This is a genomic window from Bacillus sp. BR3(2024) (genome assembly GCF_039134555.1).
Lineage (GTDB): Bacteria > Bacillota > Bacilli > Bacillales > Bacillaceae_G > Bacillus_A > Bacillus_A cereus.
Genome location: NZ_CP152438.1, coordinates 115,343 through 173,013 on the forward strand (window position 1 = coordinate 115,343; position 57,671 = coordinate 173,013).

The window sequence follows — 57,671 nt, forward strand, 5'->3', positions numbered from 1 at the left end:
AGCGGAGCGCATCCCCATCGGTGTCTGGTGTATAAATATCCTCACCAAGCTGCCAGTCATCACGGTCTACCATCGCTCCAAAAATATCAGATATAGATTCGTTCAATGCACCTGGTTCGTTTTCATATACTAAATTCGCAGAATGCTCTGTTACTGCGTGCGTTAACTCATGAGCAATAACATCTAAACTTGCGGAGTACGGTAAGAATATTTCGCCATCCCCATCCCCATATAGCATTTGTCTTCCATTCCAAGCTGCATTGTTCCATTGATCGCCGACATGAACAGTTGAAATTAATTTTGCCCCTTTATTATCAAACGAGTTACGGTCAAATGTTTTTTTGAAATAATCGTATACTTTTGCTGTATTTACGTGGGCATCAACTGCAGCTTTATCCTGGAACATTTTTGATTCACTTACTACTTCCCAACCTGTGAAGCGAGATCTTTCCCATTCCTCATACAGCCATGGTACAGAGGAATTTCTTGCGTCAAGAGTATGAATTCCATTCCCTCGTGTACCATCCAACAAATGATATGAACCTGCTTTATTTTGCTCAATTTTAAATGAAGTTCTTTGTCCGAGTACGCCATAACCGAAGCCTTCCATATGATCGATTGCATTATATTTATTGATAACATTTCCATTTGTCGCATTAATGAAATAATGCCAATATCCTGGTTGTGGCTTAGAAATAGAAGCTTTTACTAAATATGATAAGTAGTAATTGCCGTCTTTCTCATATACAAATAAATCTTTTTTGATACTATCGTAATTCTCTACTTTTCCAATTTCTTTCTCGATATCTGCTTTTGCAATTTTCTCAGCTTCTTCTTGTGAGATGTTGGGTTCAGCTGGGATGTTTTTACCAGCCACATCAGGAACAACCTGTCCAAAAAATGCTTTTACATTGTTATTTTCATCAAGTGCAATCGTTTGATCCGATCCATAAACGGGCACATTGTTATGCGTCTCAACTAATTTCACATGCGTTGTATTTGTCTTTTCATCTTTCTCTTCAGATACAATTTCAAAGTGCTTTTCCATATTTCCTGCTAATTTAAACATTTCTTTCTTACTTTTTAAATACTCGAACACCGTTTCTTTTTTATCTAGTCCTTTCGGTGCTTTCCACTCTTCCCCAATATAAGATGGTGTCTGGAATTCTTGGTTGTATTGAATTTTTTGCTCTGCTGCATATGTACGTGGCGTACCTAATGTCGCAAATGTCCCTAAAGCCATAGATAAAGCTAGTGTTGAAGATAAAACTTTCTTTTTCAAAAATAACACTCCCCATCCCTAATTTCACATATTCCATTTTTTTGCATATATCTATCTTTTTGACACTTTTATATAATTCTGAATATGATAATAATAACCTCTGAATAAAACTTTAGAAAGTTAATGCAGAAAATTCTAATAATTGTTATATAAAAAAGTCCACTTATTTTTATAAGTGGACTTAAAGATAATATGTTTTTATATTAACCTTCAATCGTTTCAACAGTACTTTCAAAATAATAAAAGAATAAGTTGGGATGCTGTATGTAATGGAAGTCGCATGTGTAGTATTAAGCGGTGGAAATATCGTGAAATATGATATAGAAGAACGTCCGGAATGTAGCAAGTTAATTAAAACTCTGTATAGACGATCAATAGAACATGAAGGACCTAATCTTTACTATTGGTGTTATCTGAAACGTGTGAAGAAGAAAAGGAAATGCACGTGCAAAAATAAAAATCCAAGCACTTTAAGCAGAGATTTAGAGCAGAAAATTTGTTGCAATTGTCGATTTCATAATAATAACTGTTAAGAATTTAATAGTATAATTTATCATTTTAGCCAAGAAGACTCCTTCCTCAAGGAGCGTGAAGGGTCAAAGCCTAGTGAGTAGGTGGGAGATGAATTGGCTTTGAAAAAGGGATGGCAAGAGCTATCTTAATTGTTCGACATACATAAAGTGTTACGTCACTATCCATTGAATATATGTTTGGTATATAATAGTCATACATATAAAGCCTTTTAATATTAAAATGTTCAACAATTCCGTTACAACTATTCCATAAATGTTAATATTATCTATTAATGGAAGTGTTTTTGTGTTATAATTCACTAGGTGAACTATTGTTGTTCCTTTCATCTTTTGATGGATGTATGCCCTTCCTTAATTGTAAATATGTTCGATTTTATTGGTGAAGAGGGAAGAAATTCCTCTTCTTTTTTTGTCTCTTGTAAAGTTCAAAGGTGTCTTTTATTCATAAAAAGGGGAGTAATATGAAATTGACATCAATCTAAGTTGTAACTATAATAGTTACAGTTAGTTTCGTAAACTAACTCAAATTTCTATGTTATTGATAGTATATTTTCATTTCTTTTTAAGTGTGACAGTTAGCAACTAAATATAATCCAATAGAGGATTATATTTTATCTCGTATTTAAAGAGTAGATAAGTTGAACCATCCAAATTCAAGATATCCAAATACTAAAAAAACTCCATTTCTCAACTTATCCTTTTTGGAATCCTCAGTATTAAAAATTGTAAACATCTAAAAAAGTTAACAAGACAGTTGTATGTAGAAAGAAATCTTTTAAAAAGGTCATAATATGGATAATAGGTAGCACACATTTTAATTAGTAGGAGTTGTGCCACTATCAAGACATTTTTAATAAAAGTATAGAAAAAACTCAAGAAGGTGAGTCCATTGCGTAAACATGCATATGTGCAATTTTATGTATTGATATTGGCTTTAATAGCTTATATAAGCTTTTGCTTTATATTTTTATTTGTTTTTCCGAATCATTATTTCATATCAGATTTTAATATCCGACTATCATCTTTAGTCGTTGAAACTACTGTATTTATCTCATTACTGTATTCTATATTATCCCAAAAAATTAAGTTAGGAGTATTCTGGGTTTGCATTACTATTGCAATAGGGTGTTTTTTGATAGGGAATTTCATATCCGCTTTTCAAGTACTTAATGTAGAATTACCAATACAAAATTTTAATATTTCTGATGTGTTTCTACTGTTTTTCTTATTTTTCTTTCTTTTTGCGTTCTTTTATAAAATCATGATGGAATGTAACAAATGGGAGAAAGCATATTTACTTTGTGATTTATGTATTGTTGTTACTGCTATTTTTACATTAGAGTGGTATTTATTTAATAAACCTTCTGCAAATATCTTATTCTTATCAATTGGAGATGTTTTTCTTTCATTTATTTTTCCAATTATAGATTTATTGCTTCTATTGCTAGGAGTTACCCTAATCTTTCGACCCGCTATTTTCAATGCAAAAAGTAAATTATTTATTTTTATCCTAGTATTAACTGGATTGGCTATTACGGACTATTTGTATTTTTATTTACAAGATGATTTATCAGATCGTTCCGTTATATTTTTAAGGTGTTTGTATAGGGTTTTCCTATTATTTATCGCTATTGCTGCTACAATCCCAAAGAATACGTCTTCTAAAAGAAATTATTTTATTATTAATCCGACATTTGGAGAGAAACTTCTTAGTATATTCCCTTATCTTGCAGTTGCAGTCTTAATTGGCTTTACTTTGAAAGAGCAAACTTCTTCAGCTACATTAATTACGGGAAATTGTATTGCTTTTGTATTTGTACTGATTCGTCATACAATCGTACGAATGCAAAACAAAGAGTTAACTAAAACATTAAAAGTGTTTAATAATCAATTAGAACAAACAGTATCTCAAAGAACAAGGGATTTAATAAACAAATCTAATGATTTGGTAAAAAATCAAGAGAGATTTAAGTCATTATATGAGTATCATCCGGATCCTATTTTAACGATTGATTCAACTGGTACCGTATTAAATATAAACCAGGCTGGAAGTATGTTATTAGGAAAAGACAGTGCTGCATTAATAGGGAAAGAATGCTTCTCTATTTTTTTAGATGAAGATAAATCTGAGTTGGAAGCAGCTATAAAGAAAGGAAGACGATGTAGTTCATCTTCACTACAGTTACGTGTGAAAAATAACAATGAGAAGGACATGCTCTTTTGGTATGTCACTATAGTTCCTATTATGATAGAAGGTCAAATTTTGGGGAGTTATGTAATGGTAAAAGACATAACGAGGATGAAACAACAACAGGAAGAGATAAATTACCTTGCATTCCATGATACGGTGACGGAGATTGGAAATCGAACATTCTTCCAACAAGAATTAGATAGATCCATTAAACGTGCACAAAAATCACAGGATAAGTTTGGACTCCTATATATTGATTTAAACCGCTTTAAGACTATTAATGATACACTGGGGCATTCGATTGGTGACAGGGTTTTAAAAGAAGTTGCCAAACGTTTTAGGACATGTTTGTCACCGACTATTCCTCTAGCAAGAATAGGTGGAGATGAGTTTGCGATCATTGTCCATAACCGCACAGAGCAACAGCTATTGGAGTTATGTGAAACTCTATTTCGTATAACTGAAGAACCATTTGTAGTTAATCAACATAGTTTTTACTTAACTCTTAGTATAGGAATATCAGTGTATCCGTTTGGAGGAATAAATACTACTACACTTTTACAACATGCTGATATTGCTATGTATAGTGCAAAAGAAAAAGGTAACAATGCTGTTTGCATGTATGACGAGACATTATCAAAAAAAATAACAAGACGATTGCGATTAGAACAGGATTTACCGAATGCATTAGAAAATAATGAGTTATTTTTATTATATCAACCACAAATTGATAGTAAGACGGGTATCGTTATTGGTGCAGAGGCTTTAATACGTTGGCAACATCCAGAGCTAGGGCTAATTTCACCTTTTGAGTTTATACCTATCGCGGAAGAAACTTCGCAGATTATTTCAATTGGGAAATGGACGTTACAGGAAGCATGTCGACAACTGAAAGAATGGCATTCAGCGGGCTATGTAAATCTAAAGATGGGGATAAACTTATCAGCTATAGAGTTTGAACAGAAAGGTTTTGTTCAAACAATCATATCTACCATAGAAGAGGTAGGAGTACCCGCCAATTCGATTGATTTGGAATTAACAGAGCGAATAGCAATGGTAGATGAAAAAGAAACCTTATCGAAGTTAAAAGCATTGAAATCATATGGTGTACATTTATCAATTGACGATTTTGGTACAGGATATTCCTCATTAGCGTATCTTCCTTTGTATCCAATTGATACCTTGAAAATTCCAAGAGAATTTGTTAACAGGATCGGAACTTCTACGGATGGAAATGAAATTATACAAACCATTATTTCACTGGCACATACTTTAAACATGAAAGTGATCGCAGAAGGGGTAGAAACGAAGGAACAATTAACAGTGTTACAGCGTAATGCATGTTATCTAATTCAGGGGTATTACTACAGTAAACCTGTAAATGAAGATGAATTTATCGATTTTTTAAGTACAATGCGATTTAAGTAAGTAAAAAATCTTTATATGTTATGAGATAAAGTGAAAAGACGTTCTACCTATATGGAGTAGAACGTCTTTCTTATGTTTGTTTTCAATAGTTATGCAGCTATGTTTCAGCCTTTAAGGGGGACCGCCCATGCCCATCAACCTAAGGTTTTTAATTATTCCCATAACGAAAATTTCAACTTCTTACAATTATTCATGAAAATTCGGCTCAATTCTTTCGTTTTGAACAACAATCAATTTCTTAAGTTGATGGCAATGGGGATTTTCCTATTTTTAAATAAAACGGACTGATATTAAAAAAAGAAAAAACTTACGTGAAATTAAAGTTAGATAATCTTGGATTGATGGGGATCTAAAAGCAAAAATGCTCAAGATCAAACAGGTCAATAATGTGCTATAATCTCATGTGTTGAGGTATCGATTGGAAAAAGATATCAGGCACATTAAATTAGAAAAGGAGAAGGAAGGATATGCCACTTATTGTTGACAGAGAACAGGTACGGCAAGAAATACTGCATGCACTTCAGCAATGTTTAGAGGAAAAGCCTCTTCTAAAGGTTTCTATGCGAGATATCGCAGCAAAGGCCAAAATTGCTCATTCAAAAATCAACTATTATTTTAATACAAAAGAGAAACTTCTACTGGCTTATATCGAATTTTTTGCTATTTCATATAAAACGGAGATTGAGCATTGGTACATAAAGTATAAACAAAATAACGCCAATCTCAACGAAAGTTCACAAACGATAGTAAAACATTTCATCAAAGATATGGTTTTGATAAGTCATCAAAAACAATCGTGGGCTTTTACGCAAATAAGCACTATGGGTCAATACAATACGGAAATAAGGTCTGCAATCAAAAATGTTTATAACGATTGGAGAGAGTCCATCATACGTGTTTTAGAAGAGATTTATCGAGGCGAGGATGACCACATGGTATATAAGGCAGAAGCAGTTTTAATCATTATCGATGGGCTTCTTATTTATTCACTTCACGAAAAGATAGATGAGTCAAGAATAGATGCTGTGCTAGCAAATATTATGTTTTGATTTTTTATTATTCAAAAAACTTTGACAAAATTTGATGTGAGTAATATGATTTATTTAGTCCAAGTGGACTAAATAAATCATATTGGAGGTCGATTATGTCAAAAATTACTGTAGTTGGTTGTGGTGTTATGGGAAGCGCTCTGATTCGCGCGTTTATGAAAGCAGGTCATACTATTACCATTGTTGATAAAAATCCCACGGTAGCCAAGCCATTTGTAGCTGAAGGAGCTACGTTTAAATTATCATTGGATGAAGCTCTAGATTGCGATTTCGTTCTGTTAAACTTACCAGATCATAAGATAGCAATGCAGGTTATTGAACAATGCAAATCGAAAGCTATCAAAGGAAAAATCATTGTAAACACTACTACAACAACCCCAACTCAAGCCCAAATTTTTGAGCAAATGATTAAAGACAGAGGCGCTATCGCCCTTGAAAGTGTGATTATTTGTTATCCTCACGATATTGGCACACATCGCGCATATCTTGTATATTCTGGCCCCAAGGAGGCTTTTGACCAAATTGAAGATCAACTTTCGGCACTTTCTTCGCCACATTTTGTTGGGACAGACATTCGCTTTGCAGAAATAATTGAGATGAGCACGTCAGCTCTGCAATTTGGTCTTTATTGGTTTGCCCTACTAGGTTCAGCGCTTTGTATACGAAACAAATTACCTATCTCCGAGTATTGCAAACATATTAAGGCAGCACTTCCAGTGGTGGGTCACCAACTGGTTACCCACCTGCCTGATAATCTAGAAAACTACACTGGCAAATTCCAAGATGCTATTGTCGCATCCTTGGATGTTCATACGCATGGACTCCAAACGGTAATGAAAACATTAGAGGATAATAACATTGATACCAGTGTATGTGAAGTTATGGAAAATCAGATGAAAGCAGCTATTGATGCAGGATATGGAAAATGTGATTTTGAAGCAGCAATTACTCAATTATTGAAATAAAGAATCTTCTTTAATCATCCTTGATCTTACATATATGCTTCAACCTGAGACTAAAAATAATATACTAACTACTGTATAATAATTGATTAATTGCAGTGATACCTACTATCAAAAAGTTAACTGAATTGGTGATGATTTATAATTTAGAGATGATTGTGTTATAATCTCGCTAAATTGCTATTAATCTAACGAAATTAAATTATCCTCAAATGAAAAATACGCTATTCTTTCCTATAATTCTACAGAAAGGATAACGTATTTTTGCTTTATGGGTAGTGTAAAACCTTAGATTGATAGCGATGTGATAATGCCCCTTTTTTAGATTCATACTATCAGTATGTACAAGATTAGGAGATTACTTGTAAGAGTCCTTGGATGACTGCAACCGTGCTGTGTTATACTTCTAAAGTACTGATATTTCATGTAGGACTTATAGATGTCGGTTTGGCATATGAAATGTAAAATCAATCCGTTATTTTGAAGGTTCAGACTACCATTATTTAAACTAACATTCACACTAAAAGAAGTACAAGGAGGAAGGTATATCTATTAAAACAGTGAGGTATACCAAATTAGAAATGAACATTAAATTTAATAAAAAAGTAGTAGCATTCACGGCAGGATTAACGGTATTATCTTCACCATTGGTATCGTTTGCAGAGGAACAACAATCAGTAAACAATAAGCAACCTACAAACGTTCAGGAACAAAGTAAAACAACATCAGATGAACAAGCTTTAAAAAGTATTGAAGCTAGTTTTGAAGGGGTAGATGGACGTGGTGGAGGTACTGTCGATAAGAAAAAAACAGACAGTCTTCAACGTTCAGAAGGTATTCATGAAGAAACAGGTACATTAACTGTGCCTAGCAATTCAAACAGAATAAAACGTAGTCTGTCTCCCATATCACCTAGCACCTCTAGTACAATAAACGGTGTTCCATTCACTGAATGGATTGTTCCAGCAGGTAACGATAATATTCGCCCTCAAAACTACATGAGTCCAAAGTATATTACAATTCATGAGACTGATAATACAAGTGTAGGAGCAGGTGCTAGAAACCACGCTCAATACCTATATAACCAAGCAGTAGGGAACACAGACCGAGCTGCATCGTGGCATTTTACAGTAGACGATAAAGAGATTTATCAACATCTACCATTAAACGAGAACGGATGGCACGCCGGAGACGGTGATGGTCCAGGTAATAGAGAATCCATTGCAATTGAAATCGCAGTTAACAGTGACGGTAACTATAGTAAAGCAGTAGATAATGCTAAGAAACTTGTAGCTTATTTAATGAAAGAAACTGGTGTACCGTTAAATAACATTGTAAAACACCAAAAATGGAGTGGTAAAATCTGTCCTGCTAATATGATTAATAATGGACAATGGGATACATTCGTAAATGGCGTTGGTGGGTATTATAATAATCTTTATCAACCAAAAGATGACATTACTGGAGGTTGGTATGAAGAAGCTATTCGAGAGTTAAATAGAAGAGGTATTATGATAGGGGAAGGAAACGGAGTTTTCGCACCTAATAGAGCGATAACAAGAGCCGAATTTGCTCAATTAATCTCTAACTCTCTAAACCTGCCAGCTGGAGATGCTTCATTTAAAGACCTAAACGATGCAAATTCAACTTTACGAGATGGTATTAAACGTACTGCAAGTGCAGGTATCATTCAAGGTAGAGGAGATGGTTATTTTGACCCAAACACACCTATTACAAGAGAAGAATCAGCAATTATTGTAAACAAGGCTTTACAATATAAAGGTATATGGGGACCAGTTGTAAACCTACCATTCTCAGACAAAGACCAAATTATTTATAAAGAAGACGTACAAAGACTGTATGGCCTAGGTATTGTAAGAGGTAAGGGTGACAATCAATACGACCCTAAAGGAACAACAACTCGTGGTGAAACAGCGACATTCATTCTAAATATGCTACAAGTAATTGAAAATGGTAGTGTTGAAAAGGTAATTGGAACGGCTCAAATTAATGGTATTGGGGTAAATGTTCGAAGCGGATCGGGTACAAACTATTCTATTGTTAGAAAGACAAGTAAAGGCGAAAAAGTTACAGTATATGAAGAAGAGAACGGCTGGCTAAGAATTGGAACAGGGCAGTGGATTTATTATGACTCTAGTTATATCGACTATAACAGATTATAAAAGACTTAATAGTTAAAAGAACAGGTCATATTTGGATATATAACTTACTCTCAGGTTGTGAAGAAGACTTTCTCCACAACCTGTTTTTGTGTCTGGCCCCTCTATTACCTATCAATATTGATAAAAAGAGGAGAAGGGGAGATTCATTATGGTGCTGGTATTGGGAAATCATCGTAATTAGCGTGTACGCAATTAAAGACTAAGGTTTTTCTGATAATTAAGTGGAGGTCACTATACGTACCCATCCAGCTCATATTTTAAAACGAAAAAATGAGCTGGATGGGTAAAAGTTAGCACAAAATTTCGTTCTGAGGGTACTATAAAACCTTCGCTTGATAGAAAAGAGATAACATTAACTTTGTTGCCTAGAATTGCTCGTGCTAGATGTGGGTAGATTCAAAATTTATAGGCTTTATTAATCATCATTTGATTCACCTTCATTTTGGTATGTGTCTTCTTGGTTAAAATGATAAAAAATACAAAAAGAACTTGTAGGCATCACTACAAGTTCTTTTTTAGATAATATAAAAAGGTAAAACAAACTATCTCATTACTCGTAACAGGGAAACTATCTTACTTAAGGCTTGGTTTCATTATATAACAAATATCAACATGCAGCGTTTTAATGTGTGAAAATTACGTGAATTAGCAAACGAAATTTCATCTCTATTCCTTAAGAATTCCACTTATTCGTTTTTTAACTCCTTTAAATCAACGTTGAATAGATTAACAATATTTGCTAAAATAATATTTTTAAAATATAATATACAGTAATTTGTATGATGAAAATAAAAAATTTACATATCATTAATTGAACGCTTAGCCGCTGGTTTCTGGAGTAAGGTAAATAACGAAGTACATTTAATATACAATTCTTTCTGTAGCAGAAGATACGTAATTAAGACATTTGATAGGAATAGAGTGCGAATAATGAGAAAGATGCTAACTTGTGAGTTACACTAATCAACTTGAAATGTTATGGGGGTGTACAAGTACTGCAGCCAAAAAGTGATCTGTAATGAATATCGAAGAGGCTTACGCAAAGTTATATGTGAGTCTATGTGCGAAGGGAAAGGATAACGTTTATAGGAGGAAGCATGAGGGGGCAATTTAACGAATTTCCGGAAAGAATTCTCCTTCCTCAAGCGTGTGAAGGGCGTAGCCCAACGGTAGGTGGGAGATGAATTTCGGTTTGGCGTAGCCAAAAGGTTTTCCTTTTTATTTTGCCTCTGATATAATCAGTCTTATAAATTATAAGGGCTGGTATATAAATGAAATTAGATAGTAATAACCATTCAGTATTCTTGTTATATTATCACCTTGTGTTGGTCGTGAAATACAGAAGAAATGTGTTTGATGATGATATGTCAAACTATGCAAAAGATATGTTTGTTCGACTATCTGAAAACTATAACATCACGTTAGTTGAATGGAATCATGATGTAGACCACGTTCATATTTTGTTCAAGGCACACCCTAATACAGAAATGACAAAATTCATCAATGCTTATAAAAGTGCAAGTTCTCGACTTATTAAAAGAGACTTTCCACAAGTGAAAAAGAAACTTTGGAAAGAGATGTTTTGGTCAAGAAGTTTTTGCTTGCTAACTACTGGTGGTTCGCCAATAGACGTAGTAAAAACATATATTGAAAATCAAAGTGAAAAGTGAGGTGAAATGATATGACAAAGCAGAATAAAGCATATAAATTCCGTTTGTACCCAACAGAAGACCAAGCACATCTTATGCGTAAAACCTTCGGTTGTGTACGTTTCGTGTATAACAGAATGTTAGCTGAACGGAAAGAAGCGTATGAAAAACATAAAGATGATAAGAATCAACTAAAGAAACAAAAGCTTCCCACTCCCGCAAAATACAAAGCAGAATTTGAATGGCTAAAAGAAGTTGATTCATTAGCTTTGGCAAATGCTCAACTAAACTTGCAAACTGCCTATAAAAATTTCTTTCGTGGTCAAAATGACTTCCCAACATTCAAAAGCAAAAAAGACAGAAAGTCTTATACAACGAATGTAGTGAACGGAAATATTATGTTGCTTAACGGTCATATCAAATTGCCAAAACTGAAAATGGTACGTATCAAACAGCATAGAGAAATACCACAAGGCCATATAATCAAGTCATGTACGATTTCTATGACACCTACTGGTAAATACTATGTGTCCATTTTGACTGAATACGAAAAAGAGATCGTACAAAAAGAAGTAGAAACAGTTGTTGGATTAGACTTTGCGATGGATCAATTATACGTCAGTTCTGAGGATGAGAGAGCCAATTATCCTAAGTTCTATCGTGAAATGTTAGACCGATTAGCAAAGGCTCAACGAGTATTATCAAGACGTACAAAAGGTTCAGGGCGTTGGAATAAACAACGTATCCGTGTAGCTAAGCTGCATGAAAAAGTAGCAAACCAACGTAAGAACTTCCTTCATCATAAGTCTAAAGAGTTAGCTACTCATTTTGATGTTGTAGCTATTGAAGATCTAAATATGAAGGGAATATCGCAAGCACTTCATTTTGGAAAAAGCGTCGCTGATAATGCTTGGGGTATGTTCACTTCTTTCTTAGCTTATAAACTACATGAACAAGGCAAACAGCTAGTGAAAATAGACAAATGGTTTCCTTCCACAAAAACATGTAGCAGTTGTGGAAATGTGAAAAATATGTCATTGTCTGAGCGAGTCTATTCTTGTATATGCGGTGTAAATCTCGATAGAGATTATAACGCAGCTATCAATATCAAAAATGAAGCAATACGCCTATTGGCGTTAGTATAGATAGCAATAAAATAACCCTTGGAACAAGGGAGTTAGCTCGGCTGTCTTAGGACGAATTCGTTAGCTACCAAAAGTAACGACTAACCGAGAAGCCCCCACTTCAAACAGTCCGTTAGGGCGTTAAGTGGCGGGTAGTTCACTATATGTAACGGGGGAATAATATTATGAAATTTAATACGAAATTATTAAAGAAATTACTTGTATTAAGTACAACGTCTGTATCAATTTTCAGTGCCTGCTCTGCAAAGGAAGATGGGGATTACAAGCCATATAAGGAACAAGACTCTATAGAAGTCGCAAAGGTCGAAGAGGAGAAGCCTAATCCCCCTAAGATTGAAGAGAAGAAGTCCACTCTGCCTAAGGTTAAAGAGGATACAGAAGAACCTAAGAAGAAAAAAAAGGTACAACAAGTGGAGGAATCTCAGAATAAAGATGAGGAAACTAATGACAAATATCCGCATTATAAAGATGTCCATGAAGACGGATCAACAGTATCACTAGAACAGTATAATCAAATCAAGACTGGAATGTCTGCGGACAAAGTCATAGAGATAGCAGGAAAGCCTGGATCCAGCGAAACAACTAAATTGTTCTCTATCTACACATATTTAGGTCACGGTGGACACGGTTCGATGACTATAAAGTTTGATTCTAATAGAAATGTAACGAACAAAGAGCAAGATGGTCTTAGTAATATTGCAGTTAAAGATGAGAAGGCTAGCAAAGAACATGAAGACCCTAATCCTGAATCTGTTAAGAAATCTAGTGCTATAATTCCAAACGATTTTTGCGGACATGGACATGACGAAACGAAGGAGCTAGCGCACGACTGTGAAAAAATTACTGATAAGAAGGCATATAGAAGATATCAACTACAACAAAAGAGAGAAGAGCGAAAAAGACAAATTAGGGGCGAAGAACAGGAATTAATTGATTACGATCAGGGGGATGCAGCTTACAAAGAGCAGCAGCGTATATACGAAGAAATACAACGTAGAACAGAAGAAAGGGAATCGATTGACTACGATTACGATCAAGTTAGAGCTGTTAACAAAGAAAGGCAGCGTATGTACGAAGAAATACAAGAGTGAGATGAAGAAAAAGAGTGTAAAGTGTAAACTAAAAAAGCTAAATGGTACGAGGAGTATATTTCATAGATAGGAATTTGAATTATTGAAAAATCAAAATATGGAAGAGTAAATAAAAGACGCTAGTTGGCGTCTTTTATTTATCATTATTAGTAAAACTTCACTGGTGATTACTATTACTATTATAATATTTGATCTTGGAATTAACTTATTAGATAATGCTATTGATTGTATCACATCTGACAAATGACTAAAGATAATAAAAAAATTCTTGATACAAAAATCTAAATTGTATAATATATAGGTATATTGTTATTTGTTGAATTCCGTTTATTCCCACGCCTTATGTGTTGTGGTTGAGTTGCAGAAGCAAGTTGTGTTCTTGTTTCAATTTTGAAAGGGCTTCTTTGAGCCGATTAGTGCATATATAGCTTATTTTGTTATGCACATTTTTAATCGACTTGAAGAAGTCCTTTTTATGTTGTTTTCAAGTTGCAGGTGGGATTATTTATGATTCATAACAAAATGAAATAAAATATTGTTTGAATAGTATTAGTTGATCTAAAAGAGTAATCTAAAGAGCCGGATGATATATTGATTGATATAGATAAGTTATTAGGGAGTGCAAATGAAGAACTACGATATAAATCATGTGATGGTAGTTTATACAGGGGAAAAGGAAGAACTAAGTGATATGAATACTTGGAGCTTCCTTTTTTATTGCAATTAGAAATCTGGTAGATGATTATGCATATAAAAATGATTTAGCGGAAAAATTTCATTTAATTTCAATACATAGAAGAAAAAGGAAAAACAAATTCGTAAAGAGCTAGTTTAAGTACGATTCATTTGAATAATTGAGAGGGAAAATGTATTGGTGAAACGTCTTGTTTCTTGCTGACCAAGGGAATGCAGGATGATTAGTAAGGAGTAAGAGCGTATTACTCTCATAAAGGAAATTACATTAGAAAAGGGTCTGTCAGTGTTTACAATTTATTTGTTACATCGGTCTAAAAGAATTTGGATGGAGAAGTAAATGCTAAGTGAGAACATGAATGACATTTCTAGAACTTGAACAATTGTGCTTTTTGTTAATAGTGAAAATCAGAAGTAGGAGAGGCACAAGCGTTAAAGTGGACTGCAAAAGTGACAGAAAGAGAACAAGGATTAACATTATTTATAAAGATATCTAATAAGAAGTGCTATCTGATTTATATAGAAGGAGGGGTAATACCAGAAAATATATGAATGTATATAAAATTTGAGGTGAATCCACCTAATTTCTATACATTAGTTGAATCAAATAATAGATGACTAGGGAGTGTATAACATCCATTTCCCAGTTAAATTTTTTTAGATAAATAGCATGAAATACAGTATGTTCTCACTCATTTGTATAAGGGTAAAATAGCCTTTTATTTTTATGCAAATGAGTGAAACAGAACGATTCACCATATAAGAATATTCGACTATAATGAAACACTGTACGTCATTGTAATATTAAGATGTTTTAAGATTAAAGTGATTATTAGTCATAAAATATGAGTTTCGAGACCTCAGCAAAATATTGCAATGCTTTATATACATGAGATTGTAAAAATTATTTTATTAAAATTACTGGAGGCTGATGAAATATGATAATAGATCATATAAGCAACAATGTAGTAAAAAAATTGGAACAAACGGTGCGCTATGAAAAGAAACAGGTACAGGTATTACGTGTAAGTAAAAGTAGTTCTAATATGCACGCTTACATGATTTTCCCAGAATTCTCAGAGGTTAAAATTTCAAATACTGAACTGGATGAATATATAGAAAATCTATCAACAAGTCTGAAATATGTTATTGATCGCAAGCTAAATCAACAAGAAATTGAAAAACAAAATCATTCTTTCATTATGACGTGCGCAGTTGAGGAAGATGGTGTTATAGATGATGAAACGATTCATTTTAATACGACGTATGTTAAGCCACCTACACTTGCGAGTAAGGTATTTAAGCTAGTGTGTGGTTTAGGAAATCGTTTGAAGAGCTTAAAAGAGTTACATATAACAGTATTAAATAATAATATTAATCGAATTGAAATAGAGTTTTATAATGAAAATGAAACATATGTAGCAGTAGAAAAAGAAGAAATTGCAAATGCGATTATGGGGGCATATACAAAAGCCAATATCTATTATTCCGCAGATCTCCGTTATGTTGCAGAAGGAAATGAAATCAAATTAAAGAGTATTAAGCCAAAATTAGCGGGTGATGTGTTGTGAAGCGAGAAAAAGGGATGATTGGAGTTTTATGTACATTTGTTTTTATGATCCTAGTACTCATACCTTTACATACAGCTTATGCATCTGTAAAAGTGGATTTTAATGAATTGAAAGGAAATGATGTTTCTTCATCTTTTAACGAAGGATTAAACAATCGAACAAAAACGACAGAGAAAGACGATTCATTTGGGTCATCAATTATACAAAAAGTTGAGGGTATGTATGCACCAGCTTTTAAAGTAGGGGTAAATATCTTTTCTATCTCTTTCATATTAGGTGTTATTGTCATGGTTATGGCGTTAATTACAAAGAATGGTCAATGGATGAAATGGGCAACAGGGAGTATGATTTTCTCATTCGTTAGTATGATGGCAATGAGATTAAGTGTATATTTCTTATTTAGTTCGGATGTATTTTCGTTTATGAACATTTTTACGGATTTTTTAGACCTGTTTAAAGCAACAGCACTTATTTTTACACCCTTTATGTTAATTGCAGGAATTCGTTTACGAAGAATTCATGAGAGTACAAAACAACCTGAGTATTATCGTTGGTCTAATCGCGTTATAACGGGATCTTGTTTACTATGTATGTTAGCCGTACTGGCTCCATGGTTATTTGCGAATATGTAAAGAAATATATATAGATGCAAAAGGTACTGAATGTTCATTCAGTACCTTTTATCTACCCATCTGATTTTTCCTTTCGTATTCTGCAAATATCTCCTCTGATATAGGGGATAATTCGTTCGATTTTTAATCGTTTTTTTGTTGTGAAGGATTTCCATTTGTAGAATGAACACTCCTTGTAGTAGAGCTGGTATGCCTACAAAACAGACGAGGAAGATAGAAACTAAAATAATATTTTACTTAGAAAAGTATTTCACCTGTTTAAAAATGCCTTAATTTATTTTGAAAGGATTGCTTGTTTTGAAAAGAAATCAAGAATATGCCGCTTTACGAAATTCTATCTTGATAGGTTGGCTGCTCACAATTATCGCTATGGGCCTATCTATCTTTTTTTCTTCTATTGTATATTTACTAATTGGATGTTTCATTTTGTCATTGAAATATGGATTAATGGGCACTATAAAAAATGTAGAAAAGCGTTTGCCAACCTGGGCTAATTTTGGAGTAATTGAAAAGCCAGTGAATCGGAGGGTGACAAGACCGTTTCAATTTCGGGGCGGACTCATTGTTTCATTAGCATTAGGATTCATAGAGATGGTGATAAAAGGTTTATGTATCTCATATTATATTTTAGGATTAGAAACTCATGTATATCGTTTAATGCGTAGAAATACAAGAGTGTGAAAAGGAGGCTTATATTATGAAAGTATTAATATTTGAATTAATTCTAATTGTGCTTCTGATACCGATAAATATTATGGTAAAAAAACATGCACCAAAATGGAAAGGGAAAGCCGGAGAAAAGATGGTAAAACGTATATTAAGCAAATTAGATCACGAAAGATATCGGGTGTTAAATGATGTGACGGTTCATACAGAGTATGGTGATACAACTCAAATTGACCATATTGTAATCGCAGAAACAGGTATATTTGTTATAGAGACGAAGAACTATGAGGGCTGGATCTATGGAAGTGAGAAGGCAGCAAGATGGACACAAGGTATTTTTAGAAAGAAACACTCTTTTCAGAATCCATTTAGACAAAATTATAAGCACATGAAAACAATTGAATGGGTGATGGAACAACAGCTGCCGTGTATTTCTATTGCAGCGTTTCATCCAAAATGCAGCCTAAAAAGAGTAAATGTTCATTCTAAAGATAAACATGTCCTATATTATAACGATCTAAAAAAATGTATCGAATCCTATATTGATGTGAAATTAACAAAAGACGAGGTCGAGCATATTTACCAGACTATTTTGCAAGCAAATATTACTGATAAGGATACTGAAAATAAACATGTGAAGTATTTACAGAATAAGTTCGCTAAACAATAAGAAACGGAGAAAGGAACAATGTTATATATAATAGGATTTTTGGTAATCATCGTAGTAGTTATTCGTCTTAACGTGAAGTATTACCAATTAAAAGGTAACCCAAAAGATTTTGTGATGAAAAAGAAGGATTAAGGATTTATTTTAGAAATAGAGGTAATAGAATACATATAGTATTTTAGCCATCATCAAAGGTCATAAGAACCGTTTTACGATCGATAAATACATACATTACTATATTTTATTAATGAATTTAAGTGATAAAATAAAAATAAACAGGAGGTTTAGTTGTGAAAGAAGTGTTAGATGTAGAAACGTATTTAAAGAAAATGAAGAATCAGAAAATAAATTATGATAAAGTATTAAGAAAAATGATTAATGATTGGGAAGCAAGGAACGAAAGACCAAAGGTGTTACTTCATTCATGCTGTGCTCCTTGTAGTACTGCTTCTTTAGAATTTCTTGCAGAACATGCAGATATTACGATTTTTTTCTCGAATTCGAATATCCATCCGAAAAGTGAGTACATGCGACGCTCTAATGAACAAAAGATCTTTGTAGAAAAGTTCAATGATCGTACTGGGCACACAGTAGGATTTCTTGAGGATGACTACCGTTCAAATGTATTTTTTAAAATGGTAAAAGAAGAAGGTTTGGCAGAAGAGCCAGAAGGCGGGCTTCGTTGTTCAGCTTGTTTTGATATGAGATTGGATCGTTCAGCTGAGGTAGCACAAGAAAAAGGTTTTGATTACTTTGGGAGTGCCATTACTCTTTCTAAAAATAAAAATAGTCAATTAATAAATGAACTTGGAATCGGTGTGCAAAAAAATTATGATCCGCGTTATTTACCAAGTGATTTCAAAAAAAGTAATGGATATCAACGTTCAATTGAAATGTGTAATGAATATGATGTTTTCCGTCAGTGTTATTGTGGATGTTCATTTGCAGCAGAGAAACAAGGTATAGATTTAAGATCGGTGAACAAAGATGCAATACATTATCTGAAAGAAAATAATCTTAATTTTAAAAAATAGATTTAATGGAGAGAAATTCGATGTAAGATTAACCGATGATTTACATACGAAACGCATTATGTTTCTAAAGGAAAAACGTAAAAAGCTAAAATAGTTCGGGAATAACTCCTTACTGGTTAAAGTTCTAGAGAAGAAAAAACCAATAAGGAGTGTTTTCTTAATCTCGCATTGCCCCTGCCTCTCGGGAAGTCATTGCTCCTTGTCCTGCTCTTACATCATTTTGAATTTCTTGTTTCACTTTTTGTGCATCTGTTTCAGCAAAATCTGGTTTCATAACAGAACCAGGACTTTTTATAGCTTTTTTACGATCTTGCATACAAACCCTCCTCGATTTAACATTTAACAATCTTAGTATTTACAAAAATACACTCGGTATACTCCGAGTAGTATATTGTTTATTGTAGAAAAAATTGATTACTATAAGGTGGTAGAGGAACATAGGGAATAATAATATTCCATTAATATCTCTCTCAAAAGTTTAGAGAAATATCTGAGGGGAAAACGCCTTTCTCTCTGTGGAAATATAAAGGAAGAATAGTGTTTTTTAATTTTGGATACAATAGTCTAATTATGCAAATAACCACTTGTTAAGGTTATTAGTAAAAGTGGAATCCAAGAATGACTAAATAGGGAATCTAATAGATGGATATGGAAAAATTTAATTCAATATAATAAAAAACCTTTATTTAAGGCAATTAGACTTGCTTTAAATAAAGGTTCCATCAAAAAATCACTATCAATTGTTAGTTTAAAACCAAATTGAAGTGTATATATTTTATTGGGAAATCGCTTTATAGACATCAAGCAAACCATTACCAAAAAAACTTTTATTAGTAGGGGTATCATTGCTAACTCCATTTTTATAAAGATATCTCACGGCCTTATCTGGATTTTTTTTGAAATTATTTTTATCAATAATTAATGCTAAAGCACCTGACACTTTTGGAGCGGCAAGTGAAACCCCTATAGAGAGAGCATAGCCACCACCAGGGGCGGTAGTTAATATTAGTTCTTTTAACATTAACTTATTTTTTACCCACTGTTCTAAACCATATTGCTGAAATAATCTATTATCTCCTCCAGGTGCAGCAATATCTATAAAACTTTCACCATAATTTGAAAATAAGGAGAGTAATTTAGATGGACCAACAGATGAAACTGTTACTATATTTGGCAACTCAGCAGGAACATCTAATACTTCTCCAGTAAATGTTATCCCAGTATTTTCATTTTTTTTTCTGAAAAAATCATTCATTTCCTGCTTGTTAGTAACATCAAGAGCATCATTACCAGCCGCAGCAACTATAATACTTCCCTTTGATTTAGCATATTTAATGGCTTTTCTATAAGCTTTAATTTCGGATAATTCCTCACTAGATTCACCGTCTGAAGAAGATACTATACCATTGATGAGGTATTCGCCTAAACTTAAATTGATAACATCAACATTATCTTTCGCAGCTTCAACTATGGCTTTAATAACCCAAATAGCCTCACCTGCTCCATTACCAAACACTCTATACATTTTAATTCCAATACCAGGAGCAACCCCTTTCATAAAACCATTAGCTGCAACCTGTCCAGCAGTAAAAGTTCCATGTCCTCTTAGATCTATTAGGCGATTTAATTCACCTGTTTCTTGAGATTCTTGCTCTCTAAATCCACCTTTAGGTACTAAATTTTTAGATCCAGGTGAAATGTTATCTTTTAAATCAGGATGATTTATATCAATGCCTGAATCAATGATACCAACAGTTACATTTTTAGTTCCTGGATATAGTCTATAGCTATCACCATTATGGGTTACTTGTTGCATATCCCATTGATTCTCCCATATTTCATTTAAGGGTAGGGGGGAAGAGACATTGGTTGCTACTTCTCTTGAATTAAACGATTGTAATGACTTATTATATGAATCTATATTAGGATCCGAATGAACAATATTCATTGCTTTTTCGGTAGCTTTCACTTGTATAACACCAATCTCTGGGACACTATAGACTACTTGCATATCATATTTTTGAAACTTACTAGCTAGTTTTTGGTTATTTTCATAATTCTTCAACATTATAGTATAATATTGTGATTTATTTTCAGCATGAACTGTAGTAATAGGTATGAAAGTTCCGGAAATCAAGTTAATTAACAAAAGGAATTTAATTATTTTTTTCATAAAATCACCTCTTGATATATTATGTATAATCCTTAGTTTACTAAATCGTTAATGAAAAGAGATGTTAAGGGAATTAGTGATTTGAAAAATTTATTCACTTTGATATCGATAAAATGTATTTTAGGAATAAGTTCATTAGAGAAGAGAATTAAATAAAAGGGAATGAGTAATTAAATATATAAAGTATTTAATTACTCATTCCTATGATTTCAAATTTAAATTATAAATCTTTTTTTGCATATACTTTCAGAGATATTATCATTGATATAAAACCAATAATAATTGAGATGAAACAAGGCATCCATGTTAGGACAGTTGGTGAGAATGGAAAAATACTTTTGAAATCAATATCACTTGATTGTAGTCCCCTTATAAGAGTAGGAGCAACAAAAGGTATTAAAAAAGCAGTTAAAAGTGAAATGATTTTGGTTTTGTCATAACCAAATTTAAACTGAACAGGAAGTAGTACACCAAATAAAATACTTAGAGTTAAAAAAGTTATTCCAAGAGCGCTAGCGCTCAGGCTTTCTATACCCGATGGTGCGACAACTGAAATGATTATACGGATAATAGCTGCACAAATAAAAATTACAAAAAGAAAAAGGTACTTCGCTTTTACAAATGCGCTTCGTGTGTATGGGGTAGCACAAAGTAAAGCCGCTCCCTTGTACTGATCCTCAAATTTGGATACCGTTCCGAACAAAATATATTCCATCAAAATAACGGTTAAAAGAAAGCTAACAAGACCGCCATCGTTTAATTGTAATTGTGAAGAAAGATAAATAGGAGCTATAGCAGCAAAAACGAGTAAGATTAGAAAATATTTTTTGACTAACAAAAAGTCTTTCATCACTAGGTTAATTAACATGGATGTTCCCCCCAATATATGAAAGCATAATCTCCTCAATAGTTGGTCTTTCTATTAATACATCAGGCATGAGTCGACGTACATCATCTTTTTTATTAGTAATCCCTTCAAATCCATAGTGAGTTTGATGTAAATTTAAAAAAAGAGGTCTTGTTTGTTTATTAATTAAGCGGTTGTCGCCCTTTACCAATGCATGTGTATCTATTAAAACATCTTTTTCATCATTTACTAAAACTTTTCCATCATCAATTAAAATAATCATATCAGCAATTTTATCTAAATCAGATGTAATATGAGTGGAAAAAAATACGCTTTTCCCCGGCTCTTTCATGAAATCAAGGAGAATATCCATTAATTCACTCCGTACTAATGGATCCAAGCCACTTGTTGGTTCATCCATTATTAATAGATCTGCATGATGGGATAGGGCTAATGCAACTGCAAATTTCATTCGCATTCCTTTGGATAGAGTAGAGATTTTTTGTTCTAGATTTAAGTTAAACTTTTTAATATAATTTTGGAAAACTGTTTCATCCCATTCAGTGTAGGATGGAGCAATAACATTTTTCATTTCCTTTACTGTTAATTCATCATAAAAATAGCCCTCGTCTAGCACAATACCAATTTTGTTTTTAGACTTTCTTTCATGCTTATCCATATCTTTTCCTAGAAAATTAATTTTCCCAGAATCTTTTAAAATAAGACCCAAAATCGCTTTAATTGTAGTGGTCTTTCCAGAACCATTTGTACCGATAAATCCTGTTATACAGTCTGTATTAAGTGAAAAGGTAACATCTTTTAACGAAAAATTTCCGTAAGATTTATTTAAATTATTTACTTCTAACACAACATTCATTTTTCATTCTCCTCCTCTAAAATTAAATCTAAAATTGAATGGAGATCATCTGCATGAATACCTATACTACGAGCCATTTGACAAACTTCAGTAAGTTTAACTTCTACCATCCGGCGTTTGGACTCCATTAACAACTCTAAATTTGTAGGAGCTACATAGGTCCCTTTTCCAACCTTTGTAATAATAAAGCCTTCTGTTTCTAATTCTGCATAAACTCTTTTTGTAGTAAGTACACTTACATGTAAGTCGTTAGCAAGTGAGCGGATTGATGGTAATTGTTCACCCTCTTTTAATTCATTGTTAAATATGGATTCCTTAATTTGCTCCTTTATCTGTTGATATAAAGGCAGACTTGATACATTACTTAAGACTATTTTCATTAAACAACCTCTCTATCGATGAGTGTTATGTTATGTAATGCACACCATACACACCATACACAGTTAACATTATAAATTATAAAAAGCAGTTTAACAAGATATACTGCGATTAAATAACTTTTCATAAATAAAATTTTTAGTATCAGTTAATAAAGATATTTGTTATTTTAAATAAACCAAAAAGAAAGTTTTGTAAATATATGTCACAAAATATTAAAGAAACACACACAAAATGTTTGAAATTTTTTGATTGTTTTTAGAAAACATAGGGAGTTATACTTTAGTCGCACCACACAATACAGAAAAGGGGGTAGGTCAAATGGAAACACCAGTAGTACAACCAAGGGACTGGACTTGTTGGAGTTGTTTAGTATGTGCAGCATGTTCTGTGGAATTATTAAATTTAGTTACTGCGGCAACAGGGGCTAGTACTGCAAGCTAATATCCTTTCAGAAGTTTTTTGGTTAAAAGCACTAAGAGAATGAGCACTTTTGGTCAAATTAGACTTTCTAGGAGAAAAATAAATAATCAAAAAGGAGATGTTCTAAATGGAAACACCAGTAGTACAACCAAGGGATTGGACTTGTTGGAGTTGCTTAGTATGTGCAGCATGTTCTGTGGAATTATTAAATTTAGTTACTGCGGCAACAGGGGCTAGTACTGCAAGCTAATATCCTTTTAGAAGTTTTTTGGTTAAAGGCACTAAGAGAATGAGCACTTTTGGTCAAATGAATTTTCTAGAAGAAAAATAAATAACCAAAAAGGAGATGTTCTAAATGGAAACACCAGTAGTACAACCAAGGGATTGGACTTGTTGGAGTTGCTTAGTATGTGCAGCATGTTCTGTAGAGTTATTAAATCTAGTTACTGCGGCAACCGGAGCTAGTACTGCAAGTTAAAATTTAAAAATGTGAGAGTGTTTATGGTGAAATTAAATTAGGACTTATTCTAATGACAAACAGTTATGTTAAGAATAAGTCCTATAAATTTATCGAAAACGAGTATGGGATTTTTGTAATACATAAACTAAAAACAAATTTAAATTTTATAGGAGATGATTAAAGTGAATGGCTATTTATTTTGGAAAGAAAAGCTAGAAATAAGAAAATTCACATCAAATTATGAATCTATGTTGGTAGTTCATAAAAACCCAAACGAAAGCGCTCCCACACTCAAAAACGAAAATACATTTACGATAAATAAAACCGCCACTGAAATTATTGAGTTAATTGATGGTACTAAAACATATGGACAAGTTGTATCTTTCTTGTCTTTAAAATACAGTGAAGATCCAATAAGTATTGAAAAGAAATTAAATGCATTTTTAAATAATGTATCCAAAGTTTACAATATGAACATTGGTACGCAAGAAGAACCTATAAATGTACCAGTTAATTTAATTGAAGAACAGACTATATATCCAAAAGTGGCTTCAATTGAAATCACAAACAGATGTAATGTAAGATGTCGTCATTGCTATGGAGATTTTGGAGCAGTAAAGCCAAAAGTAATGAGCTTAGATCAAATAAAATCCTTATTAGATGACTTAAATAATATAGGAGTGAAATTAATTGAACTTACGGGCGGTGATATAACAGTACATCCAAATCTAAAAGAGATATTGTTATATGCACTTAACTTGGATTTTTCTCAAATAACACTGTTGACCAATGGTATAGCTCTTTCTGATAAAGTTATGGACATAATAATAAAAAATAAGTCGAAAACATTTGTGCAAATTGATATGCATAGCTTAGATGATAATTATTTGACTTGGTTCTTTAAAGTTCCTAATACACTTCATAAAATTAAAAATAACATAATGAAATTAGCCGAAAATGATGTTCGTTTGCGGATCGCCACAATAGTTACACATTTGAATGTGCACGAGGTAGAAGATATAGCTGAATGGGTACATAATTTAGGGATTGATAGTATTGGGGTATCTCCAGTAATACCCATGGGAAGAGCCTTAGGATGTAGTGATCTTTATTTAAATGAAGAGGATGTTAAAACATATGGTGAAGCATTGTTGAAAATAAATAAAAAATATCCTAAATTTGTTTCATTATATGAAGGTGCGCGCGCTGAGATTAGGAATTGTGGTGCAATAACATCACATATTGTGATTGCGCCTGATGGTGAAATTAAAATGTGTACTATGCATAGTTTAGATGATTTGAAAAACAGTATAGGTAATGTTTTTGAACAGAATATTAAAGATATTTATGATGAAAAATTCAAATACATTAATGCATTTTTTAACTTACAAGCACCTCAAATGGACTCTGAGGAATGTAAAGAGTGTGAAAATAAACGTTTTTGTAGTACATGCTTCTTAAGAAGCTTTATAAAAGTACAAGAAATTGGCGATAAATGTAAATGGTTTAAAAATCATGTCCCTGAAATAATTAAGGAGCCATTAATGGTAGGGCAAAATTAGTATGATTGGATGAGATGAATATTGTTAAGTTTCTGAGGATAAACCAATATAATTCCATAGATAATGCGTCGGGATAAGGTCTCAAGATATCTATGGAATTATATAAACCTCATTATATTGATTCGTAAATTAATATAATAAATAGACAAAGGAGGAGAAAGAGGGTGAATAAGAAGATAAATAAACAAGATGAAATTCAAATTTCTTATAAAGAATTATTATTTTTATATCCGTATTTGAAAAATACAAAAACTTTGTTAGCTTTTGGTTTAATTGGGATGGTTATAGCTTCTTTGATTATCGCACCGATACCATATATTATTGGCTACATTATTGATAAAGTTATACTATTAAACAAAAGCTACGATCAATTATTAAAAACAACTCTTATACTGTTATTAATTTATTGTATTAACTATTTAATATCGATAGGTTATGAGTATTTATTTACTCGTGTACAACAAAATGTAGTTAATGAAATTCGATTATCTATGATAAGTAATATTATAGATGCGCCTCTTTCTTATATTAATCAGAAGGAGAAAGGTTACATTCTTAGCAGAATTGCTGAATCTGGTAATGTAAGTGCATTATTTTCTCCAAATTTATTAAGGGTTTTTTCAGGTATATTCGATTTTTTCTTTGCTTTATTTATAATGTTTAATTTAAGTGTTAAACTTACAGGTATCATAGTAATTATTATCCCAATATATTTTATAATATCCAAACATTCTTCTAAAATGATATCAAAAAGTACCACAAACGTATACGAGTCATCGGCAGTATTAAACGCAGAAATGTATGAAACCTTAAATGGAATAGAGGATATAAAATTATTAAACGGTAAAAATATACAAACCAATAAGATTAAGAGTAAATTAAATAATGTAATTAAAAGTGCGCTAAAACAAAGTTTACATTTTATTTTCTTTATGCAAAATTTAATAGTAACAAATAACTTTGTTACAGTAATAGTATTACTGGTATCAGGTATTTTAATTTTACAAAACCAGCTTACTATAGGGGTGTATACTTCATTTTCAATTTATATGGCTAAACTCCTTGCGACTACCCAAGCTTTAGGCAGCTTAGATATAACTCTAAAACCCGTGTGTATTAGTATTAAGAGAATTAAGGAGTTCTTCAATTTAGATGTTGAAAATACACTAGGTACAAATATAATGAAAGAACCAATTAATTCAATAGAATTTAAAGATGTTTGTTTTAAATATAATGGAAATAGTGATTTGATATTTGATCATTTAAACGTGCAAATTGAAAAGGGTGACAAGTTATTAATTGATGGTATAAATGGATCAGGAAAATCTACCTTTATAAAATTATTAACAGGTTTATATCAACCTGAAAGTGGAAAGATATTGATAAATAATATTGACTATAACTTAATACATAAAGAAAGTGTTAGAGATAGAATAGGTATAGTTTCACAAAATATATTTTTGTTTAAAGGAACTATATTAGATAATATATTATATGGACAAACAAATAAAACGAAAGAAGATGTAGTTAAGTTAATGAAAAGGTATCATTTAACATCACATCTCAACAGATTTGAGAATGGATTAGATACTATAATTGTACAAGATGGTTCCAGTGTTTCAGGAGGTCAAGCACAATTCATAGCCTTTTTAAGGGCTATCCTCACAAAAAGGGATATAATAATATTAGATGAAGCAGCATCTAATTTACATATTGATACAAGAAATCTTATGTATGAGATACTTCAAAATTACAATCTTTGTAATATATTAATTATGATTTCACATCAGCAAGATGGCTTGTATTTTCTCAATAAAACATTAGAACTTACACATGGTAATAAAAGAATTGCTTTAAATGGTAGTATGCTTTAATCATCATGCTTTCATAGAAGGGAGCATCCTAATTATGTCAAAAATGAAACTTATTAATTTTGATACATATAGAAATTCAATAATTTTATTTGAGAACACTGGCGAGATTATATCAGTGTCAGCTCATTTTCAATTTTTTGAAGGAAGTGAAAGCTATATTCAAGGTTTTATTGATAATGAATAAGTTATTCACTTTAAATCTAATAATCCTGGTCCAACTATTTCTATATATCGATTTACGCCTAAGAATATTACCAAATTAATTATATCAAGTGAAAATAGAACACATGGAATGGTCACATTGTATACTTCAGAAATATAGCTAACATCTAAATTTTTTAATAGTTAATACGATGAAGTCTTGGATTAAGATCGCTTGTATAACATTATTTGTTTTTAAATAGCAGCTATATAATCAAAAAAAAGGAATCCTTTATTATAAGGTATTCCTTTTTTTGATTATAATATTAAATTTATTATAGGGCTTCTTTACCCATCGGCATTTAACTAAAGCGAAATTGTAAACCTAAAATAAAATAACTTTATCCTTTCCTATAATTCTACAGAAAGAAAAGTGTATTTTTTACAAAATGTATGTGATGTCACGAATAATTAAAAAGTTATTCAATAAAAAAGCTAACTGCCGCATTTAAACATATTGAAAGTAACTAATTTAGTTATATATTAATCAACCACGTCCAGCTTGGAAAGATGGATATAGCGACATACCACCATCAGCAAACAGTGTAATACCTGTTACATAGTTCGCTTGTGAAGAAGCAAGCCATGCTGCTACCGCTGCAATTTCTTTCGGTTCCCCGATATATCCCATAGGAACCATACTTTCAACATCGGCACGTTTTTCTGGATCCGCAAATTTTTCAGCATTAATCGGCGTATTCATAGCACCAGGCCCAATATTATTTACACGGATTCCTTTTGGTGCATATTCTAGTGCTAATGTTTCTGTCATTAGCTTAACGCCACCTTTACTTGCTGCATAGTGTACAAATAATGGCCATGGAATTTGCTCGTGAACGCTTGACATATTAATAACACTACCTTTAATATCATGCTCAACAAAATATTTAATTGCTTCCCGGCTCCCTAAGAAAGCACCAGTTAAATTCGTAGCAATTACCTTATTCCAATCACTTAATGGCATTTCATGTGATGGTACTGAATTTTCAATACCCGCATTATTAATCATGACATCCAGTGTACCAAATTCTTTCACAGCAGATTTAACGAGATTGATAACATCTGATTCAACTGTTACATCTCCTTTTACCGCAATCGCTTCTCCACCTGCTTGTTTAACTACTTGTACTACTTCATTTGCTTCTGATTCGTTTGAATAATAATTAATTACAACTTTGGCTTGTTCTTCTCCAAAACGAATTGCCATCGCTCTTCCTAATCCTGTGGATGCACCTGTAATAACAACAACTTTCCCTTTTAAATCTGTATACATAATTTTTTCCTCCTTTTTATCCTTTAGCAATTCCTAACATAATGCCAGCTGCAATAATGAAGATAATTCCAATGACAATCGCAATAAATTGTCGTTTTGTTTTCTTTTCACCTAATATAAAAATTCCACCTAAAGTTGAGATCACGATCCCCATTTGGGAAAGGGAAAAACTTGTTGCCACCCCTACACGCGGCTGAGAAATAAATAAAAACATATTTCCTGCTGCCCAAATTAAACCAGGAATAATATTGCGAATCGCATATTTATTAAATGGTTGATGCTTAAAGGTTAGTAGAATTCCACCTAACACCATACCAATGGCTTGTGGTAATAACGCTGACCATCCGTCTATACCGAATAGGCGGATAATTACCACATATACTAAGTAACCAAGAGTTGAAATTAATAACATCACAATCCCTTTTTTGAACTTTCCTTTTTGTTCATCGTTTTTCTCCTCTTTGCTTTGAAGGGATGTGAGAACGATTCCGATTATGATACAAAGAAGTGCCAGAACACCTAATACAACAGATGTTGTTGTTGACCATTCATGAAATACAATGACCCCAAATAAAGTAGTCGAAACTAATTGCATCCCTGTTGAAATAGGCATTGTTTTAGAAACCCCAATTAAATCAATACTTTTCAATTGATTGGCTTGTCCTAATCCCCAAAATAGGCCAGATATAATCCCGATAATTATCACCACAGGCGTCAAAACGGGTTTTATAAAAATATAAACACCGATAGAAAAAACTAGAGCGCCAAGTGTAGTTCCAAGTATTTGACTGTAAGGACCGCCTCCTAGTTTAACGTTGAAGAGTACAATACTTCCCCAAAATAAGGCTGGTAAAATCGCTAATAAAATATCCATTTTTCTAACCTTCCTAAAACATATTTATTAAGTTGAATGCTTGTACGAGATAGTATCTTTGTGTCGAGGGAATTATTTTAGAATAAGAGAAGTTTTTCTACCCGTAATAGTTGTTTACCCAAAATAAAAGATAAATAACATCATGTTGAAAAAGAAAATAACTAGCACGAAATAAAAAAGGTTATTAGAAAGAATATGACCAATACAATTTCAAGTTTTGAAAATAGGAATAATGGAGAAAAACTTGATGCAAAATTAAGGTATGTTATACAAAAACAACGCATTATGTTTATACATGAGAAAAAGAAATAATATCGTAAAATCTTTAATTTCATATATAAATTTAATAAGAAGTATGATATGATGAAAGTAACAAAATACTTCTAAAACTATCTTGCAAAAGGACACACCTACGCATACATATGCGATAGGTGTGTCCTTTTTTATTTGTTTTTAAAGAAACAGCTAGAAGGGAAAAGTGTAACATTTGTTTATGATCGGGGACCAAAAGGAGAAAAATACGGTAGAAAATTGGCTTATGTATTTTGCGATGGAATACACATCAACGAATTAATGGTCAAGTCGGGTTATGGGATTATAGCCTATATTTCTAGACCTAATACTATATTTCTATCTGAAATGAAAGAAGCAGAAAATGAAGCAAAAGAATCAAAGGGTGGCGTATGGAGCATTAAAGGCTTTGTAGATGAAAAGAACCAGCATTATAACCGTAAAGATTCGCACGTATGCATTTCCATTTGCGTGTATTGGTTTAATGTTATCTGTATATCAAATTACAATTCAAGCGTTTCCTAATTAATAGTGAGATGCAGATTTGTTCAATAGGAGTTTCTTGCACAAAAGATTACTTAAATTTATTCGGTTTCATCTCGATATTTATGCTATCTTTTATTGGATTTTTAGCTATCATAATACTTCTATATATTAAACTTGAGAGAGATAAAAGATTAAACAATACAGTGATTATGAACAATATGTTCGAATAAACACAAAATACCTATAAATAGATAAAAAAAAAGAGTTAAAAAAGGAGAAATAAAAAATGACAACAATGCAAGTAAGTAATGAAATGTACAAAATTCCAGAGGCGGATATAGAACTATTAAAAATCATGGCCCATCCAGTTAGATTACAAATTGTGAAAGAGCTAGAACGCCACAAAATTTGTAATGTAACACAGTTAACAGAGCTATTAGATGTGCCTCAATCTACCGTATCTCAGCATTTATCTAAAATGCGTGGGAAAATTCTTCGCTCAGAAAGAAGGGGATTAGAGATGTATTATCATATTGTGAATTCCAAGGCATGTCAGATTGTCGGAGTATTAGGTATTTAATTCTAACTCGAAATAGGATGATAGAAAGAGTGTTGTTAAATATAGCTGCAAAAGATGATGTACTGCAGAATGATAAATTCACAAGCTTAAAGTTTAGTCCTTCTAATAATGGAGGAGCTGACTGTGGTGAAAAATTGATATAGAGGTTACTAAAAAAGAGTGCAGTACATGTCTGCATTCTTTTTCTTTGTGCCATAGCTACAGTAGATAAAGTATTTTGTTTTGCATGACTCTGAATAGGGAATACCGTGTTTTGCTAAGCGAAAACGATATTTTTGACTTTTTAAGCAAATAAATTGTTTAGTTTACTGATTTGTATAGTTTGAATTAAAGTTTAGAATATTCTGTGTCAACATTATCAATTTACTATAGTTTCCAATTGTGTAAAGATAGAATTGATTATAATTTTCCGTAAATATTAGATTGAAAACTATTATAAGGGGAATTTGAGTATTTATAGCTTGTTTATAAACGATGATTGGGGATACAGACAATAGGGTGATCAAGTACTGGTAGAATTTATCAAACGAAATGAGGTGACTTTAACTTGAGAGAAATTGCGAAAAAAGTACAAATGATACGTTTACAGGAGGAGCATTCCGGGCGTAAGGCAGACGCAGAACAGTATTCTTTCAAGCGATGTAAAATAGAAAGAGAGGGTATTAATTTAGAAAAAAATAGAGTTAAAAAAAGAACTCAAAAATTTCAAACGTCAGAAGAAAAATGGGACATAAAATGTAAAAAAGCAGTACAATTATTTAATCAAGGAGAGGAATATCCAACTATTGCAAAAAATCTGAGGTGCAATGTGAGTAGTTTGTATAGAGAACTTAAGAAACGGGGTACATTACAAACACCAAAGCAGGTAGCAGTATCTAAATCATTAAAATCACCCATAACATCAACACGAACAAAAAAAACAAATTTTGAGAGATATAAAGAATATTATATGTACAAATAGAAGAATTCATGGCTATAAATCTATACTTAATTCTTTAGTGTTAAAAAGCTCAGATTATAAAAGGTACAATGAAAAAATGCATGTTTAGCAGCAAATCTTCTTACAGTATTGATAGAGCATCTTTTTATTTTTTAGGATATTTTTACATCTAACAAATATTGAAGGCTATTACCTGTTGCTTAGATCAAAAAAATATTTATAAAACTAAATCCTTACTTATATTTGTTGAGTAGTTGGTTAAGAAGAGGTTTTTTTGCAAATGTTAAAATAAGAATACTTTGTCCAAAGCAAAAGAATCCCCATGTCATAAAGGATTCTTTTAGGAGAGTTAGAGAGATGTTGTCACTTGACTCATATTGATTTTACGATAAAAAGAAAGAATATTCAATTTTATTATATATTTCTCAATATATTTCTTTTATTTTTATATTATAATTAATTCTTTTTATTGATGTATATCTTTCTGTGGTGAATCCTTTTAATAAGGATTCCTTTTTTAGTGCCTCATATATTAATAATGAGCCACTAGAGTTTAAGATAGTTTATACAACAACTATTGAAATTGCTTGATTATAAGGGAATTGTTGATTTCTATTGCTGGGGGGATCAGCCCTGAAAATTTATCTACAGTAATAATGATTCCAGGTATTCTAACTCCGTTGATTAGAAAATTTGTTATTCCTTTTGTGTCTCTATTAATTTTTTATAAAATGTTTTCTTGTGTATACATCAATATTCTCTTACTTTTTTTAAAAATTTTAATCTTTTTAAGTTTTTCTTATAGATGTAATAGGTTTGGTGTAATTATGATGTTTTTAAATATAGTAGATTTTAAAAATGTTATAAGTGGGATTCTTATAAAAAAAGCCCTCACAATGAAGTGAAGACCTTTATTCATTAAATATCCGTCAGTATGGCTATGAGTGTATTGTGCGATTTTATGCTCGTTCAATTAAGACCTTAACCACCATGATTTCCGTGTGCATATTGAATAACATCAATAGCTTTATGTGTTTCTGTAGGGGATTGGGCACCAAACATTAAAGTAAAAATAGTAATTACACCAACTAAACCGAGAATTGTCTTTTTCATTTTAATGCCTCCTTCTCAATAACTTTTTTTCCTGCTTGAGAACATGAATAGAAATAATGACTTGCTTTAATATGGTTATTCTCTTTATAAAATGCAGTAGCAAGATATTCTTCGTATTCCTTAATGAATTCGAAAAGTTCTTGCTCTTTAAAATATGATACGCCTTTTAACACTGTCATTTCAAGTGCTTCGGCAGGAAAACCTCCATTCATTGCATCTAATATTTTAAAATGGTGTAGATACTCTATATTTTCAATCTCTTGACAAACGGAATATCCTTTTGCTATGAGATCTTTGGCAACGGAGTGGTTTCCTTCCTTCATGTGTTCCCTTGCCTCAATAAAAAGAGCCTTATAATTGTTAGGCATTTTTTGATTTACTTCTAAAAGATATCTAATGGCTAATGGCGAAAGATTTTGAGTAGCATACATTAACCCTAAATTTTGACGCACCATTAAAATAAATTGTTCTTCGTCTATTTTTTGGAACATATCCATTGCTTTCATGAAATATTCTTCAGCGAGCTCCCATTCTCTCAAATGAGTACAAGCTAAGCCTATAAGATTATCACAGAATGCTACATTGATCTCATACCCAGCATGTTGAGCAAAGATTTCTCTTGCCTCTGATACTTTTTTATAAGATAATAGCCCTTGATATATGTCATAATGGAAAGCTCCAACTTTATAATAAAATTCCGCTTTTTCCAATTCATCAGGAATGCAGTCTAAAAGTTTTTCTGCTTTTTCATAACTCTCCTTTGCGATTTGATATTCGCCAATAGTAGAGGCATGAATCCCTTTGAAAAAGTGATAATAATAAGCTAAGAAATTATCTGTAGGCATATCAAAAGCCTCAACTTTGTCAAAACTGCTTTTTGAAACGCTTAAATTATCAATTACAAATTGGTATCTAAAATCTAGTAGTGAGTAGTAGAGTAATAAATCTTGATCCTCTTCAATATTATGCATCTTAGAATCAATTATTTCTTTTGATTGATGTGCATTACCTATACGCCTTGAGCGGATTTCAACATACCAATCGTTTAATAGCTTTGTAATTTCATTATTCCCCTTAGCTGAAACCATCATTATATATTCCCCCATCCTATAAAAGTCTACTAATGTTATATATTACCATTATAGCAAAGTATCCAGTTCGTTTAATTGTATTATACTTATTTTTCAATAAAATTCAGAAAAATAAGTTAATGATGATAACCAAATTATATTTGATTTATAGTTCTCTCATTAATAATTCAAGCAAACGTGATGTGATTGAATTGAGTCGGAAAATAGCATGTTTGCATGAAAGGGGAATGAATAAATATGAAAGCCTCTCTCTACTATAATGGCAGCTTATTGAAGTTTTAGGCTAATAATTAATAGACAGTTTTAGTTAAAGAAATTTAAAATCCCTGTCTTTAAAGACAGGGATTAAAAAAAGGGATGACAGTTAACAACTGAAGGTACCATTATATTACCATTATTGGAATTTTTATTCCATGTTTTTGTGTTGAGAAATAAATAATATATGATGTAAAAGGTGAGATGAGTAGAGGGTTCTTATAGGTTTAGCAATATGAGAAAGTAAATATTTCAATTAAATTTTTCTTGAAACGAGGAGTGGAAGTATTGTTTTTGCTTAGAAAACATTATTCAAAGTAATGTAGAGATTATGATATGAATAAAAAGAGTCTGGTAAAAAATTATAAGACACCAATTCATTGGAACGGTAAAAAACTGTTTTCGGAATAGGTGTCTTTTTGTATTGAGTAGAATGTATTTTCTCAACAGGAAAAATTGTAATTATCTATAAGTATTACTTATAAGGATAATAGGAAAGTAGAAATTAATAATAAAGGAGAATGCGAAATGTTAACAGTAATATCTAATAATGATCTAGCTAAAATCCGTGAAGAAGATGTAGATGTATTGAAGGTAATGGCGCATCCGGTTCGATTAAAAATCATAAGTGAATTAATACATCATAAAATGTGCAATGTTACACAGTTAACAGAAATATTAAAACTTCCACAATCCACTGTTTCACAACACTTAGCAAAGTTAAGAGGAATTGTACTCCGTGCAGAAAGAAAAGGACTAGAGATGCATTATTATATTGATAATACTAAAGCTCGTCAGATTGTAGAAATTTTAGGGCTATAGGTAAATTATAAGTAAAAGTTTCCTATTATAGGGGAAACTTTTTTCTATGTTGATCAAAGTATAATCATTTGAAGAATGAAATTTGGAAAGGGTGAATTTCAGAATATTATATTGAAGTGTAAGTTTTTAATTCAAGCTATAGAACGTATAATTTTTAAGTAAGAAAGGATGGTAGTTGAAGAAAGTCCAATAACTGTCACAATTTCTTTGTAAGCTTAATAAATTATTATGTAATAATTTGATTATAGAGTTATTTGAATGTAATGAAGATAAATGAATAGTTGAGTATGAAGTTATTTATATTTAGCTTTCATTTACATTCATGCTCTTAATAAAGTGAAGAAATTAGTAAGGGGGACTATTAAAATGAACAAAAAATTCTTTAAGCAGTTAAAAAAAATGGCTACAAATAAAAAAGGATTAAGTGCCGCTGCAGTAGCAGTAGGAATTATGGGTACAACTTTAATTCCTCAAAATGCCTATGCACATGGGTTCGTTGAAAAGCCAGGTAGCCGTGCTGCTTTATGCAGTCAAAATTATGGGGCGCTGAATTCAAATTGTGGAAATATAATGTATGAACCGCAAAGTTTAGAAGCACCTAAAGGATTCCCGCAAGGCGGGCCAGCTGATGGGAAAATTGCTTCAGGGGGAGGCCTATTTGGTGGAATTCTTGATCAACAAACAGCTGATCGATGGTTTAAGAATACTATTAAGGGCGGGGAGAATACATTCACTTGGAAATATACTGCTCCTCATTCAACAAGTCAGTGGCACTATTACATTACAAAAAAAGGATGGAATCCAAATAAACCTTTAACAAGAGTGGATTTTGAACCAATAGGAACTGTAAAACACGATGGTTCTGCAGCATCTAATAATCTATCACATAAAATCAATGTACCAACTGATCGCAGTGGATATCATGTCATTTTAGCAGTTTGGGATGTAGCTGATACTGTAAATGCTTTCTATAATGTGATCGATGTGAATCTAATAAATAATGAAAAACCAGATACAGAAGCGCCAACTCAGCCATCTGGAGTACAAGTCGTAAAAGCTACTTCAAATAGTGTAGAACTTAGTTGGAAGCCTGCAATCGATAATGTAGGGGTCAAAGAATATCAAGTATTACGTAATGGTCAATTAATCAATACTGTAGTGGGTACAAGTGTAGTTGATAAAAAATTAAGCTCGAACACTGAGTATACGTATACAGTAAAAGCAGTAGACGCTGCAGGGAATATATCAAGGGAAAGTGAAGCGTTAGTTGTAAAAACAACAGTGGAAAAACCAGATACAGAAGCACCAACTCAGCCTAAAGGATTACACAGTATGGGAACCACTACGAATAGTATCGACTTAATGTGGAGTCCGTCTGAAGATAACATAGATGTGAATCATTATATTGTCTATAGAGAAGATGGAGGTGTTATGAAAGAAATAGGCACTGCTAATACAACTTCATTTACGGATAAAGATTTACAAGCGAATACAATATATAAGTATGTAGTTTCTGCTGTTGATACAGCTGGCAATGAATCAATGAAAAGTGATGCCTTAACAATTGCTACAAAAGGACAAGAAAACACTTATGAACAATGGGATGCGTATAAAGCGTATAAAAAAGGGGATAAAGTAGTTCATGAGGGTAAGGTTTACGAGGCAGTTCAAAGTTATCAAGGGAATGGAGATCCAAACTGGATTTTTGCTTTGTCATTATGGAATGAAGTAAATAAATAATTAAAACAGTTGCTCATTTTAACGAATTTACCGAAAGAATTCGCCTTCCTTAACCGTGTGAAGAGGGATAATAAAGCGGTAGGTGCATTTCAGTTTGGTATAGCCAAAAGCTAATGATTATTGGTGGAAGAACATAAATCTTTCGTAAGTGAGTCTAGTATAATTAATTTCTAAACTCACATCTTTTTATGAAAATAAAGAATTGAATTCTGTTTATTCTTATTTGTTTTGTATGAATTATAAGGTATACTAAAAGTAGGTGCAAAAATGCACTATTTGAAAAAGAGTGCAAGGCAAAAAGGAATCCGTAAAGGATTCCTTTTTTTGTTTTTCAGCAAATAAAGCAACTTTCTAATTAACTCTTTCTTTTTATAAACTTAAAATGTATTTTTGAAAAATTGCCATATTCCTGTAACAAAACAAAGGTAAGTTATGTGTGTAAAATATAAAGAGAAAGAAGGAAAAGTTGTGAAAAAAATTTTGCCAATTGTTGCGTTATTAGGCATGATGAGTTTTGGAGTACAGGAAATGAATGTAAGAGCTGATACTTATCATAAGAGCGATTCAAAAATTAGTTTTTGGGATTCGAAAAGAAAGGGTACTAATTTCATGAATAGTACGTCATTACCTGAAAACTATAAAAGTGCAAAAGAAGCTAATATTGAATATGTTCGTTTAGCACCTGATAAATGGGCGAAAGATAAAGATTTTCTATTTGAAGATAAACCAGATACTTCTGGAAAGGATTTTCTCATAGGTAATTCAGATAACTATCAGGGATTAGTAAAGGAAGATCTAGAAAAATTAAAGGCGGATTTAGATGCCGCACAATCACAAGGAATGAAAGTCGTTGTTACAATGTTATCCTTACCTGGTGATCGATGGCGCCAATTTAATAATAATAAGAATGACGACAGAATATGGGAAGAAGAGAAGTATCAAGAACAAGCAAGTCAATTTTGGAAGGACCTCGCTCTGGAACTAAAAGATCACCCCGCGGTGGTTGGTTATAATATTATAAATGAACCACATCCAGAAACAGCTAAAAATAATAGATATAATGATTTTTGGACAGAAGATTACGAGAAATGGTATGCAAAAGTGGAGGGAACGACAGCGGATTTAAACAGATTTTATCAAAAGGTGATCAATTCCATTCGTGAAGTAGACCAAGAAACACCAGTTATTTTAGATTCAGGTTTATATGCTACTCCATGGGCCTTTAAATACTTAAAGCCAGTAAAGGATAAAAAAACGCTTTACGCATTTCATATGTATGAACCATATGAATTAACGAGTCAAGGTGAAAAGAAAAATAAGGAATATCAATATCCAGGATTAGTAAAAGTAGGAGACTTAGAGAAACCTGTAATGTGGAATAAGGAGGGATTAGAGAAGTTTTTGAAGCCAATTCAACAATGGTCTAAGAAAAATCATGTACCATCTAATCGAATTATTGCAGAGGAGTTTGGAATTAACCGTACTGTTCCAGGTGCTACCCAATACATGCAAGATCTTATTTCTATCTTTAACCAAAAAGGATGGCATAAATCATTCTATGCATTCCGTGAAGACACTTGGACAGGGATGAATTATGAATTGGGAACAGGAAAAATAAAATGGGATGAAGAGGATAAACCGATGCGTCAAGATAATTCACTCTGGGATGTAATAAAAAAAGATTTACAAACGCGTAAATAGTTTAGAATATTAGGCTTAAGGACTAAATGTAAGCATCTAATTCAAATAGAATTAGATGCTTTTTATTTCGAAAAAAGGTGGAGTTGAATTAAAGATTCCATCTTTTCTTTTGCATAAAGAGTACCAATCAGGTTTATTTACAACGAAAAATAAGCTTTTTAGAGAATAGCTTAGAAAAAATTGTGGAGGTTCAAACAAATGTGGTCGTATTTGTCTAAACCTTTAAAGCGAAAAAAGTTTTATGAATTTTTTGTGAGATTCCAATCTTTAAATGTTGTAATTTATTTACTTATTTCTCCAATTGGATATATTTCTCCAATTGGATGTAAGTTTAGAATACAGAATCAAAACATAATAGGCTGTTATCGGTGAGTTTGTCGTAAAGTTGTTATTTAATGTGTCATCAAATAACATTTATATACAATAATAAATAAAAAAGAGGAGATACTTATGAAAAAATATAGAGTAATAGACACAACTTAAATAGTATGAATAGTTTAGATTGTAAAAACATGAAGAAGAAAAAAATCCTTAAGAGTACTAAGGAATAATGAGGGAGAAAATATGGGGAATAATTCAAAACATAAAACTAGAAAAATACTTGCAGCTACCGCTACAGTAACTTTGCTTGCCACTGGAATGATTTCTTCATCAGATGTCTTTGCGGAGCAAAAGGAGCAGCAAAAAAGTTTATCGACATCACTGCAAAGTGAAAAATCAGTTAAATCAGAAAATAGAACATTTACAGTCCCAGGAAAAGGGGATGTTGAGGTACTGAAACAACAGGAAAGAAAAAGTATGGCATTTAGTCCATATGAACCAACTGGTTTATATGCAAAGCCAAATGAACAAATAACGATTAATGTAGAAGGTAATCAAGATATTCAGGTATATATTGGAACGTATTCGTATGATGCTTCTTGGAGAGAAGATTCTAAGATAAAATCATTTACATTAAAACCTGGTGTAAACACAATCCAATCTCCAAATGGGGGGCTGATTTATTTTTATAATAAACAGCAAGGTGGTAGCATTCGAACAACAATTACAACAGGTGGAACGACTACGCCTTTATTTGAACTAGGAAAGCATACGAAACAAGATTTAATAAACATGCTGGACCAGTATCCTAATGCACATGCAGTAGAGTTAAAAGGAGAACGTGTATTAATTACGGCTAGCCCTGCACGTGTTAAGAAATATTTGTTGGGTTCTAATACAGATCCTGTACAACTCTTAAAAAAGATGGATGAAGCTACTCGAATTCAAGACAAAGTAGCTGGATTATCTGAAGAACAAGTAGATAAACATTATGTTCATTACGTAGAAGAAAATCATTCTCCTGATTATTATATGTATGCAACTTCTTATCGAACCGCATATGTAGGAGATGCAATCCAATACGTGTTAGATATGAATAAATTTGTAACAGATGGCTGGGGCCCTTGGCATGAGGCAGGGCATTTGAGACAGCAATCACCTTGGAAATTTTATAATATGACAGAAGTACAAAATAATATATACAGCCTTTCTGTAGAAAAAGCATTTAATCAACCATCCAACTTAGAGAAAAGTGGAATTTATCCAAAAGCATTTCAATATCTAGAACAAGTGAATAAAAATTATGATGAAATTAGCGATGTTTTTGTAAAGCTTGTTATGCTTTGGCAACTACAGTTAGCGTATGGAGAGGATTTCTATCCTAAATTGCATCAATTGTATAGAGACATGCCTTCAAGTGAACTTCCACAAACTGATGAAAATAAAAAACAATTATTTATGATTTCAGCATCAAAAGTAGCCAAACAAAATTTGATTCCTTTCTTTGAGAAGTGGGGATTACGTCCAAATAACGATACCATTCAAAAAGTAGCTGCATTAGGATATCCAATTTTAACAGCAGAGATTTGGAAGGGTACGGATTCTAATCCAATTAAACCAGATATACCTAATGTAAATAATATTTTAGAAGGAAACCAGTTTGCATGGTCGCTGAAAGGGATTGGAGATTTTGAATTCGCAAAAGTAAATTTAAATAAATCAACAGAAGAAATGCAAATTGATCTAAAAGCAGGTGTACCACATAACTATTTTGATAGTACATATGCAAGTATTAAAGTACAAAATGCATCAGGTAAAGTAGTGTACAATAAAGACATTTATGGAAACAAACAACAAAATGCTGAATCACAAAAGGTTCCAGTCAAAGTAGGAGATTATATTGAGCTGACACATTTAGAAGGTGTGCATAGAGCTACTTTAACAAATGTAGGAAACAGTAAACAAGAAAGCTTTGGAAAAAAAGCAATGTATGAAGTCACAAAAGAAGGCTTGAAGAAAGTAGAAAAAATGCCAGAAACAACAGTTTTAGATGGAAATCATTTTGGTTGGTCTTTAAAAGGATATAGTGATAGAGAAATCGCAAAAGTAGATTATAATAGGACAACAGAAAAAATGCAGGTGAATTTAGAAGCAGGCGTACCACATTCTTACTTTAATAATACGTATGCAAGTATTACAGTAAAGAATTCAACCGGTAGTGTTGTATACAATAAGGATATAGTGGGAAATAGTCAACAAACTGCTGAAAGTCAAACCGTGCCGGTAAAAGTGGGAGATTACATTGAGTTTACCCATATAGAAGGTGAAGCAGTAAAGGAAAAGACACGCGCTACACTTATTAACTTTGAGAATAATAAACAAGAATATATAGGCAAAAAAAGAATCTATCAAGTTACTTCAACGGGATTAAACAAAATAGATTAATATGAAGAACATTCTAATTATCAGTTAGATGCAAATAGTCGTTCATTATGAACGGCTATTTGGCTTTTATGTAACAATACGCTCTCTTTTTTATATACTCTCGTTGCCATCAAATGCTACATTTTTTTATAAATATGTTTTTGAATTAATAAATGTTTAAGTGCAATAGATTTGAGAAAAAAGAAACAGAATAGTAGGGTATTTGTTGATAAATCCTCTCAAATATTACAATGTTTTACATATTTGGTATGATGTATATGAGTTCTATGTATATTAAGGGAGGAATGGGAATGAAAAGGTTTATAACACGTGCAAGAGGTAATACAGTCTCAAAAAATTTAGTTTTAATGGTGTTGTCGATGATTTTAATGATATTTATGATTACACCATCCAATGATGTATCTGCAGCCAACCTATCAAAAGCAGCTACATTAAAAGGCGTGAATTTATTTAATGGAAGTTGGACAGTTGCTATACAGGCAGCAAATTTACAATATGTTTCTGCTGAGCCTTTAGGAAATGTAACAGCAAATCGTAATGCAGTTAATGAATGGGAGAAATTCGAATTAATTCCGACTGGAGAATTATATACGTACGCTTTAAAAGCCAAAAGTAATGGGAAGTATGTTTCGTTTGAGCCAAATGGTAGAGTAGTAGCAGATCGTACATCAATTGGGGCATGGGAAAAGTTTATCTTATATAATGGTGGAGACAATAGGATATATGTATTACAAGCACTCAGTAATGGCAGGTATATATCAGCAAATGGTGGTAGAGAATTAACAGCTACTAGTTATGTAGCTGGAAGCTGGGAACGATTTGTTATTGTATACTTCTAAACTTTAAAGTGTTATATGTCTAAATGATAATGGCATGTTTAGTATGTATGAATGCCTAATACAATAAAGTGTTAAGTATTTAATACAAGTGTATATTAATGTGTAAAGGGCTGCAGGTAATTAGCAGTCCTTTTTGTATGGACTTACTGAGGTTATAATGAGAAGAAAAAGAACCCTATAGGGTTCTTTTTCAAGGCATATTAACAGCAAGGAGAATCATGAAATGCTACTTCAAATCTTTATTAGAGGAAAGATTTTGAAAAAGCTTAACATACATCCATTTTTACATATATGTAATATATAGTAAATTGATAATATTTATACTTACTATTACTAATATTCAATTAACATGGTTAACACTATTTAAATGATGTTAAATGGCGCTTAGTACATTATACATTTAGAAATCTAATAGTAGATTTCATTTGTTAAAAAAGGTAATAAATATATTATTTCAAATTAAACTATAGGCATATCGAAATAGGTGAAAACGCTTGAGTACCGTGATTAAATTGCCTTTAAAGATGAGGTTTAGATTAGAGGGCTAATTGGATCTTACTGAAAAGGAAAAATGTTTTTTAGATGAAAAGAAGAAAAGACACCTTTTGGGTGTCTTTTCTTTAGGCAAACAGTTCACATATTGCTGAATTAGATACGAAACCAAAATTCGACTATGAAGTAAATTTTAACATAATCTGAACAGAAAAAAATATGTAATAATCCATTTTTAGTTTTTAATTATTTTATGAAATATAGAGCAGCAACGTAAATAAAAAGGGCATGCAGTCGTATCTGCAGCCCTTTTTAGGAGGAATTCAAGACACCATTAGGACACGTATTGGTAAACAGGTTCAAAAATAGTATATGTGAAAAGAAAAATTCCTATACCAACAGTAGTCAGGATCTTATCTTTTTTACATTTTCAAAAATGAAATTCCGTCCTTTTTGAAATCAGTACAGCCCACACTTGGTTTGTAATGAATTTAGAAAAGTATACATAAAAATGGCAGACAACTATTTTGTTGCCTGCCGGTGCTAGTGGGTTGAATGAGTTAGTCAATTCAATAAATTGTGCTATCTCATTACCAGAAGAGTGAAGCCGCTAGTTCAAACGGCTTAGACATAGTTTGCCTAATAAAGAAAAAATTATGAGTCGAGATTTTGTTTGCTCTATATGAAAAGATAAATAGATATTCATCAGACAAGGATAATTTAGCATATCTTGAATAGGGTGTAGGAACGAATTAAAGAAAGGGATATTTGTTTAGGAAGGGACTGACTCAGGAGTGGGACTTTCGGACAGGGTTTGGGGAGCGGTGATTGCCTTTGGCATTGCGACTAATATCGTTGCTTGTATAATGGCAGTATACATTCAAAAATATGAGCTAATGATAAATCATCTTACAAATATTTTATTTTTAATAATTATCTCTTTAACGTTTATAAAGATGAAAATTAACAGATGGGTGGCTTTAGGATTTACATTAGTTGTAATAGAAAAAGGTATTAAAGCGGGCTATGACTTCTACACACATAATTATTATAGTGTCAGTTGGAGTTTAGCTATTATTGTCTATTGCATATACGAGATGGAAAAGTATCATATTGAAATAAACGAATAGGCGCAACAAAAAGGTGTTAGTAGGTGGAATTCTTTTTAAAATACTATAAAAAAGACACTACAAGAGTGTCTTTTTTTTGAAAATACTCTATAATTAACTTTGGGGAAGGTAATGTTAGAGTATTCGTTTAGCATTATCTTTATATTTGATAAACCATGAAATCGAAAGATTTTGTGGTTTATTTTATGAACAATAGATATTACAGTATTGGCAGTGAGCTATTGATCATTATAAGCATTAGGAGAGAAGGGATTAAAAGTCTAACATCGAATAACAGTTCCGGAATATAGCGTTGCGAAATGATCTCCCATATCCCAGACGGTACTTGCTTGTATATAGCCCTTAAAGCCTTCTGAAGAATAATAAATCTCTTTTGGTATATTTTCTTTAGTTTGGAAATGTGCTTTAGAATATTTTACATAATGGTTTTTAATAACTTTTGATTCTGGAACAATATTGTTTTTTTGTTCCAATGTTTGCCTAGCACTAGAAGGTGGTATGAATTTTTGAGTGTCTTGGTAATTATGATCTAAGGTGTCAGCCTGTACACTGTGTGACGACATAAAAACGCTTAAACTACTTCCCACAATTAATGTTGCAAATGCTAACTTTGAGACTTTCGTTAATCTAATCATTTGATAATCTCCTTTTCATTATTTTGTAAGGTACCTCCTTACACCTCACAGTCTATATCCACTACATAAGGGTGTACATACATATTGATAGACAAAATTCTACAAAATACCTCGTGTTTTTAAGTTTGTGTATAATAATTCAATATTTGATAATTTATCAGAAGCAAAAATGTAGGCCTTATATAAATGAAAATGAATAATTTATGCAGAGCTTGTATATAAAATTATTGTTCAAATATTCTAAAATGAGTTGATAAAGATGGTGTGGTATTATTAGACAATAATTGATTCGATAGGTTGGATTTGAAAAGTGAATTCTCTTTTTGAGCTTTTATGAATCATCAGTGGAGAAAGTAAAACAGAGATTCAATATATAAGCAGGAGCTTTAGTGGAGTAGCTACAAGAAGGGGGATAGTTATAAAATTGTTAAAGCAAAACATAATTATCGAAACTTTCCCTTGTTTCCTTTTCGGATAGGATAAGTAGAAGAAGACAGGAATTTTTTCTTTGAACTGAGCATTTTTGACAAGAATAGATATTTTGATAACTAGAACAAATAAATGAATAATTGCATATACTGTCTTTTCATTAAAGCAAAGCATTATTCTCTCAAAGGAATCACTAAAACAATATGTGAGTCCTTTGAGAAATGCTATTAAATGCTAGATTAATTTCTAATGGTCCCAGTATCTTTTATTTTGACGTGTGTCTTTACATTTATTTTCGCCTCTGCTAACGCTTGCAACCAATCTCCTTTTACTTTTTTCCATTCTTTATATTGAAAAGCTCTAGCATATAGGGATAATCCGATTGGATCAATTTTATTCTGCTGTATTTCATTTAATATATTTTGTAAATTATTATTAATTTCTTTTTGAATAGCACTTTTTAAATGATATATATTTTTTTTATTATCATAGTAACCCTTAATTAAATTCGGATTGGTTTTTTCTATTAAAGCTACATTAGCATATATATCGAGATTAAATACAAACTTTCCGTTTTGAAAAGTAACATCTACCTTCCTTGTCGCGTTCTGTACAAAGATAGAAGTATTTGTTTTTTTGTTGGAATTTTTAGGAGGAAGTGCAAGGTGTAGTATCATTCGCCCGTTACTTTTTGGCTTATTTATAAGATTGAAAAATTTTACATCTTTTTTAGGGATATAAGTTAAATATTTCCCTTTTCGATTTAAAAATGCAATTCCTACTGTGTCGATTTCATTCTTTGTTTTTTTGATAATTGGAACAGTTTGCGTCATTCCATCTTCATTTTGCTCTCTCATTAATTGCTGAATTGTAGAAGAGACGGATTGGTTATTTTGAATTGAGGATTCGATTACACCATTTATATAAGATGATAGTGATGGTTTACTAGGCTTATAAATTTTGAAAATTTCTTCTGCAGGCCCATCTACAAGTACTACTTTAGCATTAATGGTAGCGTAAGGATCACGGTAAGAAGAATCAAGCTCCTGCAACCAGTTTGCTTCTTGCGCTAATTTTTTCCCAATTAAAATGATTTCAGCTTTGGAAGCTGTCAGATATCCCGTTAACTTCGTATCTATCTTACTGAATCCATTATATACAGTTGATGCTTGTGTCCAATGCTCTATAGTACTTTTTTGCTGCTTATGATGAAAGAGTGGTATGCTTGTTCCAACTTTTATGTCTCCATTAGAGGTTCTATCCAAGCCAATTAACAGGATTAATGAAACCTTCTCAAGAGGAATTCTCTGACTACAACCAATTATATATACACAACAAATTACAATCCATATCCATTTTCGAATCAAAGTTGTTTCCTCCTAGTAACCCAAGTAAAAAGAATACTGTAAGCGAAAAATAAGATTGGTAATAGAATAAAGAAAATGACATTTAAGATATCCATAAGAGAATATATAAACAAATATTGATCCACATCGGGATTTAGGAAAATAAATACTCCAACTATAAATAACATAAAAGCAAGCAGCGCCCAATTTCGGGCGTTTTTTTGAAGTGATATGGTCATAGATTCAAAACTGAAAAATAAATACGGATATAAAGTAGTGGAGAATACAATTAAATAGTAAGCGATATAAATAATTTCTAATCGTTCCATGAAAGAAAAACGAACCCCTTGTAACAAATGAAATACGGGCCAAATTACGTCTTTTATCCCCTCGGGGCTAAAGTATATATAAGAAAGAATAGTCACATATAGATAGAAAATCATGGTTCCAGTATTAGCTATTAGTAGTCCTTTTATGGCCTTTTGTTTTTTTTGTAAGAACGGATATATATAATATGCAATTTCTAAGCCAGCATAAGGAGTAATAGTTTCTTTTGTTGCCTTTAAAATAGGGTATAATCCCTCTTTAAAAATAGGTAGTAGGTGTAAAGGGTTGTAGTTACTCTTTAGTGAAAAAAGAAGAAATAGTGGCATCCAAGTAGTGAAGAAGAAAACAAGCATAGAATAACTAGTAAGAGCCCTTAACCCACTCAGAGCTAAAGTAATAAAAGGTAATAGTAATAATATGGTGATTTGATAAGCAGGAGTGGAAGGGAATATCCAAACTTTTACAATATCAGTTGCCTTTAGTAAAGTATTAAAGCCAGCAAAAAATAGATAACAGGCATATAAAAGAAAAAGAATCGTCCCTAGCCATTTACCAAAGTATGTTTTTAAGATTTGTGAGAAATTTTTGTTGGGATTTTTTTGTAACATTAATATAATAAATACACCGATTATAGAAGTAACCATCCATCCAAGAATGATTGAAATCCAGCCATCTGTGCCAGCAATAGTAGCAAGTGGGCTTGGCATAATTAACATACCAGATGCAAGTTGCAGCGAATGGATGAAAATAATAAATTCGAATAAAGTTATATTTTTGAATTTAAGATTCCCCATGCGGACCACCTTCTTTTTTCTTTTCTTGTTTCGGCTGTCCAGTACTCGAGCGGGTGGTAATCATCGAAATAGGAAACCTTACAAAAGAATCTTTTAACTCTTGAAGCCGAAATGGCGCGATTGGCAATCCGTATGGTGAACCATAGGAAGTCAGTGAAACAAAATGAGCAAATAAGAGCATTAATCCACTAACAATACCCACAATCCCATAAAAATATGCCAATAACATCATTGGAAAACGAATAAGGCGTATAGAACTTGATAAATCATAATTAGAAACAATAAATGATGCAATGGCTGTAATAGATACGATAATAACCATAACGTTACTCACAAGTCCAGCTTGAACAGCCGCCTGTCCAATTACAATCCCTCCAACAATTCCAATAGTTTGTCCAATAGGTTGTGGTAAGCGAATACCAGCTTCACGTAGCATTTCTAGTGTAATTTCCATTATAAAAGCTTCCAATAAGGGAGAGAAGGGGACCTTAACTCTTGACGTTGCAATAGAAGTGTATAAATCTATAGGAATGATCTCAAAGTGAAAGGATACTATAGCAATATAAAATGCGGGTAAAAAAATAGCTATAATAAATCCTGCAAATCGTAATAAGCGAAAAAAAGATGCAATGAGCCAATGAATATTATAGTCATCTGGGGTTTGAAAAAATCCAATCAAATTCATAGGAACAACCATAGCACCAGGGGATCTATCCATTAACACTGCTACTTTTCCATCAAGTATATGATTTGAAATGGCGTCTGGACGTTCGCTTAAATAAGCCTGTGGAAAAGGAGTCCAATTTTGATCTTTTGTATAATTAGATAGCTCTCCAATACTTAATACCGCATCTGTTTTGATTTTGCAGATTCTAGTTTCTATTTCTTGGACTACATCTGCGTTTGCTACATCACCTAAGTAAATTAAATAGACTAAAGAAGTGGCTCGTTCTCCAATCGTCAGCTTTTTGATTTTTAACTCTGTAGAAGGAATATATCGACGAATTAGGCCTATATTTTTTGTGACATTCTCAATAAAACCATCATGTGAGCCTTTAATAGTAACTTCTGAAATTGGTTCTTGAATGGCTCTCTCTGCCCAGCCTTTTGTATTTATTAGAAGTGACCGATTTTCTCCTTCCATAAATAGTACACATTGACCCTCAAGTAATCCTTCTTTAATTTCATTCCATGTATATACGATTTTTGTATGAGTAGCAATAATATTAGAATTAAAAATTTTACTGTCTTCATTTACTTCTTGTAATAATGGTGTAACAACATTGGCTTTTAATGCAACACCATCTGTAAGGCCTTCAAAATAATAAAGCAAAATATTCGTGTTTGTTTTTAATTGCAAAGGATGTTCAATCAAATCTGCACTAATATCAAAGATATTATCTAGTGTATTTTTAAGTTGTTTTAGGTTATTTGTTTCGATCTTTTCAATGGTTTTATATGTCTTAGTTTCTAAGGTCTCTTCATTTAAGGACAAAATTGACACCTCTTTAATATATACCGATTAGTTGTAGTTATTATTTTTATATAATTGAATTTTATTCATTAATTTAATCGAATTGGAGATCAGAATTGATAAATTTGATGTGCTATATTATTAATTCAATAATTGAGAGAAAAAAAGTAGAGGTAATTTATGTGGAAATCTAAGTTTCAAGATAGAATTAAAATTTGAATGATTATAATAAAAAAGAACCCTTGATAAGCTCTTTTTCATAGTTGGTAAATATGTTATCAACAATAGATGGCGATTAAGGTAGTAATTTAGATGCCTTTAAGTTAATCAGCTGAATTTTGTAGGAAGAATTCTTTTTCCATACCTTAATGCTCAATGAAAAAGAATATTTCATTTATTTAGGTGTTATAGTGTATTTGAATTTTGCGCACTAACAAATTTTGTTTAGGGACAAAATGTATTTTCTTAATAATCAGAAAAATTAATGCGACAAAATTCTTATTAATTATTTTGCTAGGTATCAAATATTTCTTTGGCCTTATTTTCTTGATATTACCGTTCGTTTATATGTTTCTAAGGGAAAGAAATACTTTCATTTTTATGACCATCTATTGTTTGATTAAGATGGTAACACGAAATAGAAGCGTTTACAACCAGGAAATAAAGAAAAAATATTAAAATGAGACTTTTTTCGACAATTATTTTATGTTTGTATTTCATTTTATTATAGGAAAAGGCAGGGGGAAGCGGACCTTTTCCTATAAAATGTTTTGTTGGAATTAGAAATAACTAAAAAAGTAATATTAGCTTAAAATTAAAATGAAATTCAATGATAAGGTTATAATTGAATTTTAAACCTCAGGTGTATTGAAAGTATGGTCAAATTTTAATCCACGTTGCGTTTCTTCCCTTTGTAACTAGCTTAATATGGCCAAACACTTGCAAGGAATTCAAAGCCTTACTGATTGTACTTTCTGCAATGTCTGGATAAGTGTTACGAATACTTTCCTTAGTAAAAGGTTGTTTTTGTTTAAGTATAAAATCCTGAATTCTCTCAACTTTAGTATGTTTACATATAGAATCTAGAACTGTGTTATGAAGATCTTTGTAAGCCTCTAATATAATTGTTAAAAACGTTTTTAACCAAAAGCTATTATTATGTTCCTCGCAGTACCAATTGACCGAAGATTTATAAATCGAATTGTAATAATCAGATTCATTTTTCTTAATATATTTATCCAAACATACATATTTTACAAATGTATGTCCACTCTTAATTAACAGCAATTGCATTAACATAAATGCCAGCCTGTTATTACCTTGATTGAAAGGGACTATGCAATAAAAATTTAATATAAAACGAGCTATTAATAAAAGTGAATGTAGTCCCTTACTAGTATTTAATGAGTTGTATTGATCACATAATTGCTCCATAAACTGTGGGATAAGTTTATGCGGAAGAATGCGGTAACTATTCAAGTGCATTCCATGTTCTGGAACTCCTGGAATAATAAAAGGCTTTTCACGCCATTTGGCACTGTCAGAGGTAATATAATGTATTAGTTGAAAATGTAATTCCTGTATAGTTGCTGGATTAATTAATAAAGTACAGGAGTTTTTATGTACAAAAGAAAGTGTTTGATAATAGCAAAAAATAGCATCTTCAGAAATATTTTGAGGTACTATATCATCTAAAATAAGTTCTTTTAATCTTTTATTAGGAACTTTTATATCCTCATAAATAGTTGTGAAATTTTTTATGTAATGTAGTGGTATAGTTTTTTCTAAACTATTAAATATGTCAGGGTTTTGTTCCTGATAAGCAGCTAATTTTCCTTTGAATTCGCTAATTTCACTTATTAAATTTATTAACCTCCTTTTTAATTCAATATTTTTGTACTTATCATCAAAAAAGTCTCTCATTTTTGTTCCTCCTGTAACCCCTTAACACGTTGTTGCATATATCTTTCCATTCTAAAGGTATGCTACGATATCGTTGTAAAATAAATACATTTTAGGTCTGATTTTGAATATATATCAGAATCTATATTTTTATTTAACAATTAAAGTATGGAAATTATAAAGAAGAATCGTTAGGATTCAATTTTAATAGGCATAATCCTAACATCAAATGCACAAATGTACAATAAAAAAATAAAACTATCGCTCCTTTTGAAATATTATCTAAAAGAGTTTTAAGAAATTGTAGGTATAGATGTACCTTAGTTTAGGAGTAAATAATAAAGTGGTAATAGAGTTTTCATAGGTGATTAAAAAGTATATAGACTATTAATTTGTGACAATTACGTGCCTAATCTTTTATGCGAATTCTAAAATTAAATCCTAACGAGCTGAATTTTCTATATTTAGCATAAATATTAGGAGAGGCTTGCTGATGAAATGTATCATTTTATATAGAAATATGTAACGTTTAACACTCGAATTGTAAAATATTTTGACATACGTTAATTTAAATATTAGGTACAGGAACATTTAATAAAAACTCAGTACTAAAGTACCCTTTAAACGTTTCATCCTAAGAACGTTTCTCAAGCACACTGAAGTTTACCCTATGTTTCTGTGCCTTATTAGATAAAAATAACATAATAATTTTTTGGAATATGGTAATGAAAAATGGGTTTTCAAATCTTTTCCTTAAATATTAACAATCTATTGATGATCTGTTTAAAGTAAGGAAATGCAGGGTAGACAATGGTATTAATAAAGAAAATACAGTTAAGCTAGATACTTTAAGTTATTTTATAAGTAATTAAGCGTTAAATTGAATTAGTAAGAATATTATATGTGTTTGCTAAATGGCTTGTTTTAATTGGTCTGTTACTATTAATTTATGAATTTTAATATTTAGAAGCTAGTCAACATATAGGTTATATTAGTTATGTGGGTTCTAACCTCAAGTGTATATGTTAAAGGTTAAAGGACTTGTGAGTGGTATAAAAGAAGTGAAAGTCTGGAAGGAACGGATATAATCGGTTTCTTCCAGACTTTTTTTGCTTTTTTGTAATACAAAAAATTTATTTTTCCTACAGGATTTAATTATCTGTTTTAATATTTGAATTTTTTGTGAAATTAAACAAAGTTTTTATTCTTCTTTAAATACATAATGTTACAAAATAGCGTAATTATATTTACTTTATTTTTATAGGAGATTAAAAATAATAATAAATGTACCAATTTATGAGAGATATTAATATATTAATTGGTGATTTGTTCGTTTATCCCTATATTGCTATTATATTAGCGAGAACAATATATTGGGGGGACAAGAATGAATTTGAAATTAACATCTAAATTGGACAGATTAAGAAAAAGTAAAAAAGGAATTGGTGCTTGTGTTCTGGCTGCAGGGGTGACGGCAATTACAATGATTCCTCAAAGTGCGTATGCACATGGGTTTGTTGAAAAGCCGAGTAGTCGTGCTGCTTTATGTAGTCAGAATTATGGGGCATTAAATTTAAATTGTGGAAATGTAATGTATGAACCTCAGAGTCTAGAAGCGCCTAAAGGGTTTCCAGATGGTGGGCCGATTGATGGTAAAATCGCTTCGGCAGGAGGACTATTTGGAGGAACTCTTGACCAACAAACAACAAATCGTTGGTTCAAAAACACAATTAAGGGTGGAGCAAATACATTTACATGGAAATATACAGCAGCACATTCTACAAGTAAATGGCATTATTACATTACAAAAAAGGGATGGGATCCTAATAAACCATTAACACGTGCTGAATTAGAACCAATTGGAACTGTGAAACATGACGGTTCGGCCGCATCAAATAATTTAACACATACAATTAATGTACCAACTGATCGTAATGGTTACCATGTTATTTTAGCTGTATGGGATGTAGCAGATACGTCAAATGCGTTTTATAATGTAATTGATGTAAATTTAGTAAATAATGAAACTCCTGATACAGTAGCTCCAAGTCAACCAACTGAATTAAATGCTTCTAAAGTTTCTGCTAATAGTGTTGAAATAACTTGGAAGGCCTCTACTGATAATATAGGTGTAAAAGAATATCAAGTGTTACGTAATGGCGAAGTAATTGATACGGTACCAGGTACAACTTTTATTGATAAAAAACTAAAAGCAGATACGGAATATACCTATACAATAAAGGCATTAGACTCTGCTGGAAACATATCAAAAGAAAGTGAAAAACTAAAGGTTAAGACAACACAAGCAATCCCAGATATAGAGGCTCCAAGTCAACCAAAAGGATTACATAGTATGGGTACAACAGCGACAACTGTTGATTTGATGTGGAGTCCGTCTGAAGATAATGTAGGTGTTGACCATTATATTGTATATAGAGAAAGCGCTGGGGTTATGAATAAAATTGGGACAGCGGCTACTACATCCTTTATGGATAAAGATTTGAGGGCTAATACATCGTATAAATATGTAGTGACGGCGGTTGATTTAGCTGGAAATGAATCTAGTAGAAGTGATATTTTGAATGTAACAACAAAGTCAGAGAATTCCACATATGAACAATGGGATGCAAGAAAAGCATATACTAAAGGCGATAGAGTAGTACATGAGGGAAAAGTGTATGAAGCAGTTCAAGATCATCAAGGAAATGGCGACTCAAATTGGATTTTTGCCTTATCGCTTTGGAAGCCAGTTTTGAATAAGTGACAGGTGGGAAAAGGTAGTTAACATTTTTGGAGTTTCTTTTAAAAATTAAGGGCTGTTCCAAATATGAATTATCTTATGATTTAAATGATAAATCAATAAGATTTAAACCCCATCCTAATGTTTACGAAATGAAATTAAAAAAGAATCCCAATGGAATTTCATTGGGATTCTTTATTTTCTAATTTGTAATAGCGTATATTTTCACTGTGAATTTGTTAGTGGCACCCATTGGACTTGCAATATAATATTTAGTATTTGTGTAAGCTTCAGTCCTAGATCCATGTGAAATGTTTTTCCAACGAGTAGAATCTATTCCTAGGGAAACATCAATCATTACATTGAAAGAGATAGTAGAAGAATAATCTTTTTCTGAAGGCTCAATAACCCATTTTAATTCTTTGGTACCTACAGGTAAACTATCAATTTTAAAGTTTTGACTGGATCGATTTTGTTGTCCGGATAATGGACTAGATTCAGATGATATTTGCGAAATTAATATTTCTTTTTCATTAGAATGTATACCATTTAATTTAATGATACTATCAATTAAACCTGGACCAGGAAAATCAGCTGCGATGATACCAGAATGTTTAATTATGCCTTGTTGTAAGAGTTCGGTCCCAAGTGTATTCATTCCCCCATAGTATACTTGTCCGTTTCTATCGCGAGGGAAATCACTCCATGCATTTGTGGAATTCGTTTGAATCAATTTAGGACTACTATCAGTATTTCTGCTCTCTTTTCCGCTTGCAATAAACCAAGGATATACATTATTTAAAAATGCTGCTGCGCCTCCCGTACCACTAAAATGGTTGAGATAAATTTTTCCATTATTAAAGTTAGTATTTGCATTTTGTAGATGGGTTTTTATCTCAATCCATTTTGCATATATTTCATCTGGTCCGCTTCCAATTTCAAACTTATCTTGTATATTCAAACCTTCGTAATCAATACCGTACAATTGAGTGGATGTAAAGTTTTGTAAGATTACAATTTTCCCGCGGGTATCTCCTAAAGCAGGGTTATTTCTATCTGAAGTTGGTACGGAATTAGGATTCCAAAAATATGAAGCATTAACGTTTTTATATTTTAAAAATATCTCCTCAAATGATAGAGAGCCGCTTTCAGGAGTAGTTTCTTCTTTTAGGCGCATTAATATTGTTTCTGTTGGATGATCTTTTAAAAATTGAATTGTCTCTTTTAATACATCTTCAAACATAGCTTTTTGATTTACAATGCCATGATACATTGCAAAAGAATCTTTTACACGTTTAACACGCATATCTACATATCGGATTCCAGAATTTAATTGTTGGGATATACTCAAAGTTTGATTTCTTGTCAAATTTTCATCAAGAAAGCTTGCTCCATGTAAAGCCATAGTACCATGAGTCCCTGGAATAGATATTTCACTTAATTTTGTAGAATCTTCTATTTTCGACATCCACGCTGGATTTTGATATCCTATATTGGATTCATAGGAATAACCTGAATGACTATCAGCTAAAATAGTAGATGGTGTACTTAAACTTGCTAGTGTAATACAAGTGAGGATGCTAATTTTAATGGAATTTCTCATTTTTATTTTCTTCATTTGATCTCTCCTGACTTTTAAATAATCGCTAGATGATTTTTTACTATATTTATTGTTTTTCATTCTTAAGGTAATAAATTTTTGGAGTTGATAATAATTAAAAATAGGGGGAGTAAGTTATTTGAGACTTTAATAATTTGTTTTTATAAATTGTACCTAATAGCCAAACGGATTCTTGAAAAATCGAAATATAGCCTCCAAAAACCAACCTTTGCTCGTATTGTATACAAACAAAACAGAAGCCTTAAAAAAGACTTCTATTTTATGACATATAATGAATGATAAGGTGGTAAACAAATCAAGATAATGTGACTGAGTGGTAAAAATTTATTAATAGCTGTTTTAGAATCTCTTATAATAAGGCTAATTACGAAAAGTGGATCTCTACAATGCTAATAAAAATTGGGAAATCCTACTCATTAAAACTTAGACTAACTACAGTTGCGATTGATTGGGCTGCATGTTCCCAGCTTCCATCTATAACTTTACCAATCTGCTGACCAAGTGTATTTAAATCATTTGGATTAACTGGAATTCCATTATACGCAGCAAGAATTGATAAAAGTGGAGCAGCAAATGGTGTCCAACCACCTCTATCAATATTAAATACAGGTTTATCTAGTACCTTTCCATCTTGTACGGTAAACTCATAATAAAATTGATCATCTGGACGAAAACTTAAATGATGAGAAATTTGCCCCTTAACATATTTTTTTCCTGCACCTAGATTTACTACTTCTATTTCTTTCACATTAAATTCATGCTCAAATACTTTGATTTTTTTGACTTCTGGACCGTTTAAGGCAGCTTGAACGGCTGTTTCCAAATTGTTTTGTGCAAAAGGTTGAATACTCATTTGTGCCTCTTTTTGTTGAATAGGAACCTCTTTTTCTGCAGCAAATACCGAGGTAGTAGGTAGTGCACCTGTAGCTAATGTAGCTGCAAGGGCTGTTGTCATGATGCTTTTTCTTTTCATCTTCATAGTTTTCCTTCCTCTCTTAAAGTTATGATATATAATCTTTTCAAGACTGACACGGTAGAATTTTTTCATAATGTACGTAAAAATTAGTTTAAGAATAATGTGAAATTGTGTCAGAAAATTAAAGTTAATTATATATATTTAAGATGATATATATCTACACATATTTTTTCAATTTTTAGATAAATGTAATAGTAATGACTTCTTAAGAACCAATTTAGCACCTTGTTTATCTAGAAAAGTCCTATAAAATACATTTAGTTCATAGTAAAAGTAATATATTTGATATCAAGTGTCTTACATAATGCGATAAAATTTAACAATTTTTTATTATTATATACAGAAAAAGGTAACGGAAAATAAGCAATATGTAATACCTGTTATAGGTGTGAATTATGCGAATATACTTATTGTAACAGCTAAGATGTTAGATAATATTTTGCTTAAAAACATTACTTATCCGGATTAATGAAAAGCATTTTAATGTATTAGTTTGATTTGACATAAAAAGAGGAAGCATTTTTATTTGCGTCCTCTTTTTATAATAATTTATTTAGTTCATTTTCTATCAATCCGTTTAATCCTTTAATAATACTGTAGGCTCAGGAACTTTTTCTTTTGTTTTATTGATAATACTCCTTCTTGGTACTATTCTAAGTATTTTTCGGCTAGGTAAGAGGGATATGATGAAATAGGGAGGCCCATTTTAAAGTAGGATAAATGACTTTTTGAAATTGGTATACAGTTCTTTAATAAATAAAGTTTTTGCAATATGCCTTTATCTATAGGATGAAGCATGGAATCTGTCATTATGAAATAATTGTGATGATAGATAAATACTTTTCCTTCCGGTAGGATCGTGTAATTAGATACATTCGAATAAATAGGTGGTCCATCTAAAAATTGATCTAAACTACGTTGTGAAACTTTAATAACATCTTGAATTGAAAATTTAAATTTGCGAAATGCTACGGTGTTAATAAATGGACGTTTTTGATTATTTTCTATATAAAATAATTCTCCTTTTTCATTTTGCACAACCCGTAGATTTGGTATTGATGTTGTAAGGCTTATGGGTGGTCCTTCTGTATATTTGTAGATAAGCAGAATTATGTGAAACGAGAGATTACGAGAAATTCAAACATAGCTATGATAAATACGTTGAGTTATTAGCTAAAATCCTTCGTGATTGTGGATTATCAGTAAAAGGATTATGGACTCTTTACTATGTAACAGCTTGGGAAGAAGTGAAGAAAGATGAGCTTCCTACGAAGGTAAAAGAAAAATTAGGTGTGCAATAATCAGTTATTTGTGACGGCGGATTTTCCTACGGGGTGGGTTTGCCGTTTTTCTTATTTACACCGAGAAACTCATGTGTTCTATGTTAGAGTGCAATTTATTTAAAATAGTAACCTCCATAATGAGTGAGTTATTTTTATAATAAGTTAGTCTTTTACAAAGAG

43 protein-coding genes and 7 pseudogenes (2 of these 50 running past the window's edge) are annotated in these 57,671 nt (G+C 31.8%); 30 read left to right on the top strand and 20 right to left on the bottom strand.

Annotation, left to right across the window (positions count from 1 at the left end):
• A protein-coding gene (locus V7S45_RS28040; protein ID WP_025687308.1) for a M4 family metallopeptidase crosses the window boundary here: on the bottom strand, window positions 1–1,282 show its 5' portion. The gene continues 377 nt to the left of window position 1, outside the view; the window shows 1,282 of its 1,659 coding nt (coding positions 1–1,282); the start codon lies at window positions 1,280–1,282; the stop codon falls past the left edge of the window.
• Window positions 1,283–2,704: 1,422 nt separating this feature from the next.
• On the opposite strand from V7S45_RS28040, the gene V7S45_RS28045 reads away from it, so the two are divergent.
• The 9 genes from V7S45_RS28045 to V7S45_RS28085 all read left to right on the top strand — a co-directional run bounded on the left by V7S45_RS28045 (window position 2,705) and on the right by V7S45_RS28085 (window position 16,409).
• Window positions 2,705–5,434, top strand: coding sequence for a bifunctional diguanylate cyclase/phosphodiesterase (locus V7S45_RS28045; RefSeq protein WP_242278419.1), 2,730 nt, complete (start codon window positions 2,705–2,707; stop codon window positions 5,432–5,434).
• 467 nt (window positions 5,435–5,901) lie between these two features.
• On the top strand, window positions 5,902–6,483 hold the full coding sequence (locus tag V7S45_RS28050) for a TetR/AcrR family transcriptional regulator (RefSeq protein ID WP_089607873.1): 582 nt from the start codon (window positions 5,902–5,904) through the stop codon (window positions 6,481–6,483).
• A gap of 95 nt (window positions 6,484–6,578) precedes the next feature.
• On the top strand, window positions 6,579–7,448 hold the full coding sequence (locus V7S45_RS28055) for an NAD(P)-binding domain-containing protein (RefSeq protein WP_074642552.1): 870 nt from the start codon (window positions 6,579–6,581) through the stop codon (window positions 7,446–7,448).
• Window positions 7,449–8,026: 578 nt separating this feature from the next.
• Entirely contained in the window at window positions 8,027–9,628 is a 1,602-nt protein-coding gene (locus tag V7S45_RS28060) for an S-layer homology domain-containing protein (RefSeq protein ID WP_025687304.1), read from the top strand.
• 1,271 nt (window positions 9,629–10,899) lie between these two features.
• Window positions 10,900–11,298, top strand: coding sequence for an IS200/IS605 family transposase (gene tnpA, locus V7S45_RS28065; protein WP_061531668.1), 399 nt, complete (start codon window positions 10,900–10,902; stop codon window positions 11,296–11,298).
• Window positions 11,299–11,309: 11 nt separating this feature from the next.
• Window positions 11,310–12,422, top strand: coding sequence for an RNA-guided endonuclease TnpB family protein (locus tag V7S45_RS28070; RefSeq protein WP_342762000.1), 1,113 nt, complete (start codon window positions 11,310–11,312; stop codon window positions 12,420–12,422).
• A 164-nt stretch (window positions 12,423–12,586) separates the two neighbouring features.
• Complete coding sequence (locus V7S45_RS28075; RefSeq protein ID WP_089607871.1) at window positions 12,587–13,513, top strand: hypothetical protein; 927 nt, start codon at window positions 12,587–12,589, stop codon at window positions 13,511–13,513.
• 1,631 nt (window positions 13,514–15,144) lie between these two features.
• Window positions 15,145–15,777 carry a hypothetical protein gene (locus V7S45_RS28080; protein ID WP_025688240.1) on the top strand — a complete coding sequence of 211 codons (633 nt, stop codon included), beginning with the start codon at window positions 15,145–15,147 and terminating at the stop codon, window positions 15,775–15,777.
• Window positions 15,774–16,409, top strand: coding sequence for a hypothetical protein (locus V7S45_RS28085; RefSeq protein WP_142292889.1), 636 nt, complete (start codon window positions 15,774–15,776; stop codon window positions 16,407–16,409). Before V7S45_RS28080 ends, V7S45_RS28085 begins: the two co-directional genes overlap by 4 nt.
• Before the next feature lie 48 nt (window positions 16,410–16,457).
• On the opposite strand, the pseudogene V7S45_RS28090 reads toward V7S45_RS28085, so the two are convergent.
• Window positions 16,458–16,660 (bottom strand): annotated as a pseudogene (locus V7S45_RS28090) (hypothetical protein); the annotation flags it as partial.
• 46 nt (window positions 16,661–16,706) lie between these two features.
• Between V7S45_RS28090 and V7S45_RS28095 the strand changes: the two are divergent.
• From V7S45_RS28095 to V7S45_RS28105, 3 genes are all read left to right on the top strand, one after another.
• A complete protein-coding gene (locus tag V7S45_RS28095) occupies window positions 16,707–17,090 on the top strand; it encodes a hypothetical protein (RefSeq protein ID WP_000828156.1) in 384 nt (127 codons plus the stop codon).
• Between the two features lie 16 nt (window positions 17,091–17,106).
• The gene (locus V7S45_RS28100; RefSeq protein ID WP_089607869.1) at window positions 17,107–17,745 is read left to right on the top strand and encodes a nuclease-related domain-containing protein; all 639 of its coding nucleotides are present in this window, start codon (window positions 17,107–17,109) and stop codon (window positions 17,743–17,745) included.
• A 326-nt stretch (window positions 17,746–18,071) separates the two neighbouring features.
• A complete protein-coding gene (locus V7S45_RS28105; protein WP_342762165.1) occupies window positions 18,072–18,776 on the top strand; it encodes an epoxyqueuosine reductase QueH in 705 nt (234 codons plus the stop codon).
• Window positions 18,777–18,933: 157 nt separating this feature from the next.
• On the opposite strand, the gene V7S45_RS28110 is transcribed toward V7S45_RS28105, so the two are convergent.
• The 5 genes from V7S45_RS28110 to V7S45_RS28130 all read right to left on the bottom strand — a co-directional run bounded on the left by V7S45_RS28110 (window position 18,934) and on the right by V7S45_RS28130 (window position 23,053).
• A complete protein-coding gene (locus V7S45_RS28110) occupies window positions 18,934–19,092 on the bottom strand; it encodes a hypothetical protein (protein WP_001153998.1) in 159 nt (52 codons plus the stop codon).
• Window positions 19,093–19,551: 459 nt separating this feature from the next.
• Window positions 19,552–20,949: a S8 family serine peptidase gene (locus tag V7S45_RS28115; RefSeq protein WP_016090598.1), complete on the bottom strand. Its 1,398-nt coding sequence runs from the start codon at window positions 20,947–20,949 to the stop codon at window positions 19,552–19,554.
• Window positions 20,950–21,169: 220 nt separating this feature from the next.
• Entirely contained in the window at window positions 21,170–21,817 is a 648-nt protein-coding gene (locus V7S45_RS28120) for an ABC-2 transporter permease (protein WP_000906771.1), read from the bottom strand.
• The gene (locus V7S45_RS28125; protein WP_001103609.1) at window positions 21,807–22,673 is read right to left on the bottom strand and encodes an ABC transporter ATP-binding protein; all 867 of its coding nucleotides are present in this window, start codon (window positions 22,671–22,673) and stop codon (window positions 21,807–21,809) included. Before V7S45_RS28125 ends, V7S45_RS28120 begins: the two co-directional genes overlap by 11 nt.
• A complete protein-coding gene (locus V7S45_RS28130; protein ID WP_000706800.1) occupies window positions 22,670–23,053 on the bottom strand; it encodes a GntR family transcriptional regulator in 384 nt (127 codons plus the stop codon). The genes V7S45_RS28125 and V7S45_RS28130 overlap by 4 nt, the downstream gene beginning before the upstream one ends.
• A gap of 319 nt (window positions 23,054–23,372) precedes the next feature.
• Here V7S45_RS28130 and tucA (V7S45_RS28135) point away from each other — a divergent pair, with 319 nt between their 5' ends.
• The 5 genes from tucA (V7S45_RS28135) to V7S45_RS28155 all read left to right on the top strand — a co-directional run bounded on the left by tucA (V7S45_RS28135) (window position 23,373) and on the right by V7S45_RS28155 (window position 27,370).
• Window positions 23,373–23,495 carry a subclass IId bacteriocin thuricin17 gene (tucA, locus tag V7S45_RS28135; protein WP_000449799.1) on the top strand — a complete coding sequence of 41 codons (123 nt, stop codon included), beginning with the start codon at window positions 23,373–23,375 and terminating at the stop codon, window positions 23,493–23,495.
• Window positions 23,496–23,601: 106 nt separating this feature from the next.
• Complete coding sequence (tucA, locus tag V7S45_RS28140) at window positions 23,602–23,724, top strand: subclass IId bacteriocin thuricin17 (RefSeq protein WP_000449799.1); 123 nt, start codon at window positions 23,602–23,604, stop codon at window positions 23,722–23,724.
• A gap of 105 nt (window positions 23,725–23,829) precedes the next feature.
• Entirely contained in the window at window positions 23,830–23,952 is a 123-nt protein-coding gene (gene tucA, locus V7S45_RS28145) for a subclass IId bacteriocin thuricin17 (RefSeq protein ID WP_000449799.1), read from the top strand.
• 155 nt (window positions 23,953–24,107) lie between these two features.
• Window positions 24,108–25,496, top strand: coding sequence for a PqqD family peptide modification chaperone (locus tag V7S45_RS28150; protein WP_098218157.1), 1,389 nt, complete (start codon window positions 24,108–24,110; stop codon window positions 25,494–25,496).
• A gap of 164 nt (window positions 25,497–25,660) precedes the next feature.
• Complete coding sequence (locus tag V7S45_RS28155; protein ID WP_086412018.1) at window positions 25,661–27,370, top strand: ABC transporter ATP-binding protein; 1,710 nt, start codon at window positions 25,661–25,663, stop codon at window positions 27,368–27,370.
• A 688-nt stretch (window positions 27,371–28,058) separates the two neighbouring features.
• Here the strand turns inward: V7S45_RS28155 and gdh are convergent.
• Both gdh and V7S45_RS28165 read right to left on the bottom strand, forming a co-directional pair.
• Window positions 28,059–28,844, bottom strand: coding sequence for a glucose 1-dehydrogenase (gene gdh, locus V7S45_RS28160; protein WP_342762110.1), 786 nt, complete (start codon window positions 28,842–28,844; stop codon window positions 28,059–28,061).
• Between the two features lie 16 nt (window positions 28,845–28,860).
• On the bottom strand, window positions 28,861–29,718 hold the full coding sequence (locus V7S45_RS28165) for a RhaT/GlcU family sugar-proton symporter (protein WP_088344228.1): 858 nt from the start codon (window positions 29,716–29,718) through the stop codon (window positions 28,861–28,863).
• A 450-nt stretch (window positions 29,719–30,168) separates the two neighbouring features.
• Here V7S45_RS28165 and V7S45_RS28170 point away from each other — a divergent pair.
• The 4 genes and pseudogenes from V7S45_RS28170 to V7S45_RS28185 form a co-directional block, all read left to right on the top strand.
• A pseudogene (locus V7S45_RS28170) lies at window positions 30,169–30,459 on the top strand (thermonuclease family protein); the annotation flags it as partial.
• A gap of 1 nt (window position 30,460) precedes the next feature.
• Window positions 30,461–30,725: pseudogene (locus tag V7S45_RS28175) on the top strand (disulfide bond formation protein B); the annotation flags it as partial.
• 56 nt (window positions 30,726–30,781) lie between these two features.
• Entirely contained in the window at window positions 30,782–31,075 is a 294-nt protein-coding gene (locus V7S45_RS28180) for a metalloregulator ArsR/SmtB family transcription factor (RefSeq protein WP_000210393.1), read from the top strand.
• Window positions 31,076–31,622: 547 nt separating this feature from the next.
• Window positions 31,623–32,036, top strand: a complete 414-nt coding sequence (locus tag V7S45_RS28185; RefSeq protein ID WP_088344226.1) for a hypothetical protein — start codon at window positions 31,623–31,625, stop codon at window positions 32,034–32,036.
• Window positions 32,037–32,578: 542 nt separating this feature from the next.
• Here the strand turns inward: V7S45_RS28185 and V7S45_RS28190 are convergent.
• The 3 genes and pseudogenes from V7S45_RS28190 to V7S45_RS28200 form a co-directional block, all read right to left on the bottom strand.
• A pseudogene (locus V7S45_RS28190) lies at window positions 32,579–32,736 on the bottom strand (RNA chaperone Hfq).
• Window positions 32,737–32,996: 260 nt separating this feature from the next.
• Window positions 32,997–33,128, bottom strand: a complete 132-nt coding sequence (locus V7S45_RS28195; RefSeq protein WP_000751016.1) for a hypothetical protein — start codon at window positions 33,126–33,128, stop codon at window positions 32,997–32,999.
• Entirely contained in the window at window positions 33,125–34,219 is a 1,095-nt protein-coding gene (locus V7S45_RS28200) for a tetratricopeptide repeat protein (RefSeq protein WP_342762111.1), read from the bottom strand. The genes V7S45_RS28195 and V7S45_RS28200 overlap by 4 nt, the downstream gene beginning before the upstream one ends.
• A gap of 783 nt (window positions 34,220–35,002) precedes the next feature.
• Between V7S45_RS28200 and V7S45_RS28205 the strand changes: the two genes are divergently transcribed.
• The 6 genes from V7S45_RS28205 to V7S45_RS28230 all read left to right on the top strand — a co-directional run bounded on the left by V7S45_RS28205 (window position 35,003) and on the right by V7S45_RS28230 (window position 43,964).
• Window positions 35,003–35,296, top strand: a complete 294-nt coding sequence (locus tag V7S45_RS28205; protein ID WP_000958631.1) for a metalloregulator ArsR/SmtB family transcription factor — start codon at window positions 35,003–35,005, stop codon at window positions 35,294–35,296.
• Window positions 35,297–35,662: 366 nt separating this feature from the next.
• Window positions 35,663–37,036: a lytic polysaccharide monooxygenase gene (locus tag V7S45_RS28210; protein ID WP_342762112.1), complete on the top strand. Its 1,374-nt coding sequence runs from the start codon at window positions 35,663–35,665 to the stop codon at window positions 37,034–37,036.
• Between the two features lie 432 nt (window positions 37,037–37,468).
• On the top strand, window positions 37,469–38,737 hold the full coding sequence (locus tag V7S45_RS28215) for a cellulase family glycosylhydrolase (protein ID WP_088344222.1): 1,269 nt from the start codon (window positions 37,469–37,471) through the stop codon (window positions 38,735–38,737).
• 564 nt (window positions 38,738–39,301) lie between these two features.
• Entirely contained in the window at window positions 39,302–41,503 is a 2,202-nt protein-coding gene (locus tag V7S45_RS28220) for a M60 family metallopeptidase (protein WP_088344220.1), read from the top strand.
• A 290-nt stretch (window positions 41,504–41,793) separates the two neighbouring features.
• Window positions 41,794–42,342 (top strand): hypothetical protein, encoded by a 549-nt coding sequence (locus V7S45_RS28225; RefSeq protein WP_088344218.1) that lies wholly within the window; start codon window positions 41,794–41,796, stop codon window positions 42,340–42,342.
• Window positions 42,343–43,628: 1,286 nt separating this feature from the next.
• Window positions 43,629–43,964, top strand: coding sequence for a hypothetical protein (locus V7S45_RS28230; protein ID WP_000524431.1), 336 nt, complete (start codon window positions 43,629–43,631; stop codon window positions 43,962–43,964).
• Window positions 43,965–44,224: 260 nt separating this feature from the next.
• On the opposite strand, the gene V7S45_RS28235 is transcribed toward V7S45_RS28230, so the two are convergent.
• The 5 genes from V7S45_RS28235 to V7S45_RS28255 all read right to left on the bottom strand — a co-directional run bounded on the left by V7S45_RS28235 (window position 44,225) and on the right by V7S45_RS28255 (window position 50,892).
• Window positions 44,225–44,599 carry a hypothetical protein gene (locus V7S45_RS28235; protein ID WP_088344599.1) on the bottom strand — a complete coding sequence of 125 codons (375 nt, stop codon included), beginning with the start codon at window positions 44,597–44,599 and terminating at the stop codon, window positions 44,225–44,227.
• Window positions 44,600–45,267: 668 nt separating this feature from the next.
• Window positions 45,268–46,395 (bottom strand): Ger(x)C family spore germination protein, encoded by a 1,128-nt coding sequence (locus V7S45_RS28240; protein ID WP_088344601.1) that lies wholly within the window; start codon window positions 46,393–46,395, stop codon window positions 45,268–45,270.
• Window positions 46,392–47,495 carry an endospore germination permease gene (locus V7S45_RS28245; RefSeq protein ID WP_088344603.1) on the bottom strand — a complete coding sequence of 368 codons (1,104 nt, stop codon included), beginning with the start codon at window positions 47,493–47,495 and terminating at the stop codon, window positions 46,392–46,394. The genes V7S45_RS28240 and V7S45_RS28245 overlap by 4 nt, the downstream gene beginning before the upstream one ends.
• Window positions 47,482–48,990 (bottom strand): spore germination protein, encoded by a 1,509-nt coding sequence (locus tag V7S45_RS28250; protein WP_088344605.1) that lies wholly within the window; start codon window positions 48,988–48,990, stop codon window positions 47,482–47,484. Before V7S45_RS28250 ends, V7S45_RS28245 begins: the two co-directional genes overlap by 14 nt.
• 858 nt (window positions 48,991–49,848) lie before the next feature.
• On the bottom strand, window positions 49,849–50,892 hold the full coding sequence (locus tag V7S45_RS28255; RefSeq protein WP_088344607.1) for a Fic family protein: 1,044 nt from the start codon (window positions 50,890–50,892) through the stop codon (window positions 49,849–49,851).
• 1,366 nt (window positions 50,893–52,258) lie between these two features.
• On the opposite strand from V7S45_RS28255, the gene V7S45_RS28260 reads away from it, so the two are divergent.
• Entirely contained in the window at window positions 52,259–53,635 is a 1,377-nt protein-coding gene (locus V7S45_RS28260; protein ID WP_342762113.1) for a lytic polysaccharide monooxygenase, read from the top strand.
• Between the two features lie 178 nt (window positions 53,636–53,813).
• On the opposite strand, the gene V7S45_RS28265 is transcribed toward V7S45_RS28260, so the two are convergent.
• The 3 genes and pseudogenes from V7S45_RS28265 to V7S45_RS28275 all read right to left on the bottom strand — a co-directional run.
• The gene (locus V7S45_RS28265; RefSeq protein ID WP_342762114.1) at window positions 53,814–55,229 is read right to left on the bottom strand and encodes a phosphatidylinositol-specific phospholipase C; all 1,416 of its coding nucleotides are present in this window, start codon (window positions 55,227–55,229) and stop codon (window positions 53,814–53,816) included.
• Between the two features lie 412 nt (window positions 55,230–55,641).
• Entirely contained in the window at window positions 55,642–56,211 is a 570-nt protein-coding gene (locus tag V7S45_RS28270) for a methyltransferase (protein WP_097861756.1), read from the bottom strand.
• Between the two features lie 645 nt (window positions 56,212–56,856).
• Window positions 56,857–57,309, bottom strand: a pseudogene (locus tag V7S45_RS28275) (glycosyltransferase family 2 protein); the annotation flags it as partial.
• A 5-nt stretch (window positions 57,310–57,314) separates the two neighbouring features.
• Between V7S45_RS28275 and V7S45_RS28280 the strand changes: the two are divergent.
• Both V7S45_RS28280 and V7S45_RS28285 read left to right on the top strand, forming a co-directional pair.
• Window positions 57,315–57,449 (top strand): annotated as a pseudogene (locus tag V7S45_RS28280) (N-acetylmuramoyl-L-alanine amidase); the annotation flags it as partial.
• Window positions 57,450–57,655: 206 nt separating this feature from the next.
• Window positions 57,656–57,671 (top strand): annotated as a pseudogene (locus tag V7S45_RS28285) (rhodanese-like domain-containing protein) (its annotated part continues 77 nt past the right edge of the window); the annotation flags it as partial.

Excerpts from the sequence above, each read along its gene's own strand:
- V7S45_RS28115 (WP_016090598.1), bottom strand. The coding sequence starts at position 20,949 with ATGAAAAAAATAATTAAATTCCTTTTGTTAATTAACTTGATTTCCGGA.
- V7S45_RS28120 (WP_000906771.1), bottom strand. The coding sequence starts at position 21,817 with ATGTTAATTAACCTAGTGATGAAAGACTTTTTGTTAGTCAAAAAATAT.
- V7S45_RS28075 (WP_089607871.1), top strand. The coding sequence starts at position 12,587 with ATGAAATTTAATACGAAATTATTAAAGAAATTACTTGTATTAAGTACA.
- tnpA (WP_061531668.1), top strand. The coding sequence starts at position 10,900 with ATGAAATTAGATAGTAATAACCATTCAGTATTCTTGTTATATTATCAC.
- V7S45_RS28080 (WP_025688240.1), top strand. The coding sequence starts at position 15,145 with ATGATAATAGATCATATAAGCAACAATGTAGTAAAAAAATTGGAACAA.
- V7S45_RS28265 (WP_342762114.1), bottom strand. The coding sequence starts at position 55,229 with ATGAAGAAAATAAAAATGAGAAATTCCATTAAAATTAGCATCCTCACT.
- V7S45_RS28125 (WP_001103609.1), bottom strand. The coding sequence starts at position 22,673 with ATGAATGTTGTGTTAGAAGTAAATAATTTAAATAAATCTTACGGAAAT.
- V7S45_RS28260 (WP_342762113.1), top strand. The coding sequence starts at position 52,259 with ATGAATTTGAAATTAACATCTAAATTGGACAGATTAAGAAAAAGTAAA.
- V7S45_RS28150 (WP_098218157.1), top strand. The coding sequence starts at position 24,108 with ATGATTAAAGTGAATGGCTATTTATTTTGGAAAGAAAAGCTAGAAATA.
- V7S45_RS28200 (WP_342762111.1), bottom strand. The coding sequence starts at position 34,219 with ATGATGGTTTCAGCTAAGGGGAATAATGAAATTACAAAGCTATTAAAC.
- V7S45_RS28130 (WP_000706800.1), bottom strand. The coding sequence starts at position 23,053 with ATGAAAATAGTCTTAAGTAATGTATCAAGTCTGCCTTTATATCAACAG.
- V7S45_RS28270 (WP_097861756.1), bottom strand. The coding sequence starts at position 56,211 with ATGAAGATGAAAAGAAAAAGCATCATGACAACAGCCCTTGCAGCTACA.
- tucA (WP_000449799.1), top strand. The coding sequence starts at position 23,602 with ATGGAAACACCAGTAGTACAACCAAGGGATTGGACTTGTTGGAGTTGC.
- V7S45_RS28055 (WP_074642552.1), top strand. The coding sequence starts at position 6,579 with ATGTCAAAAATTACTGTAGTTGGTTGTGGTGTTATGGGAAGCGCTCTG.
- V7S45_RS28050 (WP_089607873.1), top strand. The coding sequence starts at position 5,902 with ATGCCACTTATTGTTGACAGAGAACAGGTACGGCAAGAAATACTGCAT.
- V7S45_RS28215 (WP_088344222.1), top strand. The coding sequence starts at position 37,469 with ATGTGTGTAAAATATAAAGAGAAAGAAGGAAAAGTTGTGAAAAAAATT.
- V7S45_RS28220 (WP_088344220.1), top strand. The coding sequence starts at position 39,302 with ATGGGGAATAATTCAAAACATAAAACTAGAAAAATACTTGCAGCTACC.
- V7S45_RS28210 (WP_342762112.1), top strand. The coding sequence starts at position 35,663 with ATGAACAAAAAATTCTTTAAGCAGTTAAAAAAAATGGCTACAAATAAA.
- gdh (WP_342762110.1), bottom strand. The coding sequence starts at position 28,844 with ATGTATACAGATTTAAAAGGGAAAGTTGTTGTTATTACAGGTGCATCC.
- V7S45_RS28195 (WP_000751016.1), bottom strand. The coding sequence starts at position 33,128 with ATGAAAAAGACAATTCTCGGTTTAGTTGGTGTAATTACTATTTTTACT.
- V7S45_RS28070 (WP_342762000.1), top strand. The coding sequence starts at position 11,310 with ATGACAAAGCAGAATAAAGCATATAAATTCCGTTTGTACCCAACAGAA.
- V7S45_RS28105 (WP_342762165.1), top strand. The coding sequence starts at position 18,072 with ATGAAGAATCAGAAAATAAATTATGATAAAGTATTAAGAAAAATGATT.
- V7S45_RS28110 (WP_001153998.1), bottom strand. The coding sequence starts at position 19,092 with ATGCAAGATCGTAAAAAAGCTATAAAAAGTCCTGGTTCTGTTATGAAA.
- tucA (WP_000449799.1), top strand. The coding sequence starts at position 23,830 with ATGGAAACACCAGTAGTACAACCAAGGGATTGGACTTGTTGGAGTTGC.
- V7S45_RS28255 (WP_088344607.1), bottom strand. The coding sequence starts at position 50,892 with ATGAGAGACTTTTTTGATGATAAGTACAAAAATATTGAATTAAAAAGG.
- V7S45_RS28060 (WP_025687304.1), top strand. The coding sequence starts at position 8,027 with ATGAACATTAAATTTAATAAAAAAGTAGTAGCATTCACGGCAGGATTA.
- V7S45_RS28180 (WP_000210393.1), top strand. The coding sequence starts at position 30,782 with ATGACAACAATGCAAGTAAGTAATGAAATGTACAAAATTCCAGAGGCG.
- V7S45_RS28225 (WP_088344218.1), top strand. The coding sequence starts at position 41,794 with ATGAAAAGGTTTATAACACGTGCAAGAGGTAATACAGTCTCAAAAAAT.
- V7S45_RS28205 (WP_000958631.1), top strand. The coding sequence starts at position 35,003 with ATGTTAACAGTAATATCTAATAATGATCTAGCTAAAATCCGTGAAGAA.
- V7S45_RS28100 (WP_089607869.1), top strand. The coding sequence starts at position 17,107 with ATGAAAGTATTAATATTTGAATTAATTCTAATTGTGCTTCTGATACCG.
- V7S45_RS28245 (WP_088344603.1), bottom strand. The coding sequence starts at position 47,495 with ATGGGGAATCTTAAATTCAAAAATATAACTTTATTCGAATTTATTATT.
- tucA (WP_000449799.1), top strand. The coding sequence starts at position 23,373 with ATGGAAACACCAGTAGTACAACCAAGGGACTGGACTTGTTGGAGTTGT.
- V7S45_RS28165 (WP_088344228.1), bottom strand. The coding sequence starts at position 29,718 with ATGGATATTTTATTAGCGATTTTACCAGCCTTATTTTGGGGAAGTATT.
- V7S45_RS28235 (WP_088344599.1), bottom strand. The coding sequence starts at position 44,599 with ATGATTAGATTAACGAAAGTCTCAAAGTTAGCATTTGCAACATTAATT.